Source organism: Pelagibius sp., assembly GCF_028289705.1.
Classification (GTDB): Bacteria; Pseudomonadota; Alphaproteobacteria; order Kiloniellales; family Kiloniellaceae; genus Pelagibius.
On record NZ_JANQOI010000177.1, the window covers coordinates 1 to 46,306 of the forward strand.

Genomic DNA, 46,306 nt, shown 5'->3' on the forward strand with positions numbered 1-46,306 from the left:
CGGACGATGGCGATTTCTAGCTGAAGACTGGCCCGCGACCTGCGCTCCGAGGCCGGCAGCGTCCACGCCAGCAGCCGGCGCACCGCGCGGGTCGCGGGCCAGGTCCTCGCTGATGATGCCGGCGCCGCGCAACTGCTCGATCTGCTCCAGCTCTTCGCGGTAGGCGAAGCGCTCCAGCACCTCGTGGTCCAGCTCGCGGGCGTAGTTGGGGTACTGCAGGCGGAGAGCCGCCAGGTGGCGCTCCACCTCCTCCAGGCGCAGGTTGACGATCTCCCCCAGCACCTCGGTCAGGCGGTCGCCCAGGAGCCCGGCGAGGCGGAACTCCAGGAAGTAGATCAGCTCCAGGATGATGATCCGGTTGATCAGCAGGAACTGGAAACGCTGGCCCAGGTAGAGGGCGAGCGGCCGGTTGATGCCGAACTTGAAGTGCAGCCAGGAGATGGCGCGGAACCAACGGGTCTGGCGGTGCGGGCGCCGCGCGGCGCGCAGGTAGCCGAGGCGCCCGTCGGCGCGCACCGCATCGATCATCGCCTCCACCGAGAGCAGGTAGCGGTCCACCAGGGTGGAGCGCAGGCCGCCGCTCCAGCCCTGCTGCAGCAGCAGCGCCTTTTCCTGGTTGGCCAGGGCGATGAGGCCGACGGTCAGGCGGTCGCGGTCGGAGATCGCCTCGCTGAAGGAATCGTCCTCGGCGACGCGCGAAAGCCGCTCGTTGTAGGGGCGGATCGCCTTGTCCACCAGCTCGTCTTCCAGCTCGTAGCGGCCGGCGAAGGACCTGAGGCTCGATCCGACGCTGGAGAGGGACTGCTGCAGCACCTGGCTGCGGAAGGCGCGGTCGATGGCGGAGAGCTGGTCGAGGCCGAGACGGCGCATCAGGAGGCTGAGCGTGGTGCCCTGGACCAGCAGGGTGAAGAGCGCGAAGCCGGTGGCCTGGATGGCGATGAAGCGCTTCACCTCGGCGGCGACGATGAAGTTCTCGGTCACTGCCAGCGCCAGGGCCAGGGTGACGGAGCCGCGCAGCCCGCCCCAGATGATCACAGTCTTGGTCTGGGTGGTGATGCGCTGGGTCACCCGGGCGATGGAGAGCAGCGGGAAGACCCCGAAGAGGATCACCGCGCGGGCCACCAGCGCCGCCGCCACCGCCACCAGGAGATAGACCAGGTCCAGCAGGGTGACGTCGGCCAGAAGCCGCGGCACCAAGAGCGCGGCCAGCAGGAACACCAGGGAGGTGGCCCAGAAGGCGAGCTGCTCCAGCGTCTCCTCGAAGAAGCGGAAGGTCTCCGTGGTGAAGCGCGAGCGCCCGACGGCGGAGAGCACCAGCCCCGCCGTCACCACGGCGGTGACGCCGGAGACGCCGAGGTAGCTGTCCGCCAGCACGTAGACGGCATAGGGCAGCGCCACGGCGATGGTGAGCTGGGCGGCGCGGTAGAAGCGCAAACCCTCCAGCATGCGCGCCGCCAGGTGCCCGGCGACGAAGCCCGCCAGCGCCCCGCCCAGCAGGCCGACGGCGATGTTCTCCGAGACCGACCAGAAGTCCAGCTCCCGGCCGGTCAGGATGACGCCCAGGAAGGCGGTGAAGGCGGCGATGGCGGTGGCGTCGTTCAGCAGGGACTCGCCCTCCACCAGCCGGGTCAGCCGCGCCGGCGCGCCGAGGTCGCGGAACAGGGCGATGACCGCCGAGGGGTCGGTGGTCGCGACGATGGCGCCGAACAGTAGGCAGACCGCCAGCGGCATGGGTGCCACCAGCCAGACCGCCCCGCCGATGATCCCGATCGCCACGATGACGGCGAGCACCGCCAGCAGGATCACCGGGGCGATGTCCTGCATCAGCCGGCGCGCATCGATGGTGACGGCGCCCTGGAACAGCAGGATCGGCAGGAAGACGGTGAGGAAGATGGTGGAGGAGACCGGGATGTCGATCACCAGATCGGCCACCTGGTCCAGCTCCTCGGCGACGCGGTGGCCCTGGATCCACACCGCGGCGGCGCCGATCAGCACCCCGGCCAGCGCCAGCACCACGGTGAACGGCAGCCCGCTGCGCCGCGCCAGGGGCTGCACGCTGGCCACCACGATCAGCAGCGCCGCCGTGGTGAGAACGATTTCCGCCGTGCCCATGAACAGGCACCCTTCCTCAACAATACGGCGGGCCCAAGGCACACCGCCCGGACCGCCCAACGGGACCTACGGTCCCGGCGGCCCGTTCAGATCCAATCCCCGTCAACAAGCCATGAAAAATACCGGACTCGGCGGGAGTCTAGAGCAAGCAGGGGGATTTGGACAGATGGGGGATGGGGGCAGGGATTAGGCGATCGACCATCGCACCTGAAGCCAAGATCAGTGACGCCGCAAGAGGTCGGACTTTATGGTATCTTCTCAGCGGTTGTTGACATCTTCAGTCGTCATATCACCCTATCTGATCAGTCTTAGTGAGGTGCTATCATGCGAGGGCTATTCGCTACGGGGCTTCTATGCCTACTTGCCTGCTTGCTGCCACTTGGAAACAGCAGCAGTGCGGCTGCGAAAACAGATTCAGGCTTCACAAAGTACATAGGCATGTGGGGAAGCCATAGCGAATGTAACCATACATTCAGCAGACGAATTTACCTGATCGAAGGCTATTTGATCGAGTTATCGCAGCAGGAGGTGAGGTTCTCTCAGATGATAGAGCCAGAGGTAAGGGGGGAGTACCTCATTTTCGAGCAGTATGTCGAAGACAGCGCATCAGGCAGAAGCAAGATCTACTTGCGGCACTACCTTGCCACAACACCTGAGGGAAAACTGAACCAATGGAAAGCAGTTTTAGAGTCAGAAGGGGATACATTGGAGGGCAGAGCAAATCAACCTGCTGACGACCCCGACGTGTTGAGACCTGTTCAGATTTCCAGACTAATATATAATTCGTGCGAATCGCTTCCCGACCAGTGGGCGCTGCCACATGCAGAGGCCATTGCGTTTCTTGGCAGCGTTCAATCTGCGATCGACGCCTGTAAAATAATCAACGAAGAACTGTGTTTCAAGGCCATCTTCAATAGCCTGGAAGTTGTCGAAAACGACAAACTTTCGGTTGCGGAAATTGCTCGACTCATACGCATCGCAGCTTACTTCGCCGCAGCCTCCAGAGATACAGGAGTTAAAGTTGAGGAATTGGGAACGGGAATCATCTTTGGAACACTGCTTGGGCCATTGGTGGCTCAATCCCTTGTATCTGGATCAGATTACGACGCGGATGGTCAGTTAAGCCTGAAAGAATTTCTGCAGGATAAGCCGCCTGGAGCGTTCATGGTCGCCGCAAAACAGGTAAGCCTTCAAACTACCGTCGGTCTTCTCGGAAAGCTCTTTCAGCAGCTCGCGCCCATGATGCCGCTCAAATAGGCGGCCTTTCAGACCGAAGACAGGATAGGATATTTCATTACATGGTGGTACATTTGTGTGCCGCTGCCAAATTCTCTGCATCAAGATTTCTCTGGTTATTAGAAACTCTGATATCTTATCTTTAATATAATTTGCAATTATGACAGTGTTCTATTTTCATGTCGAAAATAGATATCGTACGAATCATGAATTTGGCTCTGTTAAGCTATTTTCCCGTGCCTTGGAGTGATGGTACAGTTGACCGGCATAAACTACCTCGATTGACAAAACAACGATGAGGACTTTGAATTTATCGAAATAGTAGAAGCTACGCCACGGAAGTTTGAACCACAGGATACTGTAATCACTTGCATCGGGCGCTCAATTTACATCTCTAGCTGACATCCTCCCCCTGGATACGCGACAAGTGCATTGAAGTAGGAGTCGCCGTGCACCCATAAATTGCTGATCTCGCGGTGAATGAAGGCAATCGCGATTCCGTATCCCGCAAGTGATCTCCCCCGTGCAACTCGCCCAACGCTGATCCAGGTAGGTTGCATGTCCTCTGGCGTTGGGTCACTATCGACTGAGAGGTGACGCTTCACAGAGGGAATCCCGGCTCGGTTCCGTAACATCAACTGACTCAACTTTTTTCTGATACACACAATCTCGCATTTCTATCATCGCCATGCTCTTAGCCGCCAAGATCTTCATTGCTGTTCTTTTTGTAGTTACAGGCGGCGCTGTATTCACAAACTGGGGTCGCCGGCATAGGGTTCTTGTAGCGATTGCTGGGATATTCGCAATTGCTGCGTCGTACTTTCTAGTCAACGATATTGTATCTGAGTTTGATAAACACCTTAGCCATTCAGAGCGTCAAGTTGAAGATGTCGAGAATTCGGTCAATACAGCCCCCGATTGTCTTGGAACCTTTTTTTCAGTTCGATCAGATGAGACAATCTGTGAATTTTATTTAGATGAAGGCGGATCTATATACTTTAAGTCGAATAAAATATCTAACAGAATTTTGGTCTCAGATCTCTCAAATGGTGAAAAATATTATGCTGGATCACTAATTATATATCCATCTTCACGATCGGGCCGATTCTATTATATAAAGGCGTGCGAAGAGTACATTGAAGATTGGGGCTCTCCCTTATGTTGGTCGCAATTTCTTTTCGACTCGGAGAAGACAGTACTTAAACCGATCACGGCTGGCAGATATGGAGCCCTTCCATTTGCATACTGGTCCCCAGACGATAGATTAATTGCATTGTTTGCTCGAAGTGACGGATACGATCAACTAAACATATTTGATGGCGAAACCGGTCAAGCGTGGCGTTATCCAAATTGGAGCGGGAAAATCAATCACGATCTGTTGATGAAAGCCGATCAGAAGTCGTTCCGATGGATAGGTCCCAGACAATTCGAACTTGATGCGGTGATATGTAAAGTTGATCCTCAATACAATTTGGAGAAATGCGATCTGGAAAAGTTAGATAGCGTGGAGCTTACGACAACCAGCTTTTATCTAGATGCAACCTTTATCAGAAAGGCGTATTAGGTCAGAATGATTGTTGCTTCGGCAGCTATGGACTTGAGTTTTTCAAGGTCGCTGTTGAGGATCTTAGCGACGCATACAAGGCTGTAGTGATCTCAACTCCGGCCACTTATTCACTTTCAGCGGCCATGAGCTTTGAGGGCTCGGACCGACCGTTGCCCAAATCAGCACATCATTGCCTTGCGGCCCGCAGGTTATGAGGGTTGGCCCCTACCCCTCCGGGTTTTGAGGCGGAGGCCGGGGCCGACGACAATGCCGACGGACTCCTGGGTAAGGGACAGAACCTTGACGGTGCCGGTGTCCTGCTTACGCCCCTCCCTCCCCCTAAGCCCGCGTCAGCACCAGGTCGAAGTCGACTTTGAGGTAGGGGGCCTTCACCTTGCCTGACAGCTCGAAGCCGTCGGGGAAGGTTTCGGCGGGGTGTTCGACGTAGGTCATCACCAGGTCGTCGCGCACGCCGAAGACGGTGTCTTCGTCCAGGTAGGGGTCGTCGTCGGGGAAGACCTCGGTGACCAGGGGGCGGTAGCCCTCGGCGGTGACGATGTAGTGCAGGTGGGAGGGGCGCCAGGGGTGGCGGCCGGTGGCGTTCAGGATGTCGCCCACGGGCCCGTCGGTGGGCACGGTGTAGCTGACCGGCTTCACCGTGGTGAAGGCGTAGCGGCCGTCGGCCCGCGCGGTCATGATGCCGTGGAAGGAATAGGTCTCCTGCTCCGGGTCCTGGCTGGAGTAGAGGCCGTTGGGCGCGGTCTGCCAGATGTCGAGCCGGGCGCCGGGCACCGGGCTGCCGTCGGGCGCGCGCACGCAACCCTCCACCAGCAGCAGCGGGCCCCCGTAGTGGCGCTTCAGATCGCAGCCGTAGGCGATCTCCGGCGCGCCGGCGATGTGGAACGGCCCCAGCACGCTGGAGGAGGTGCCCTCCGGGTTCGAGTGCACCATGTCCACCAGAGAGGAGACCCCCAGCACGTCGGAGAGCAGCACGAATTCGTGGCGCTCCTCATCGGAGATCGCGCCGGCCCGCTCCAGGAGCTCGATGCCCTGGCGCCACTCCGCATGGGTCAGCCCGGTCTCCTTCACGAAGGCGTGGAGGTGGCGGGCCAGGGAACTCATGATCTCCTTCAGGCGCGGGTCGGTGTCCGGCCCGAAATAGCCGAGGAACACCTCGGTGATGCTGTCTTTGGTGACGGAGCGCATGGCTTTCCCCGCTCGATCGTTGGCCGCCCGCCGGCCGGCGGCGGTCTGGGCTTACAATAAATCGATATTTATCAGATTTGGAGATAAAATTCGATAATTATACCGGATGCCCTGAGCGCCGGCGCGACCAAGTCGTGGCGGGATGGTCATCTCACCGAGATCCCCGCTTGTCTGATTGTTTAGAAAATCTTACATTTAGATTAAGTTTTTCTCCAGAAAGCTTGCCCGAAAGACGCCCGGATGAGCCGCGAACCAAGCCTGAACGGATACCTGCACTTCGAGGCTGTTGCGCGCCGGGGCAGCCTGTCCAAGGCCGCCGACGAGCTTTCCGTGTCGCCGTCGGCGGTGAGCCAGCAGATCAGGCTGCTCGAACAGCAATACGGGCTGAAGCTGTTTCGCCGCGAGGGCCGCAACATGAGCCTCACCATCGAAGGCGAGCAGTTGTTTCAGGCGAGCTCCGTGGCGATCCGGATCCTGCGCGATGCACGGCGCCATCTCGGCAAGACCCATGAGTCCCGGCGCCTGAATTTGCGGGTGGCGCCGAGCTTCGGGGTGCGGTGGCTCGGCCCGCGCCTGTCGGGTTTCCTGGCCAAGAACCCGGAATGGGATATTCGCGTCGACGCCGCGCCCTATCCGACGGATTTCGACCGCGAGGTCATGGACCTGGATATCCGCTACGGCCTGGGAAACTGGGCCGGCTATCACCTGAGGCCGATCCTGCCGGATCTCGTCCTGCCGCTCTGCAGCCCGGCATACCGCGACCGGCTCTTGGCGGAGACCTCCGATCCGGACAGCGTTCTGCAGGAAGCAAAGCTGATCGATAGTGCCCGCGCCCTCTGTCAGTGGGACTACTGGCTGGCGCGGCATGAGATCGCCGGTGTCTCGAACCGAAAGTCGATCCTGATCAACCGCTCTTCGATGGCCATTCAGCTCGCCGTGGACGGCATGGGCGTTGTCCTGGAATCGCTCACGCTGGCGGCCCAGGAGGTGCGGTCGGGCGCCTTGGTGCCCCTCACACCGTCCATCGGCGTGGTCAGTTTTCCGGCCTACTGGGTGGTCTGCCCGAACCGCTATGTCAACCGGCGGATCGTCAAGGTCTTCACGGACTGGCTGTCGGCGGCCGCCGAGGCCCATGGCCGGGACATGCAGAAGCTGATCCGCCGGCACAAACTCACCATTCAGGAAATCGACGGCCTGTCGGAGCTGGCCGCCAGCAACGAAACCGAGGTGTGACGACCGCGCCGGCCCGGTTCCGGCCGTCCGGCGCGCGGTTCGTCAGCGCCCCTGCAGGAAGGGCGCGCGCGCCATGGCCTCAGGCGCCGGGTCCCGCTGCCGGCTGTAGATCCTTCGAACGTCCTCTCTCGGCTCATAGTCCCAGGAGGTTTCGTTGATCTTCATGGCGGGATCGATGATCAGGCGCCGCTCGGCACTTGCCCGCGCCTCGCGGTCGATGCGGTCGGGATCGAAGGTCTGCAGCACATCCTCCCGCAGCTTCGCCTCGACGTCCGCCACGTCGGCCTGCCCGGCGATGTTGGTCCACTCCTCGGGATCGCTTTCCAGATCGAAGAGCTGAGCGGCGTGATCGTGGATGTAGATGTACTTGTACCGCCCGCGCCGGGCCATGAAACAGGGCGCGTAAACGCCGTCGGCGTGCTGCTCGCTGAAGACCGTGCGCTCCGGGCTCGCCTTTCCGTCGATGAGGGGCAGCAGGGAGAGGCCGTCGTGCGTATAAAGCGCGTTCGCCGGATAATCCGCCAGCGCCGCGAAGGTCGGTAAGAGATCGATGAGGGAGACCGGCTCCCGCGCCACCGAAGCGGCGCCCCGTCCGTCCGGGAAGCGGAAGATCAGCGGCACGCGGGCCGACTGTTCATAGAAGCAGCGCTTCTGGATCATCCCCCGCGCGCCCAGCATCTCCCCGTGGTCGCTGGTGAAGACGATCAGGGTGCTCTCGGCGAGGCCCTGATCCTCTAGTTCGCCCATCAACTCTCCGACCAGGGTATCGATATAGGAGACCAAGCCGTAGTAGCAGCGGTGCATGAGCTTGAGGTTTTCCGGGTCGGCGACGTTTCGCTTGTTGAGCCCATGCGAATAGTGCAGCCAGTCGTCGAGCTTCGACCGGCGCTCCTCCATGCCGTCAGGGATCTCCGGAAGCGGAATCTCCACGTCCTCATACATGTCCCAGTACCGCTTCGGAACCTGGAACGGCTGGTGCGGGTGATGATAGCTGACGGTGAGAAAGAAAGGCCGTTCACTATCCCTATCGTCGGCCGGGGAAATCGGCGTTGCGTGATACCAGTCGTCGAGGCGGCGCCGGCGCAGGAATTCCAGCGCCTGTGCATGGGTGCGCTCGTCGTATTCGAGATGCCAGTTCCAGCGGCGCATGCCCATGCCGTGTTCGTTGTCCCGGTGGCCGGCCACATAGGCCGGCCCCAGGCGGTCCGGGAAGGACACGGGCTTGTCCTCCCAGGCGCGCGACCGGGTCCAGGAAAAGTCCGCGGGATAGATGTTGGTGGTCAGCCGCCGGTTGAAGCCGTGCAACTGGTCCGGTCCGATGAAGTGCATCTTGCCAGAGGCCACGCATTCATAGCCGGCGTTGGTCAGGTAGTGCGCGAAGGTGGGCTGGTCCGCCGGGAACAGGGAGGAGTTGTCGAAGGCACCGATCCGGGAGGCATGGCGGCCGCTCATCATGGCCACACGGGCCGGCGCGCAGAGCGGCGATGGGCTGTAGGCTGCGTCGAAGCGCACGCCAGTTGCCGCGAGGCGGTCGAGATTCGGCGTCTTGACCGCCGGGTTCCCGTAGGCCCCAACCATGAAGGGCGTGAGCTGGTCGGCGATGATGAAGAGGATGTTCGGACGCATCGGAGCCTTTCCTAGTTGTGCTTCACGCCTCTGGTCGAGGCCTCTTCATGCGGTCGGGGCCCGGGCGTCTCGCTCAGGGGCCCAGGAACAAGCGGGGCACGATCAGAACCATTTCCGGTGCATAGGTGATGAGGATCAACACGCCGACCAACGGGAAGAAGAACGGGACGCAGTGTTTGAAGCCGGTGAGGATCGGCATCTCGGCGATCCGGCAGGAGATGAAGAGGGTCGATCCCACCGGCGGCGTGAACAGGCCGATGGCGAGATTGGCGATCATGATGATGCCAAGGTGTACCGGGTCGATCCCCAACGCGGTGGCGACCGGCAGCAGGATCGGCGTGATCAGAATGATGGCCGCACCGGTCCCGCCGATGAAGGTGCCCAGGAACAGGCAGATGACGTTGACGAACAGCAGGAAGAGGACCCGGCCGCCCTCCAGCGCGTTGAACCAGGCCACCAACTGGCCCGGGATCTGTTCCACGGCCAAAATCCACGAAAAGGTCGTGGCGGCGCCGATCACCAGCATCACGGCGCCGGTGGCATAGGTCGCCTCGAGCAGCACCCCCGGCAGCGCGCGCATGGTCATGTCGCGGTAGACGAAAATGCCCAGCAGGAAGGCATAGAACACGGCGACGACACCGGCCTCGGTGGGGGTGACGACGCCCGCCACGATCCCGCCCAGGACCAGCACCGGAAACAGCAGCGCCAGGAAGGACTCGCGAAACGAAGTGACCACGCTTCGCACCGTCGGAACGGGCTCCCGCGGGAAGTCGCCTCTCTTAGCGAGAATGTAGGTGACGACCATCTGGATGAGGCCGAACAGGAGGCCCGGGACAAAACCGGCCAGGAACATGCGGCCCACGGAGACATCGGCCATCCAGGCGTAGATCACCATGGGGATGCTGGGCGGAATGATGATCCCCACGGTGGACGAGGCGGCGTTGATCGCCACCGCGAAGCCCTTCGTGTAGCCCTTGCGCTCCATCTCCGGGATCAGGATGTTGCCAATGACCGCCGAGTCGGCCGCGGAGGAGCCTGAGACCCCTGCGAAGAACATGCTGCCGACGATCGACACCTGGGCGAGCCCGCCCCACATGAAGCCGACGACCTTGTTGGCGAAGTCGATCAGGCGGCGGGCGATCCCTCCGGTGCTCATCAGCACGCCGGCGAGAATGAAGAAGGGAATCGCCAGGAGCGGGAAAGACCCGGCGCCGGAGGTGAGCTGTTGAATGAAAATGCTGACCGGAACACCGGAAAAGACGAAATAGGACCCCGCCGAAATCGCCAGCGCGACGGCAATGGGCACGCCCAGGAAGATCAGCCCGAAGAGGACGGCGAAGATCGCGAGAATCACGGCTTTTCATCCTCTGCAGCGGACGCCGTGAACAGCCTGAAGAGCTTTTCCAGCGTGAACAGGGTCATCAAGGTGGCGGAGAGGGGAACGCTGAGATAGACGATGCCGAAAGGCAGGCCGAGATAGGGGGTGAGCTGCGCCATCTGCTGCATGGCGATCTCCCAGCCGAAGTAGATCAGCCCGAGAAAAAGCACCAGCTCCACCGTGTGGATGACGACCTGCAAGGCGGTGCGGGCGCGCCCGGCGGCGTTTAGAACCACATCGACAACGAAGTGCTCCCCCTGGCGAAAGCCGAGGCTTGCCGCGAGAAAGGAGAACCAGATGAAGAGGTAGGGGACGAACTCCCCCGACGCCACGAAGCCGCGGTTCAGCAGATAACGCATCGCGACATCGATCAGCACACTGATCACAATGGCGCCGAGGAGAACCTGGCAGGCGATCACGTTCAGTTTGTGAAGGAATTTGAGGCCGGCCATCCGCCTATTTCTTTCAAGGGCTTTTGTCGGTGCCAGGAGTGGCGGCGCACTCCTGGCACAGGACCTGGACGCGGTTATTGCGCGGCGCCGGCCGCCTTCAGGATTTCGTCGACCTTGACATCGCCGAACCGCTCGCGGTAGCCCTTCCACACCGCCGTCGCGACCTTCTGGAAGGGTGCGATGTCGGCGGGCGTGTTGATCTGCATCCCATTTTCCTCAAGCACGCCGATCAGAGTTTTGTCGGCCTCCTGCACCAGCGCGCGATGATGCGCCGCGGCTTCGCTCGCCGCCCTTTGGATCTGCGCGCGCATGTCCGGGGACAGCTCCTCCCAGACCTTGCTCGAGACGGCCAGAGGCAGGGCGCCGTAAACGTGGCCGGTCAGGGAGAGGAATTTCTGCACCTCCCAGAACTTCGCGCTGTGGATGTTCGTCAGGGGGTTTTCCTGCCCGTCCACGACGCCCTGGCTGAGCGCGAGATAAAGCTCGCGGAAGGCGATGGGGACCGGCGAAGCGTCGAAGGCGGAAAAGGTCGCCATCCGCACCTTGCTCTTGCTGGTGCGGATCTTGATGCCGGCAAGGTCTTCAGGCGTGTTAATCGGGCGCACGTTGTTGGTGACGTGGCGGAACCCGTTTTCCCAGAAGGCCAGGATCTTGATGCCCTGGCTTTCGACGGGTTCGATGAGTTTGCTTCCGATCGGGCCGTCCAGCACCTCCCAGGCTTTCTCGTAGCTCGAAAACAGATAGGGCATGTCGACAAGTTCGAGCTCGGGCGCGTAGGCAGCAAAGATTGGCGTACCGGCAACGGCGAACTCGATTGCGCCGGAGGACAGGGCTTCGAGGTACTGACGCTCGTTGCCCAACTGGCCCGAGGGGAAGATGGCCACCTCGGCCTTCCCGTCCGTGTATTTGGCAACGAGATCGGCGAAGTGCTCCGCCGCCGCGTGGCGCGGGTTCGTCGGCGCCGCGCCGTGCGCGAACTTGAGCTTGATGGGACTGGCCTCCGCGATTGCGGGCATGACCCATGACAACGCGACGGCCGCAACCAGCGCTCTTGCAATGTGTTTCATCCTTTCCTCCCCTCCCAGGTTACAAACCACCAACTCGATCAGCGGACAGATGCGCGGCGGTCTCATGCCGTGCCTTGAAGCACCATGGCCCAGGCTGTGCGGAATGCTCGCCCGGCGGACCGTCAGCGCACAATCTAGAAAACTTAAAAGATGTTGAAGTTTTACTTCATTTTGAAGACGGAGATGCGCCCTCTTCTTTCGGCGCGGGGGGCGTCGCGCACCCAACGGGCAATCGAGGGGTCAGGCCGAGGCTGCGACGCGAAAGCCGTTGTTGCCGGCCGAACTGTCCGGGTCGTTCTGGGTGCGCGAATGCACGTGGTAGCGGTCGCAGTAGCTGTCGTGGCAGAGGTAGGAGCCGCCGCGCTGGACCCGCGCATAGCCTGTCGCCGGCCCTTCGGGGTCACGCTCGGGGCTTTCCGCAGGCCCGGGACGCGGCCCGAAGCGGTCCGAGACCCACTCCCAGACGTTGCCGGTCATGTTGTAGAGGCCGTATCCGTTCGGCCGGTAGGCCGTGACGGGTGCCGTGCCGGCATAGCCGTCCTCGGCGCTGTCGTGGTCGGGAAAGTCGCCCTGAAAGGTGTTCATGGCAGGGGCGCCGTCGGGCATCAACTCATCACCCCAGGGAAACCTCCGCTTCGCCAGCCCGCCCCGTGCGGCATACTCCCACTCCGCCTCCCGCGGCAGGCGCAGGCCGGCCCAGGTGCAGTAGGCCAGCGCGTCGTACCAGGCCATGTGGACCACCGGGTGGTCGCCGCGGGCGTCGAGCGTGCTGCCGGGCCCTTCCGGGGCGGCCCAGCAAGCCCCCATGACCTGGCGCCACCAGGGCAGGCCAGGCGGAGAGGCGGGCCATCGGGCGGGGTCGGCAAGCAGCAGGTAAAACACGTAACTCCAGCCCTCCCTTTCGGCGACGGTCCGGTAGCCGGTGGCGGCGACGAAGGCCGCGAACTCGGCGTTGGGCACTGCGGTGGGGGCGATCAGGAAGGGGGAGACGGAAACCGCTCGCCGGGGGCTATCGAAATCCGCCGGGAAGGTCGATAGGTCCGTGCCCATCTCGAAGATGCCGCCGGGAATCCGCACCAGCCGTTCGCGCAGCGCTCGCCTTGTGGCGGCTTCAACGGAGGGAACGGCCCGGGCGGCAGCCAGGTAGTCGGCATCGGCGCCGCGCTGCCCATCGCCGGACCGTCCGGGGAGGCAGCAGGCTTGGGGTTCGTCGGCCGTCATAGTGTGCCCTAACTAACCCTCAGCCGCGTCCGAGAAAAGGCGGATCAGTCCTCTCCGGCCTCCTCCGGTCGGCGCTCGTCTTCGCTCTTCGGACCGGGCCCGCGCATGAAGTGCCGCTCGGGACGGTATCTCTGCCCAAGGGCCACCAACACTTGGGTGAGCGGCCTGGGGAGGATCTGCAGCCAGGTCCTGGTCATGTCCGGGATCGCGACACGCCGGTGCTTCCATGGCCGGAGGCCGATGCGTCCTTCTCCGCCAGGTGGAAGCGGACGCGTTTCAAGGTGCCGGTGAACTCGAAGGGGGCCTCGTAGTCGCCGACGGGCGAGTTCAGATCCAGGCCGATGTCCAGCGTCTCGCGCGCGAACATGCGCGGGACGGTCCGCTCGATCCGCTGGCGCGCCACGGTCTCGCCGCCGACCGACAAGGTGAAGTCACCGCCCTTGCCCAGCCCGCCGCCGTCGTAATCGAAATCGAGGCGGGCGGCGATGTCGCCGAGCGGAAGCTCGCCGGCGGAGACCACGCGGGTCAGCTCGATGCCGCAGAAGTTATAGAGGAACTCCAGCTTTCGATTGCGGACCAGCAGGGCATAACCGCCGATCCGGCCGCCGAGCGCGACGATGACGCCTTCCTCCGCGGCGTCGTTCAGCGCGAATTCCGCCTCCAGCGCGAAGGACCGGTTCTTCACATCCGGCGCGCTGGTTTCGAGGATACCGAAGATGCCGGGATAGAAGTCGTAGACCGGCCGCTCTTCCTTGCCCAGGGCAAGGGCGTCGACGATGCGCTCGCTGCCGCGCGCGTCCAGGGGCAGCACCTGGTTTTTCGCCGCTTCGATCCAGAAAAGATCCTGCAGACGCCGCAGGAGGTCCGGCCTTTCCGCGGCCAGATCCTCGGCCTGCGAGAAGTCCTTCTCGAGCTGATAGAGCTCCCAGACCGACGTGTCGGGGTCGAGCGGCTCTTCCTTGGCTTTCCAGGGCAACACCTCGCGCGTGCCGGCCCACCAGCCGTTGTCGTAGATGGCGCGGTTGCTGAAGGCCTCGAAATACTGAACCTTGCGGGTTTCCGGCGTGTCGGGATTGTCGAACGACGGAACCATGGACACCCCGTCGATGGGCCTTTGCGGCGCACCGTTGATGTTCACCGGCATGGCGATGCCGGCCGCATCGAGCACCGTCGGGAAAATGTCTATGGCGTGGTGGAACTGCGTGCGCAGCGCCCCCTTGTCGGCGATGCGTTTCGGCCAGCTCACGACCAGCGGGTTGCGCACGCCACCGAGGTGGGAGGCGACGCGCTTCACCCACTTGAAGGGCGTGTTCATCGCCCAGGCCCAGCCCGCCGGGAAGTGGTTGTAGTGGTCGGGGCCGCCCAGGGCGTCGTAGTGCGCCAGCATGTCCGCGATGGTCTCGGGCACGCCGTTGAAGAAGCACACGCCGTTGGCGTTGCCCGTCAGCCCGCCCTCGCCGCTGGCGCCGTTGTCGCCGACGACATAGAGAACCAGGGTGTTGTCCTTCTTGCCGATCTCTTCCAGCCCGTCCATCAGCCGGCCGATCTCGTGGTCGGTCTGCGCCGTGAAGGCCGCGAAGACCTTCATCATGCGGGCGAAGAGCCGGCGCTCGTCATCCGACAGCGTGTCCCAGGCCGGAATCTCCTCGGGGCGCGGGGTGAGCTTGGCGTCCTGGGGGATGACGCCGAGCTTCTTCTGCCGCCGGAAGGCTTCCTCGCGGTAGACGTCCCAGCCATCGTCGAACCTGCCTTCAAACTTCTCGATCCAGTCCTTCGAGACGTGGTGCGGGGCGTGGGTGGCCCCCGGCGCGTACCACAGAAAAAACGGCTTGTCGGGCTTGGTGACGTCCAGCGCGCGCACCCACTCCAGCGACTTGTCGGTCATCTCGGTGGTGAGGTGATAGTCCTCCGATTTCGCGCGGTGGCGCACCGGGCGGGTGTTCTCGAAGAGCGTCGGCTTCCACTGGTTGGTGGCGCCGCCGACGAAGCCGTAGAAGTACTCGAAGCCCAGGCCGGTCGGCCAGCGGTCGAAGGGGCCATCGGGCCCGCTTTCCCAGTTGGGGGTGTTGTGCCACTTGCCGATGGCGCAGGTGCCATAGCCGTTCTGGCGCAGGATCTCGGCGATGCAGGCGACGCTCTTGGGCCAGGCGCAGTTGTAGCCCGGAAAGCCCGAGGACATCTCGGTCACCGCGCCGTTGCCCGAGACATGCGCGTTGCGCCCGGTCAGCATGGCGGCGCGGGTGGGCGAGCAGATGGCGGTGGTGTGAAAGCGGTTGTAGCTCAGCCCCTCCGCGGCGAGCCGGTCCAGCGCGGGCGAGGGGATCAGCCCGCCGAAGGTGCCGAACTGGGCGAAGCCCACATCGTCGAGCAGGATCACCACGACGTTGGGCGCCTCCTCGGGGGCCTTGACCGGTTCGGGCTGTTCGGCCCGGGACTCCGCGAAGGTGCGCCCCACTTGGCCGCGAAACGCGGGCTCCGGCCGGGGATAGCTGGCGGAGTTTTTGAGTGTCTCGGCAAGGGGACGGCGGGACTCATTTCTCTGGGACATGTCTCTGGTATCCGTTTCCTATCGTCCTGCCGTGGAGGTGCCGACCCAGCTCCTGACCGCCTGCACGATGGGCCATACGAAAAGGGCGAAGGACGCGAAGAGAAGCACGAGGCTCAGCGGCGTGGTCAGGAATGCCACCACGTCGCCGTCGCTGGCCATCAGGCCCGAGCGGAGGCTCTTCTCCGCGATGGGGGCCAGGACGAAGCCGATCACCAGCGGCGCCATGGGAAAGCGGGCGCGCTCGAAGAGCAGGGCTGCGAACCCGAAGGCGATCATCACCCAGACATCGAACATCCGGTTGGTCGTCGCGTAGACTCCGACCACGCAAAACACCAGGATCACCGGCAGAATGCCCTGCTTCGGCAAGCCGATCAGCCGGCTGATCGGCCCCGTCGCATAGATCATGGTGAGCAGCATCAGCACGCTGGACACCAGAAGCGTCGTCACCAGCGTCCAGGCGACGGGCGCGTTGGTGATGAACAGCATCGGCCCGGGGGCGATGTCATGCATCATCAGCGCGCCGATCAGAAGCACGTCGACCACGCTGCCGGGGATGCCGAGGGTGATCAGCGGGATGAGCGCGCCGCCGACCGAGGCGTTGTTGGCGCTCTCGGAGGCGACGATCCCCTCCTCGGAGCCTTGGCCGAACTCCTTGGGCTTGCGCGAGAGCACCCTTGCGGAGGTGTAGGCCACCACCGAGGCGACATTGCCGCCGACGCCCGGCAAGATGCCGACGATGGTGCCCAGGGTCGATGAGCGCAGGATCAGGTTCCAGAAGCGCTTCACGTCCGCGAAGGAGAACAGGAACTTCCGGCTGTGGCGGTACTGCGGTTCGCCTGCCCGGCTATCGAGGTCCAGGATGTCGCCCAGGATCGGCGCCACGGCGAAGATGCCCACCAGGACCGGCAGGATGTGAAAGCCTCCGTTCAACTGCCAGAACCCCATGGTCAGCCGCGTCACCCCGGTGGTGGGGTCGACGCCGGGCAGCGCCAGGATGATCCCCACGGCCCCCATGATCAGGCCCTTGAGCATGGACCCGGAGCTGACCGAAGAGATCAGCGCGAGGGCCAGCACGACCAGCGCGAAGAGCTCCGCCGAGCCCACCTTGATCGCCACGTTGGAGAGCGGCTTGGCGAGGATCGCGAGCGCCAGCCAGCCGAAGATGGATCCCGCGAAGGAGGCCGCGATGCCGAGGCTGAGGGCGCGCTGCGCCTGGCCCTTGCGGGCCAGGGGGTAGGCATCCAGCGTGGTCATGACGTTGGACACCGTGCCCGGCGTGCGCATCAGGGTGGCCGAGATCAGGCCCCCGGTGATCGATCCGGTATAGATGGCGACGAGAAGGACGACCGCGCTGACCGGCTCCATGTAGAAGGTGATCGGCAGGCAGAGCGAGATCAGCATGGTCCCGCTGAGACCGGGGATCGAGCCTACGAAGACGCCGCCGACGGTGCCGACCACCGCCAGCAGAAAGAGCTGCGGTGCGAAAAGCCCGATGAGCGATGCGAGAAAGCCGTCCACCGGTCCCTCCCTGAACGGCGCGCGATCAGATGTCGATGTAGAAGACGGTGGAGGACAGGAGTTCGATGGCGAACCCCAGCGCCAGGCCGATGAGGGCGAACAGCCAGGCCTTGCGCAGATTCCGGAACAGCAGCGCCATGGACAGCGTCACGAAGAGGCAGGTGCTGGCCGTGAAAGGAAGCGCCTTCTCCGAGACCACCCAGACATAGAGGCTGATGCAGACCAGCATCAAGGCACAGTCCAGGAAGCGGCGGTTGACCGCCAGGCCCTGCCCCAGGGTCCGACCGCGGCGTCTCAGCGCCGCGGCGCCGATGGCCAGGTTCAGAACGCAAAGGCCGATCAGGCAGAGGCTGATGGCGACCGGCGCGAACCTTGCGCCGAGGGGTTCGAAGGCGTTGTCCGGGATCGGTTGCGCGACGGCATAGATCAGGCCGCCGGCTGCAATGAGAAACAGCGTTAAGGCGATTTCGAGAAAGAGAGCGGGCTCATTCCTGTGGTCCGGCATGATCCTGCTCTCTTTCCCCGGTGGTGCTTACTTGTTCTTCAGCGCAGACTTCGCCTTTTCGGCGATCGGCACGATCTTCTCCCAGGTGGCCTCGATGTCGGCCACGAGTTCCGGGCCCTTCAGGAAGTCGTCCGTCAGGCCCTTGGCGTCGAGCCACGTCTGCATGTCGTCGCTAGCAATAGCCTTTTCCAGCGCGGCTGCAAATCCGTCAATGGCTTCCTGCGGCGTGTCCTTCGGCGCGAACCACCAGTAGTCGTAGGTGATGCCGGCTTCGACGCCCGCTTCCCTGAACGTCGGGATTTCGGGCAGGGCGCCCAGACGGGCGGGGCCGGAGTACCCGAGAACCCGCAGTTCGGGGTCTTGGAAGGTCAGGATGTCCTGAGAGGTCATGATGCCGGCCTGGATGTGGCCGCCCTTGAGCTGCGGGTACTGCTTGCCGCCGCCGCCGACCTGAACCAGCTTGAAGTCGGAGCCCGGCCAGGCATCCATCAGGTCGATGTAGGTCAGGTGATTGATCGCACCGAGGTTCACCCCGAACTTGATGTCGTGGTCGCCGACGGTCGCCGCCATCAATTCGGGAAGGGTCTTCCACGGCGAGGACTGGTTGACGACGATGGTCAGGCCGAAGTTCGAGGTCTTGGCGACCGGCGCGTAGTTGCGCCATGACACGCCGGAATCCGGGTTCACCACCTCGGCCGACATCAGTGCGGCGTGGAGGAACAGGAACGTATAGCCGTCCGGCCTGGCGTTCTTGGCTTCCGTGGCGCCGACCGAGAAGTGGCCCTCGACGTTCACCACGTTCACGGGCTCGGACAGAAAACCGTTCTCGGCAAGAACGGCCGAGAACTTGCGCGTCAACTGGTCGGGCGAGCCGCCCGGCGAGTAGGGCACGATCACTTTGATCGGACGTTCGGGCCAATCGGCCTGCGCGGCTCCGATGCCGGACATTGCGAGGCCGACCGAAATGGCGCAGGCGCCAATGACGGTCTTGATCTTGTTGGACATGGTTCCTCCTAGTGCATTTGATCAAGCCTCGGGACCGCGACGGCGCGGGCTTCCCCAGACAAGATCCTCCTCCCATTCCCGGCCACGTTCTCCCATGCCCCGGGCTCATTCCAGTCAGAAAATTTAAAACGTTTGTAAGATGGGCTAAAAGATCGGCCTGTCAGCGGGCCGAGGCGGCGCGCAGCGGAACCAGCGCCCTGCCGGTCTCGGCGATGCGCTCTGCGGTAATGCCGAAATGCTCGTAGAGCGCTTCGCTGCGGTCCGACGCACCGAATCCGGTCATGCCGATGAAGCGGTCCTCGGGGCGCAACCAGCGCTCCCAGCCGAAGGAGAGCGCGGCCTCGATCGCGATCCGGGGCGCGCTCCCGAGGACCTCGGCGCGGTAGCGCTCGTCCTGCGCCTCGAACAACTCCCAGCACGGCATGGAGACGACGGCCGCGCAGATGCCTGCCTCGGCAAGCAACCCGCGCGCCTCCATGGCGAGACCCACTTCCGTTCCGGTCGCCAGCAGCGTCAGATCGCGCGGACCGTCGCCGCCGCTGAGAAGGTAAGCGCCCTTGCGCGTCCGGTTCTCCGTCGCCGTCCGGCGCACCGCCCGGGCCGGCTGGCGCGAGAGTGCGAGAAGGCTGGGACCGTCCCGCGTTTCCATGGCGATCTGCCAGGCCTCCGCCGTTTCCACCGCGTCGGCGGGCCTGAAGACACGCATGTTCGGCATGGCCCGGAAGCTCGCCAGGATCTCCACCGGCTGGTGCGTCGGCCCGTTGCTGCCGACACCGATGGAGTCGTGACTGAAGACGAAGAGCGCCGGCAGGCCCATCAGGGCGGCCATGCGCATGGCCGGGCGCTCGTAGTCCGAAAAGGCGAAGTAGGTGACGTTCACCGGACGCAGACCGCCGTGGGCGGCGATGCCGTCTGCCATGGCGCCCATCAGGTGTTCGCGCACACCGCAGTGGATGTAGCTTCCGGAGCGGTCGGACGCTGTGAAGGCCGTGCGGCTGCGCTTGTGGTTGGTGGGCGCTTCGAGGTCGGCGCAGAGCACCAGCGTCTCCGGCAGCACCTCGGCGAGCGCATCGCAGACGTCGCCGGAGGCGAGGATCGTCGCTTTGTCCTCCGCCGCCTTGGCGGCGTTGGCGGCAAGGCGCGTGGCAAGCGCACCCCAATCCGCGGGCAGGCGGCCCTCGCTCCAGGCCCGGAACGCCTCCGCCTGCGGATAGCTCTCCAGCTGTGTCTCCCAGGCGGCCCGGGCGGCGGTGCCCCCGGCCATGGCGTTCTGCCAGTGCCGGCGAACCGCGTCCGGGATGTCGAAGGCGGCGTGGGGCCAGCCCAGCGCCTGCCGCGCCTCCGCGGAATCCTCGGGCGTCAGCGGCGCGCTGTGGCCGCCGCGCAGGCCCTGCAGGCGCGGAATGCCCCGGGCAATGACGGTCCGGCAGGCGATCATCGAGGGGCGCGGATCGGCTTTGGCCGCGTCGAGGGCGCTGGACACGGCCTCGATATCGTGCCCGTCGACGGCTTCGACGTGCCAGCCGGCGGCCCGAAAGCGCGCCGGCACGTCCTCGCTGATGGCGAGCGCCGTGTCGCCGTCGTCGGTGATGTGGTTGTCGTCCCAGAGGAAGGTGAGCTTGCCGAGTTGCAGGTGGCCGGCGAGGGAGATCGCCTCCTGCCCGATGCCTTCCTGAAAGCAGCCGTCGCCGACGAAGGCCCAGGTGCGGTGATCGACGAGATCGGGACCGAAACGGGCCGCCAGGCGCGCCTCGGCGGCCGCCATGCCGACGGCGCAGGCAATGCCCTGGCCCAGAAGGCCGCTGGTGATCTCAATGCCCGCGTCCTGTTCGATTTCAGGATGGCCCGCGCAGACCGACCCCAGACGCCGGAAGCTCTTCAGCGAGTCGAGCGAGACATGCTCATAGCCCGAAAGGTGCAACAGCGCATAGAGCAGCATCGAGCCATGGCCGTTGGACAGCACGACCCGGTCGCGGTCCGGCCAGAGCGGGGCGGTGGGATCCACTTTGAGATGGCGCGCGTAGAGCGTTGCCGCGATCTCCGCCATGCCCAGAGGTACGCCCTGATGGCCCTCGCCAGCATTAAGGATCGAATCGAGTGCGAGGAAGCGGATCGCGCTCGCCATGTCCTGGATGCTGGCCGTCATGTCCTCCTCCGGGGCCGCCTCGCGCACAATATGACGCACTACGCGCTGATTAGCCCGCTTTGCCGGCTGGCGGTATTAAGTTTTGCTTAACAACTGTTGAATGTTTCGCAAATTTCATCCCTGCTTTGACGTGCTAGCACTCTCAGTCGCCAATCCCGAAGGGGAGGAGATTATGACGCCGCCCGACCGCTCCGGTCGCAGGTCGAACGTTTCGCTGGAAGAGCGTGCGCTGAACATACGGCGCAAAGCCCTGCGCATGGGCGAGATTCAGGGCCAGGGATATATCGGCCAGGCGCTGGGCATCGCGGATGTTCTGGCGGCCACCTACTTCCACGCCCTCGAATACCGCCCCGACGATCCGGAGTGGGAGGGCCGCGACCGCTTCCTGCTGTCGATCGGGCACTATGCCATCGCGCTCTACGCGGCGCTGATGGAGGCCGGTGTCCTGCCGGAGGAGGAGATCGAGACCTACGGGATGGACGACAGCCGGATGCCGATGTCCGGCATGGCCTCCTACACGCCGGGGATGGAGATCACCGGCGGATCGCTGGGCCACGGGCTCGGCATTGCCGTCGGCATGGCTATGGGACTGCGGCGAAAAGGGAACCCCGCCCTCGTCTACAACCTGATGTCGGACGGCGAACTCGGCGAGGGCTCCACCTGGGAGGCCGTCATGTCGGCGGTCCAGTGGAAGCTCGACAACCTGATCTGCATCGTGGACTTCAACAACCAGCAGGCCGACGGCCCGACGCGCGATGCGTTGGCCGTCGCCGCGGAACCGCCGAAGTGGGAAGCCTTCGGCTGGCACGCGCAGGAGGTCGACGGCAACGACATGGATGCGGTGGTGGCCGCGCTGGACGCCGCGCGCGCCCTGGCCGAGCCAAAACCGCGCGTGATCATCTGCAACACGACCATGTGCAAGGGTGTCGACTTTTTGGAACGGCGCGAGATCACGCATTTCGTGCGGGTCGAGCCGGACGAGTGGTCCAAGGCATTGGCCGTTCTGGAGGAAGGGAAGCCGCAATGACTCTTGCGTCCATGGCCCGCAAATACGAGGCGCGCAAGGCCCCGGAGCGGAAGGTCGCCACCTCGGCCATGATCGCCTCGCTGGCCGCCGAGGGCTACGACACCGTCGCCGCGCCCTTCGGGCATGCGCTGGTCGAGGCCGCGAAGACCGACGACCGCATCGTCGGGCTGTCGGCGGACCTGTCGAAATACACCGACCTGCACGTCTTTGCGGATGCCATGCCGGAGCGGTTCTACCAGATGGGCATGGCCGAGCAGCTTCTGATGTCGGTTGCCGCCGGCATGGCGCGCGAGCGGTTCCTGCCCTTCGCGACGACCTATGCCGTTTTCGCCGCGCGCCGGGCCTATGACTTCATCGCCATGGCGATCGCCGAGGAGAACCTGCCGGTCAAGATCGTCTGCGCCCTGCCCGGCCTGACCACCGGCTACGGGCCGAGCCACCAGGCGACCGAGGACCTGGCGATCTTCCGGGGCCTGCCGAACATGACGCTCATCGATCCCTGCGACGCCGTGGACGTGGCCGGGATGGTGCCGGCGATGGTGGCCCATGAGGGGCCGGTCTATGCCCGGCTTCTGCGCGGCAAGGTGCCCAGCGTCCTGACGCGGCACAGGCCTGACTACCGTTTCGAATTGGGGCGCGCGCAGGTGATCCGCGAGGGCGGCGACGTTCTCGTGATCTCCTCGGGCATCATGACCATGCGCGCGCTCGACGCCGCGGAGAAGCTGGCCGGCGACAGGATCGACGTCGCGGTGCTGCATGTGCCGACCATCAAACCGCTCGACGTCGAGACCATCCTTGCCGAGTCCCAGGCGGGTGGACGGCTGGTGGTCACCGCCGAAAACCACACGGTGAACGGCGGGCTGGGCGAAGCGGTTGCAAGGGAGCTTCTGACCGCCGGCGTGGCGTCGCGGTTCCGGATGATCGCTCTGCCCGACGAATTCCTCGAAGCCGGCGCCCTGCCGACGCTTCACGAGATGTACGGACTCTCCGTCGACAGGGTCGCCGCGCAAATCAAGAGCTGGCTGTGAACCGGCCGCGAAAAAGGGGAAACGCCCATGGGGCTACTTGAGAACAAGTTTGCGATCATCACCGGTGCGGCCAGCCCGCGCGGGCTGGGCAGGGCAACCGCGGAGCTTTTCGCCGAACACGGCGCGACGGTCGCGATCCTGGATCTCGACGAGGATCAGGCCAAGGCCGTGGCGGCGGAACTGAACGGGGGCCATATCGGCCTTGCCTGCGACGTGACTGACAAGCAGAGCTGTGAGCACGCCGCAGCCGCACTCAGGGACAAGTGGGGCCGCATCGATATCCTCGTGAACAACGCGGGGATCACCCAGCCGTTGAAGGTTATGGAGATCGCGCCCCAGAACTACGACGCCGTCACCGACGTCAGCCTGCGCGGCACCCTCTACATGAGCCAGGCGGTGATACCGACCATGCGCGCGCAGAAATCCGGTTCCATCGTCAATCTCTCCTCGGTCTCGGCGCAGCGCGGCGGCGGCATTTTCGGCGGCCCGCATTACTCGGCGGCCAAGGCGGGGGTGCTGGGTCTGACCAAGGCGATGGCGCGGGAACTGGCGCCGGACAACGTGCGCTCCAACGCGATCTGCCCGGGCTTCATCGCCACCGACATCACCGCCGGCAAGCTCACCGACGACATGCGGGCACAGGTGCTGGCGGGCATCCCCATGGGCCGCGCCGGCGAGGCGTCGGACGTCGCGGGCTGTGCCCTCTTCCTCGCATCCGACCTGTCGGCCTATTGCACCGGCACCGAGGTCGACGTGAACGGCGGCGCGCTGATCCACTGAACGCAGGGCCTGTGTAGCCTTCACCACCGGGCCGGAACCAATTCGCCGTCAGTCGAGAACGCTTCAGTCGCTGTGCTCCGGCGCCTCGCCGAGCAAATCGCCCGCGGCCACCTGTCGGAAATGGCATCCCTTTTCCTGCAGCAGCGTTCTGACCCGGTCTTCATGATCCGTGCAGGCCGCTTTCAGCCAGTCGAAGAAGCGGCTGACGATTCTGCGGTTGAAGTGGCGCGGCGGACAGACGAACCAATAGGCGGGAAAATTGACGACCGCGAAATCGGTGCAGAAGGGCACCAGTTCGCCGCGCTCCAACTCCGGAAGGCAGAGCGACACGCTGTCGAGCGCCAGGCCCCCGCCTTGCTTCGCCATCTCGATGGCCATCGATGAACGGTCGAAGCGGAAGGGATAGACGAGGTCCGGCAGCTTGATGTTGTTCGACGCCAGCCAGATGTCCCAGCGGTACAGCATCTTCACGCTGTCGATCAGGCGCGCCGCCGCCAGTTGCTCGGCGGGGTCGTCCGATACAGCGCGCAGCTTTTCGAGGTATTCGGGGCTGCACATCGGCAGAACGGAGTCGTTCATGAACTGCTCGACCGCCAGGCCGGACCAGCCGCCGGCCCCGTAGCGCAGGTCGAAGTCGATCACCTCGGTCTCGAAGGCGGTGAAGTCCGGCGCCGCATCGATGCGGATGTTCCATTCCGGATGGGCCGCGGCAAAGCCTGCGATCCTGGGACCCAGCCAGCGCACGCCGAAACTCGGACTGACCCGGATGGTCACGCTTCTGAGATCGCGCTGCCGTCCGATGGCACTGCAGGCATTGCGCAGCGCGCCGAACGACTGGGACGTGGTCTGGAACAGGCGATCGCCATCCAGGGTGAGGATCAGCCGCCGTTTTTCGCGGCGGAAGAGCCGCGCACCTAGTTGCGTCTCCAGGACCTTGAGCTGCTGGCTCACGGCGGATGCCGACACCTGCAGTTCCTCGGCCGCCTTGGTCACCGTGCCAAGCCGTGCCACCGCTTCGAAGTACTCCGTGGCTTTTAAGTTGATATCGCGCATCGACGCCCGCTTTCATTGTCATCGAGGGCATCGTTGCGCCATTCGAACAGGAGAACAACGGTGTTGTCGTCGCCACCCCGAAGATCAAATCGGAGACGACAGGCCCGGCCCGCCGATTTCTTCTCTGCGATTGCCGAAAACAGGGAGAAAACATGGTGGGCGCACTAGGACTCGAACCTAGGACCCGCTGATTAAGAGTCAGTCGGCTTCAATACACAGTGAAACGCGATGGAACGCGGAGTCCGGCAGGCAGGCAAAGCTTAGCGGTTCAGCCGAAACCGATGCTCTCGCTGCGCGCCTCCGGTTCGACCCGCGCCCACAGGCTGGAGGCCCGCATTGACTTTGTCAGCGTCGCGCCCAGACCGGGGTCCGTGGGCAGCGGCATCAGACCGTCCCGGACGCGCAGTTCCAGGGGGTCGTCGATCACCGGTTCGAAGCCCGGCTCCTTGTCGAAGTCGGGAAAGCACTCAAGAACCATGAAGTTCGGAATGCAGGCGCTGAGCTGTGCGGCGATCACGGTCGCCAGCGCACTGCCGTAGTTGTGCGGCGCGACCCGTGCGTTGTAGATCTCCGCCAGGGCGGCGATCTTGCGCCCTTCCATCAGGCCGCCGGTGTTGCAGATGTCCGGCTGGACAATGGTCACCGCACCGCTCTCCAGGATGGGGTGGATGCCGTAGCGCGTGTAGTGCCGCTCACCCGCGGCCAGTGGGATCGAGGTCTTGCGACTGATCAGTTCGAGCGCCCTCGGCAATCCTGGGTCGACGGGCTCCTCGATGAAGGCGACGTTGAGCGGTTCGATCCGCTTGAGAATCCGGCCAAGCTGGTCCGATGTGAGCCCTCCGCCGAAGTCGAGCATGATGTCGACGCGCTCGCCGACACGCTCGCGGATCCTGGCGATCCGGTCATAAACCCTGGTGTCGATGTCATCGGCCGCCCGGCGCCGTGAGGGATGGCGGATCACGGTGTCGGGGTCGTGCTCCCCGAGCGGATAGTACTTGAGCCCGCGATAGCCGCGGGCGACCATCGCCGCAGCGGCTTCGGCGTAGTCGTCATCGGTCCGGCAGTCGTGCCACCAGCCATTGGCATAGACGGGCAATTGGTCGGTGACGACCCCGCCGAACAGCTCATAGACCGGAACGCCGAGAGCCTTGCCCTTGATGTCCCACAAGGCATGCTCGATGCCGCTCAGCCCGGCCATGGCGATGGCGCCGCCGCCCTTGGTCCAAAAGCCGACATCGTAGATCGTATTCCAGATCAGTTCGATTTGCGCCGCGTTCTTGCCGATCACGAAACGCGTCAGCATTTCCTCGGCCATGGCGGCTGCCGCCTGCGTGCCCGCGCCATAAGCGATCCCCACCTCGCCGATGCCGGAAATGCCGGCGTCGGTCTCGATCTCCACGATGACCGCGCGCCGATACCCTGTCTTCGCGACGAAGATGTTGGCAGCGGTTATCAGCAAGGGACGTACTCCTTCGTTCGCAGGGTTGCCGCATGGCTGCCGCGCTGGCCGCGAATCTTCAACGGTTCCCGGTATTTGGCAATTGAATTTGTTTCCGCCCAACGGACCTCTTTGGAATATATGGCACAGAGCCGAGGTCAGAGCATAAGGTCCAGGTCCCGTTCCTCGCAGCGCATCTGTTCAATGAGCCATGCGCGCACGGCCTGGACGATCGGGCGCTGGTTCGAGGTGACGAAGTGATAGTTCCGGTCAGTCACCATGACCGCGTCGCTTGCCTTCTTCAGCATACCGTCGAGGATCAGGCGCGAGGCGACCGACGTCCAGGCCAGCGCCACCCCTTGTCCGCTCAGCGCGGTCTGAATGACCACGGAATAGTCCGAGAAGGCGATCTTGTCGTTCTGTTGCGGCAGAGAGATCCCGGTCGCGGCGGCAAACTCGCTCCATCCGAACCAATGCTCGGTCAGGTTGATCAGTGTATGCGGCCGGCGCGGCCGCTCCAGTGGCCCGTGACGCTCCAGATAGCCCGGCGTAGCGACCGCCACGACACGTTCGCAGGTGAAGCGGCCCTCCAACCGCTTACTTGCCTCGCCCTCCGCCACGCGCAGTCCAAGATCGCAGTTGTGCAGCGGTCCGCCGACGGCCCCGGGCATAAGCTGGAACTGCAGATCGGTTTTCGGGAAGCGCTCGCGGAACGCGCCATAACGCGGCATGAGCCAATGGGTTGCCATGCCTGAGGAAATCGAAAGCATGACGACATCGCGGGTATCGTCGTGGGCCTGAATTTCTTCCAGCGCGTCCTCGATTGCCATGAAGGCGCGTGTCGCCACGCGGCTCAGCCGCTCTCCGCTGGGCGTCAGTTCGAGCTTGGGTCCGGCGCGCATGAACAGCGCCTGCCCGATGTGGCGCTCAAGCCGGGATATGGCGTGACTCACGGCAGGCTGGGTGATGTTCAGTTCGCGCGCGGCCCGCGAAAAACTGCCCAGCCGGGCGGCGGCTTCGAAGGTGAAGAGGGCCGAGGCGGATGGCAGACGCCGTCTAAGTTGCATGACTCAATTTTATACTCAGGATGAGACTTTTGCACCTTTTCTCCTGCTCAGGCTGGTGGGATCATTTCCGATAACCAACCGAAACCATGCCATGAATTCGGCAGTGACCAGCGGAGCGATGGCGCCTGATGGCGCGGCGGGCGGCCTATCCTGGCATTAATGGTTTCGGCTCAAGCATCGGGAAAATGCATCTTGCCGAGGTTAGCAAAGAGGCATGTTGTGTAGGGCCATGCCCCTTCGCGCGACGGCCCGGCAAGGAATCCATCCCGAACAAGCCACTAAGGGAGGCCGGGGAGGCCGTTCCATCGACAAGGAGGCAGCGATGAAAGACCAACTTACCCGTCGAAGGATGATACAAGGTGCCAGCGTTCTGGGCGCGACCGCCCTGGCTGCACCGGCCATCATCGGCAGAGCCCGCGCCGAAAGCCGGAGCCTCAACGTCTGGTCCTATGACGGCTTCATCACGGATGCGTTCCGCGAAGCCTTCTCCGATCAGACCGGTATCGACGTCAATGTCAGGCTCGTCAGCGACCAGGCGGAGCAGTTCAACCTGATGGCTGCGGAAAAGGGTGACTTCAGCGCCGATATCGTATGCGTTGCCGGGCACCGCTTTTACCAATTCATCGATGCCGACTTTCTGGAACCCATCGACATGGGTCAGCTCGATAACTGGTCGCTGGTGCAGACCGAGTTCGCCAAAGCCGAATGGGTGTCGCGCAGAGACCGCGTCTGGGGTGTGCCGGTGGTCGTGGTCAGCACCGGGCTGATCTACAACACCGAGGTGCTGGACCGCCCGACGAGCCTGTCAGCAATGTTCGATGAGGCGAATACCGGAACGACCAGCTACCAGATCCAGGACTTCTTTCCGCTGGTGATGAATTACCTTGGCTATGACGGAACCGGCAGCTCTTATGCCGGCAATACCGATATCGCCCAGCGCGCCGTCGATGCAACGCGCGACTTCCTGATCGAGCACAAGAACAAGGTGCGCCGCTATTACGATGCCGCCACGGAAGTCCAGCAGATGATGCTGACTGGCGATGTCGCCCTCGCCGCCGGCAGCTCCGGCCCAGCCGCGCAGCTCATTCTCGAAGGCTTTCCGGTCGGCTTCACGATTCCGCGCGAAGGCGGACTGGCCTACGCCTATGGCTTCAACATCGCCCGCAACGCCAAGAACATGGAGAACGCCTACGCATTTCTGAATGCGCTCTTGTCCTCACCCGAGAACGGCGCAGCCATGGTGCGTTCGACAGGTTTCAACTCGGCCATGAAGGGTGTCGAAGAGCTGTTGACGGATGCCGAACGCAAGGTCCTGTCGCTGAGCGACGAGGAGCGAAGCCATTTGACCTGGGTGGACGTCGAGACGGCTGCCTTCATCTTCGACTTGGTCGACAAAGCGGCCGAGGAAATCCGCGCGGCATGACCATCTTTACGCCCACCCCGCGCATCCGCGGCACCCTGTCCGCGGATGCGGCGCGGGCGCTCATCGGCCGCCAATGACACGGCTGCTCGTCAGCGCACGGCAGTTCGGTCCTTATCGCAGTGCGGTAGACACGCTTGCCCGGCTGCCCGCACTGCGATTTGCCCTGATCGCCGCCATCCCGATTGGCTGGATTGCAGTCGCCAATCTGGCACCTCTGGCGCAGATGGTGGCGATCAGCTTCCAGGACCGCTATCCGCTTCCGCCGGGCGAGCCGACCCTGTGGACGCTGAACCACTATGCCGCCTTCTTCGAGACGCCGCATTATCTTGCCGCGTTCATCCGCTCCTTCGCTTTTGCCACCCTGGCGACGCTGCTTACGCTCGTCGTCATGTTTCCGATCGCCTACTACCTCTCCAAGGTTGCGCCCCGGGACAGGCGCATTCGGCTGCTGCTGCTGGTGATCGCGCCGTTCTGGATCAGCGAGATCGTCCGCAGCTTTGCCTGGATCCTAATGTTGGCCAATCGGGGGGCGGTGAATTCTGCGCTCGGCCTTCTCGGCATTCCCGGCGCGCCACTCGATTTGCTCTACAACAACGTCTCTCTGACCATCGGCGTTCTCTACCTGACCTCGCTCTATATGCTGCTGCCGCTCTACGCGGCCTTGGAGAAGATCGACGGTTCCCTGCTCGAAGCGGCGGCCGGCCTTGGCGCATCCCCTCTCAAACGGCTGTGGCGGATCGTCCTGCCGCTCTCGCGCGACGGGATCGTAGGCGGCTGCACGCTCGTCTTTCTCCTCGTCATCGGCCTCTATGCGATGCCGCAGCTCCTTGGCGGACCGGACGACACGCTGTTTGCGGCCACAATCGGTTATGTGTTTTCCCGCGCGGGCGACTCCTGGCCGCTCGGCAGCGCTTTCTCGATGATCCTGATTGGTGTCGCGCTGGCCTATGTGGGCCTGTTTGCGGTCCTGTTCCGCAGCCGAAAGCCTGCGAGGCCGACATGAAGCGGCTCTCCGGCACTGCCCTCCCGATCTGGTTCTGGCTGTTTGTGGTCTACCTCTTCCTGCCGCTCTTCGTCATGGCGGCGATGGGCTTTCGCGATTCCAAGTTCATCGCCTTTCCGATCCATGATTGGACGACAGCCTGGTATCGCAGCGTTCTGGCAGACGAGGAAATCCTCTCCGCGCTCTGGATTTCGCTTCAGGCCGCCCTCTACTCGACGGTCATCGCCGTTGCGATCGGCCTGCCGATGAGCTTTGTCGTGGCTCGCACGCGGGGGCTGTTGCGCGGACTGATGATCGCCGCAATCGTGTTGCCGGCGTTCCTGCCCGTTGTCGTTTCGGCCATTGCCATCCGCATGTTCCTGGGAAACCTGGGCCTGGAAACGGGCATTGCCGCCATCTCTTTCGGACATGCGATCAGCTCGGTCCCTTTTGTGGTCATCATGCTCCTGACCCGGCTCAACGCGATGAGCGAGAACATGGCCGATGCGGCGCGAAACCTGGGTGCCGACGATCTCATCGTCCTGTTTCGCATCGTCCTGCCCTTTCTGGCACCGGCGCTGTTCGGCGCGATCATGTTCTGCCTGCTGTTGTCTTTTGAGGACTTCGTGCGGTCATTCTTCCTCGGCGGCAACAAACCGACCTTTCCGGTCTTGCTCTATGCAAAGCTGCGGTTCGGTTTCGATCCAGGCCTTGCGGCGATCTCGACCATCGTGCTGATTGCGAGCACGGCACTCGGGCTCTATGCGGAGCGCCATATCAGACGCCGAAAGCTGGGCCGATGACCAAGCCCATCCAAATGAAGGAGCTGAGCGTGAGCCAGCGCCATCCGGCCATCGAGCTCCGAAACCTCGTCAAACGCTACGGCAACCATGCCGCGGTCGACGACGTCTCGCTCAGCGTCGAGGCCGGTGTCTTCGTGACCCTTCTTGGCCCCTCGGGTTGCGGCAAGTCTACCTTGCTGCGCTCGATCGCGGGATTCGCGACGCCCACCAGCGGCAGCATCGTCGTCGACGGCCGCGACATCACACATGAACTCGCCTACCGTCGACCGGTCAGCATGGTCTTTCAGGACTATGCCCTCTTCCCGCATATGACCGTTCGGCAGAACATCGCCTTCGGCTGCGAGATGCAGGGCCAGGCGCAAGTCGCCATCGACGAGCGCTGCCGGCAGATGCTGGCGCTCATCCACCTGCCCGATGTCGGCGACCGCTATCCGGCCCAGTTGTCGGGCGGCCAGCAACAGCGCGTCGCATTGGCACGTGCCTTGGCACCCGATCCCGTATCGTTGCTGCTCGACGAACCTCTGGGCGCGCTCGATCTGAAGCTGCGCCGCCAGATGCAGCGGGAACTCAAGCACATCCAGCGGCAGACCGGAAAGACCTTCGTCTTCGTCACCCACGATCAAGAGGAGGCGATGTCGATGTCCGACCGCATCGCGGTCATGCGCGAGGGCCGCATCGAACAGATCGGCAAGCCGAAGGAGATCTATCGCAATCCGGCAACGGCGTTCGTCGCAGGCTTTATCGGCGACGCCAATATGGTTGGCGCCCGCGTGGTAGAGGCCGGCAGCGAGACGCTGCTGCTGGAAGTTGCCGGCCTCAGGTGGCCGGTGCCCGCTGCCCGCGTAACCGCCCCCGCCATGCCGGCAGCCGGCGCGTCGGTCATGATCGTGATCAGACCGGAGGATATGCGCGTTTCGGGACGCAGCGGCGAAGAGGATCTGGTCCTCACCGCCCGGCTTAAGGACCGGACCTTTCTCGGTGGCCGGGTGCGCCTTGACCTTTGTGCCGAAGACGGCACGGCGCTCATCGCCGAAGCCCGCCAGCAAGTCTTCGAGCAGATTGCCGAGGTGGTCGAATTACGCTGCGCTTCTTCGGACGTGGCGATCGTACCCGCCGCCAGCGATCATTGAACGGTATGGCTGAAAGCACGCAGATACGGGTCTAAGAGCGAACAGATGGGAGACAAGCGATGGAAGTGATCGGTGCGGAACGGGTGCATGAACTCCTCGAGTTCGAGGGACTCGTCGCGGCGCTGCGCAAGGCGCACCTCGGCGGCATGCCGAAACATACCGACCGCACAATGTACTCCGAGCCCAACCCCAGTGGCCATCCGGACAATTTCATCATACTGCCAGCCTGGCAGCCGGGCGAGGGGATCCTGGCCAAGCTCACCACCTCGTTTCCCAACAACAAGGTCCGCCACGGCGTGTCAAACGTCAACTCGACCTATGTCTTCATGAACGGTGAGACCGGCGTAACCGAGTCCGTCATCGACGGCGAGGCCATGATCTTCCGGAAAACCTCATCGGACTCGGCATTGGGGTCCTCCATTCTGTCCAGAGAAGACGCCGAGACCTTCCTGATGATCGGCGCAGGCAACCTGGCGCCCTATCTCGTCGAGGCGCATCTGACGGTCCGGCCGAACATCAAGACCGTCAGGATATGGAACCGGACGCATGAGAACGCGGTGAAGCTGGCGCGGCTTTTGGGCGAAAAGGGTGTGTCGGCCAAGGCAACCGAAGATCTCGATGTCGCTGTCGCAAGCGCCGATATCATCTCGAGCGCGACCATGGCGAGCAGCCCGCATCTCAAAGGCGCCCTGCTCAAGCCCGGCGCGCATGTCGATCTGGTCGGCTCGTTCACGCCGGAGATGCGCGAGGCCGACGACGACGTTCTGCGCCGTGCCACGGTCTTCGTGGACCACCGCCAGACGACCGAACGGTCAGGAGAGTTTCTGGGGCCCTTCGAGCGCGGAGTGATTGCGCTGGATGACATCAAGGCCGATCTGTTCGAGCTCTGCCAGGGTCGCGCCGAAGGGCGGCAGTCGGCAGACGAGATCACAGTGATGAAGAACGGCGGCGGCAGTCACATGGACTACTATGTCGCCAAATACCTCGTGGACCGCCACAATGGACGCGAATTCTCAACCACCTGCTCAAGCTGAGCCGGCCGAGGAGATCGAGGAAACAGGCGCGGCCAAAGTACCGCCGTTGGCCGGGCCCCGCCGGGCAGTGCCCTCGATCTCCGGGCTGATCGCTTTTGAGGCTTCGGCGCGGCATCTGAGCTTCTCCTATGCGGCGCGGGAGCTGACCTTGACACAGGGCGCCGTCAGCAAGCGGGTCCGCCAGCTCGAGCACGTTCTCGGTGTATCGCTGCTGGCACGATCGCGGCGCAAGGTGGTGCTCACCGAGCATGGCGAACGCTACCTGATCCACGCCCGTCGCGTGCTCGGCGAAATCCAGGCGGCCGCCCAGTCGCTACGGGCCGACAACGAAGGAGCGTCAATCACCCTCGCCGTCCCCCCGGAAATCGCCAACTATTGGCTGATGCCGCGCCTCGGCGACTTTCATGCCTGCCACCCGGACGTCGCCGTCAATCTGGTTTCCTGGAGACCCACGGAGGACGCGGCGCGGCCGGGCGGCTTTGAATGCGCAATCTATTGCGTCGAAGATCTGTCCGCATGCGTTTCCGCCGTGGTGCTGTTCGCGGAAGAGCTGTTGCCGGTCGCGACACCGCGGTTCCTGGCTGCCAATCCGATAGCCATGCCCTCCGCGCTGCTAGGAATGCCGCTCATCCAGCAAAGCAGCCGCCACGGCCTTTGGCGCGACTGGTTCGCCGCGCTTGGCCTCGACTCCGACGGCCGGCTGGATGGCAGCAGTCATGACTGCCTGTCGCTGGTGATCGAGGCGGCGCTCAACGACCATGGCGTGGCGCTGGCGCCGGTCCATGCCGTGCGCGATCTTCTCGACCGCGGACGGCTGCACGCCATCTTCGACGCACCGATCGCCACAGACCGCAGCTATGTGTTTGCGGTCCATCCTGCCTTTGTGGAGCAGATAGCGGTCCGCCAGTTCCGACATTGGATTGCCCAAACGGCGGAAACGTCCCTGTGACGCTTCGGTAGCCGCGGCATGATGCGTTGCTCATGAGCGAGAGCCAGGGGCAAGATTACACCAGCTGAGCGATCCGGATCCCAGACAGCGGACGTCCTGGTCAATCAAGACGGGGGGGGGGTCGGCTAGGAGATCTCTCGCCTGGACCTCAGGTTCCACTTGTAGCCTATCGCAATCGGCTGGTCCCAGATCGCGACCAGGCAGGCGATGTGGCAGCTTTTCCGGGTGCCCCGGAAAGAAAGGGTCCTACAAAGGCTCGCTACATCAGCCCGATCGTGGGACAGACGGTCGAGGCTTTCAGCCACCACGACCTCGAAGGCCCCGCCTTGAGCATCGGTCAGCAGCTTCTGGTAGGCCGGACGCAAGACGGAAGTCCCGATCGGGCGATGTCTCAACCTGACCCCATCTAGACGGTCGGACTATTCACCGACAACAACTCCGGAGCGTTAAACATGTGGAAAAGGACAAGCGCCGTCTTGCCGGCTCTCTTGATCGGTTCTGGTGGATGGTGGTTCTATCTTGTCGTCGATTGAGAACGTGAGCCTCACAGTGGGCCCGGGTAGTCGCGTGATTGCCACCACCGTGCTGGCGTGAGAACGCTGAAACGAGGATGACTGCGCCATGTCCAATCTAGTTCCGCCACACGGCGCAGAAACTCTGAGGCCGCTGTTGCTGCCGGAGACGGAGCGGCCGGAGGAGCTGAAGCGGGCGGAACATCTGAAGAAAGTCCCGCTGTCGACCCGCGAAGTCTCTGATCTGTTCATGTTGGCAATGGGCGCCTACACCCCGCTCGAGGGATTCATGGGCGAGGAGGACTGGCGCGGATGCTGCGTCGACATGGCGCTATCGAATGGCCCGTTCTGGCCCATCCCAATCACGCTCTCCTGCGAGACGGACCTCGCCGGGAGCATCCAGATCGGCGAGGAGGTTGCGCTGCTGGACGGCGAGAACGGCGACATTCTCGGCGTCCTTACTGTCAACGAAAAATACCCGATTGATAAGGAATTGGAGTGCTCGCGCGTCTACCGGACCACAGAGACGGCGCACCCTGGCGTGCAGAAAGTGATGGAACAGGGTCCGATCAATCTCGCGGGACGCGTCATGGCGCTGTCGGAGGGGCATTTCCCCGAGACCTACAAGGGCCTCTATCATCGACCGGCGGAGACCAGGGCGCTGTTCCAGGAAAAGGGGTGGTCCAGGGTTGCCGCATTCCAGACGCGCAACCCGATGCACCGCAGCCATGAACATCTGGCCAAGATCGCCATTGAGATCTGCGACGGCGTGCTTATCCACCAGGTGCTGGGCGCTTTGAAACCGGGCGACATTCCGGCCGAGGTTCGCGTCAAGGCCATCGATGCCCTGGTCAACCACTACTTCGTCCCGGGAACGATCATACAGGCCGGCTATCCGATCGAGATGCGATACGGGGGCCCGCGTGAAGCTTTGCTTCACGCCGTCTTCCGGCAGAACTTCGGCTGTTCCCATCTGGTTGTGGGGCGTGACCATGCCGGCATCGGCGATTACTACGGTCCCTTCGACGCCCACCACATCTTCGACACACTGGAACCGGGCAGCCTGAGAATCCAGCCGCTGAAGGTCGGTGTCACCTTCTACTGCAGCAAATGCGACGGCATGGCCACCGACAAGACCTGTCCGCACGGCGAGGGAGACCGGCTGACGATCTCCGGGACCCGCTTGCGGGAGATGTTTGCCCAGCACGAGACCGTCCCGCCCGAGTTCAGCCGGCCTGAAGTCCTGGAAGTGCTGCAGGCCTATTATGATTCCCTTCACTGACCCACCCCCATAAGGTGTTGCGGCAAGACCAGACGCTCGCCCTGATACGTGAGAGAGGGCTGCATTCGGGGCGTGCCGGCGGAATCTTTGCTACGGCAACGTTTCGACTGAGTTGCGTTTGCGGGTATGGTACTGTTTGTTTTGGCTGATTGGCTGGTCTGAGTTGGGAACTGGCACATGAAGCGACTGTACTGGGGCCAACTCAGAACGTTGGGAACTGGCTGATATCCGGGGGGAACCCAATGCTCACCACCAATCCCTTCGCCGAGCTTTCGGCGTCCATTTCGCCCGCCGTTATGCAGGCATACGTCGTCATCATGATCATCCTGGTCGCCGGTGGCACGCTTTTCGACGTCTGGCATAAGAAAAGCGCCAGGTACTTCTTCGACAACTGGCGGAAAGCGAGAAGCAAAGGCACGGAGCAGGTCGGTAGCGGGGAAATGGCGTCGCTCGCGATCCAGACCGCTGTGGTCGATGTCGCGACATCCGCCGAGTTCTGCAATCCGCACCGCAGGATCGCCCATCTCCTGACCATGTACGGTTTCCTGATCTACGTGATCACCACCGCGATCATGGTTTTCGGCTATCCGACGCCGGCTGCTCCCACGCCCGCCATTCTGCCGCTACTCTGGGTTCTCGGCGCCCTGATGGTCTGCGGCGGCGGCTACTGGTTCTGGTTTGTCATCCGGGTCGACGTCGCCGCCGAGGGCCATCCGCCCTACCGCCTTGTGCGTGCCGATCTGTTCATTCTTTCGCTTCTGGGAAGCGTGACCTTTGGGTTGATCTGGGCCTTTCTGCAGGCGGTGAACGGTCCTTTGACGACCTTGTTTCTCGGCTTGTATCTGATTGCGACAACCATCCTCTTCGGATCGGTTCCGTGGTCGAAGTTCTCACACATGTTCTTCAAGCCGGCGGCTGCGCTCCAGAAAAGGGTTGCCAGCGCTGACGGCTCGCGCAGCAACCTGCCCGCCCCGGCCGACAAACCGGCAAACCTGGGTGATCCCCGCAGGCAGCCCAGCCACTACTAATAAAGCTACTACTAATAAGACGAAGGCGTCGCTGGTCTTCGGTACAGGAGGGAACTGACAACAATGCCGACATTCGTTTACATGACCCGCTGTGACGGCTGTGGACATTGCGTCGATATCTGCCCGTCCGACATCATGCATATCGACACCACCTACCGCCGCGCCTTCAACATCGAGCCGAATATGTGCTGGGAGTGCTATTCCTGTGTGAAGGCCTGTCCGCAGAACGCCATCGATGACCGCGGTTACGCCGACTTCGCGCCCTTGGGCCACAGTGTCCGCGTCCTCAGGGAACCGGAGAAGGGGGTCATTTCCTGGCGGCTGCAGTTCCGCGACGGGCGCGAGAAGAATTTCGTGTCGCCGATCCGGACAACGGAATGGGGATCGATCAAAGGGCCGGCCGAGTACGACGCGCCCAGCGCTGAAGATTTCGACAAACAGGAACTCGCCCACGAGCCGGAGTACCTCAATATCGAGGGCGGGCTGCCGGCCTTGCGCCCGGATCAACTGAAGCAGGGGTTGGTCTGATGGGACTGTTCGGGGGCAGGAAGACGGTCTTCGTCGATTCCGACGTTCTCGTCATCGGCGGCGGCATGGCCGGCTGCGGGGCGGCATATGAATCCAGGTACTGGGGACGCGACCTGAAAATCGTCTGCGTCGAAAAGGCGAACATCGAGCGCAGCGGCGCCGTCGCCCAGGGCCTCTATGCGATCAACTGCTACATGGGCATGCAGTGGGACGAGAATCAGCCCGAGGACCACGTCCGCTACGCCCGGAACGATCTCATGGGCCTGGTGCGGGAAGATCTCGGCTACGACATCGCCCGCCATGTGGACTCGACGGTGCACAAGTTCGAGGAGTGGGGCCTGCCGATCATGCGCGATCCGAAAACGGGGCGGTATCAGCGCGAAGGTAAATGGCAGATCATGATCCACGGCGAAAGCTACAAGCCGATCGTCGCCGAGGCCGCCCGCAAGGCCGCCACGGAAGTCTACAACCGGATCATGGTGACCCACCTGCTGATGGACAAGACGAAACCCAACCGGGTCGCCGGGGCCGTCGGGTTCAATGTCCGCACCGGTGATTTCTACGTCTTCCGCGGCAAAGCCGTGATCGTCTGTGCCGGCGGCGCCTCGCACATCTTCAAGCCTCGCGCGGTGGGCGAAGGCATGGGGCGGACATGGTATGCGCCCTGGTCGAGCGCGTCGGCTTATGCCTTGCCGATCCTTGTCGGCGCGAAGATGACGCAGATGGAAAACCGCATCGTCCTCACCCGCTTCAAGGACGGCTACGGCCCCGTGGGCGCTTACTTCCTGCACCTCAAGACCTACACGGAAAACGTCTACGGCGAGGAATACGAGTCCACCTGGTACGAGGATACCAAGGCGCTGGTCGGCGACTACATCGACCGCCATCCGGTGCCGACCTGCCTGCGCAACCATGCAATTCTCAAGGAGGTCGCAGCGGGGCGCGGCCCCATCCGCATGGTCACCAAGGAGGCTTTCCAGGATCCCCACAAGGAAACCGTGGGCTGGGAGAACTTCCTCGGCATGACCATCGGCCAGGCGGTCGTCTGGGCTTCACAGAACATCGATCCCAAGCACATCAATCCCGAACTGACCACCTCCGAGCCCTACGTCATGGGCTCCCACGCCACCTGCTCGGGCGCCTGGGCGAGCGGGCCGGAAGACTACGCCCCGTCGGAGTATCAGTGGGGATACAACCGCATGATGACCGTCGACGGACTCTTCGGCGCCGGCGACACCATCGGCGGTACGGCGCACAAGTTCTCCTCGGGTTCCTTCACGGAAGGCCGGATCGCCGGCAAGGCGGCAGTGAAGTACGTAAACGACATGGGCAAAGACCAACCCGAGGTCAGTGAGGCGGAGTACGAAGACCTCAAGAAGGTCGTCTTCCAACCCTTGGAGAACTACGAGGTCGGTCGCAATGAGATCGTCGCGGGCACCGTGTCACCCAACTACATCCTGCCGATACACGGTCTTCAGCGTCTCGAGAAGATCATGGATGAATACGTCGGCGGCATTGGCACCAACTACATGACGAACGAGTGGCAGCTCAATCGCGGCCTCGAATTGCTGGGCATGCTGAAGGAAGACATGGAAAAAATGGGGGCCGAAGACCTCCACCAGCTACAACGGACGTGGGAGCTCCACCACCGGATCCTGGCCTCGGAGTCCGTGACCCAACACACGCTGTTCCGCAAGGAAACGCGGTGGCCGGGATACTACTATCGCGGCGATCACATGAAGCTGGATGACGAAAACTGGCATTGCTTCACCGTCTCCCAATATGACCGGGATTCCGGCAAGTGGGAATTGGAGAAGGCTCCCGTGTACCACATCGTCGATTGATCAAGATCGGTCAATGACGTCCACCGCCCTGCTCCCCGCGGTCAGGCAAGCGGAATGCGGCCGCAGCTCCAGAGACCGGGGGCGCAGGAGCGAAGAGAGCGCCTGTTCCGTCAAAGTTCGGTGTATTTGCGGGCGTTGCCGCGCGCCTTCTCCACCGGGTATTTGCGCTCATTGATTTCGATCTTGTCCATCGCTGCCGCGTCGAGCTCGAACCCCGCCCGCTCGGCGATCAGCAGCAGATAGAGCAGCACGTCGGCGCATTCTTCGGCGAGGCGAGCCCGGAATTCCGGCTCGTCGATCCGGGCTTCGACCTCATCGTCGTCCTGCCACTGGGTCAGTTCGAGAAGCTCTGCGGACTCGATGCTGGCCGAAAGCACAAGATTCTTGAGCGAGTGAAAGCGCCGCCAGTCACGGGCGTCGCGAAACGCGATCAGGCGGTCGGTAAGCTCCGCAAGCGTCGTTGGCATCGTATGATTCTCCGCCGTGATGCTCGATTTTCGCTGCGGCTCCTTAGAGCGCTCAGCCGGCGTTCCCGGCCGGCAACGCCTGGCGCTGCCGCGCGGCTCGGATCTCGCTGACGAAGCGCTGCTGGGCATCCAAGCGATGGAGCTTGTAGAGGGGAACCGACTGCAGTTCGTCCGAATAGCTGCCGAGCCGCAGATCGACAGCGACGCTTGGCATGCTGCTCACCGGCACCCCGGCGATCTCGCCCGCTGCGTCGCGGTGGGTATGGCCGCAGAACACTGCGACGACCTGCCGCTGCCCCTCGAGCACGCGGCTCATTCTTTCAACCGATTCCCAGGCTTCGAACTGAAAAGGATACTTGGACTCGCGCACCTCGAAGGGCGGATGGTGCATGAAGATCGCGGTCGGCTTGGTCGTGTCTTCGGCGAGGGCCGCGCGGAGGTTTTCCGCCCGGATCTGACAAAAGTCCCCCTGGTTGCTGCTTTCGCTGAGCGTATCCACAGCGATCAGCCGCACCGGGAATGCATCGCTGCGGTACTGCACGAAGAGCGTATCGGGCAGGAGATAGTCGTCGGCGGGAAAGGCTGAGCGTAGCGCGGCACGCTCGTCGCGGTTCCCCGCCGCGACATGAAGCGGGCAGCGCAAGGCGTCGAGAAGGCGCCTCGCCGCCTCGTATTCCGCCGGCTTCCCGTTCTGGCTGAGATCGCCGGTGTGGATAACGACGTCCGGCAGCGGATCGAGGCGGTTGATGTCCACCACGCAGTCTTCGAGATTGCGGAGCCGGGCAGCACTATTCGGGCCATCCAGATCGATATGGGTGTCAGAGATTTGCGCGATGATCATGCCGCTCCACATATACCAGTCGTCGCCACATTACGAACAGCCCTGATGCCGTTCTTCCGGCCAGGTTGGGCCCCAGTGTGCATTGAGATCGTAATCACCTGACAGTGGGTCATCGCCGGGCGGCAGCCTCTCATGGGGCCGGCGGACCTGTTCGTGTCGAATCTGGATTTGGGTGGCCCCCACGCCCGATCGCCATCGGTTCGGCCCACCGCGTGCGAGGCGGCGGCGCTCAATAGTGATGGTGTGGGACGCCTCTCGATTCTTCCTTGGCTGGCTCTCGTGGAGGCAGGATCGAGCGAGGGTGATAGGACAACCCATGCTCCTTCATGAAACTGCGCACCTGGTCTTGCGTCCACGACGCCAATGGGTTGATCCGAATGAGTCTGCCTTCCTCAATCACCCGCGGCTTCGGCGTCTCGGTGTAGGGGCCATGGTACACCCCGCTGATCCAGCAGTCGAAATCCGCCAGCGACCGGTTCAGATCGACAAAATCGTAGACGCGGGTGTGATCATCCGCTTTTACCGCCCACAGGCCTTCGCCGTGACTGCAGTCGTCGGGCAGAGGTTTGCCTTCGTCCTCGGCAGGTCCGCGGATGTCGCGCAGGCCGAGTTGGCTGACAAGTTTCGTCCGATACTCCAGGCTGTCGGGATAGAGGTTTGGCGCATGGCAGAACACGATCGGCGTGGCGGGGTCGATCAGCGAGATCATCTTCAGCAGCACGACACTGCGCCCCCTGAGCGAACAGGTCGCCACTGTCTTCCGCGGAAAAGCTTCAGTGATCAAGAACCGCAGAAGCGCAAGGGCATCCATATCCCGGGTGCGTTCCCGAAGTTCTTCGACATCGAGCATTGCAACCTCCCTGGGTTGCCCGACCGGCAAGCCGTACGTTCGAGCAGGATCGCCTCTGGTGCCTGACTATACCGGCTTCCAAGTCCCTGTACATTCCCAAGCTGCATACCGCCCCATTGCCAAGATCAATCCCGATGGCTGACATCCCCTGGCACTATCTCGACTATGGCCATGAGACAGTTCGGTAGAGGTGGTTGCGTGCCCGGGATCTGAACCTAACAGGCGTCGGCTGTGGCAACGGCACATCCGTGTCGCAACTGAACTGCTCTCAGCTTCAAACAGGCGGACTTCGATGTAGCGATGGCCGGATCGCTACCCAAAAACGCTACCCAGAGTCTGGAAATAGCAACCTCAACTGCTGGAATCTGGGAGAAAGCTTGGTGGGCGTACTAGGACTCGAACCTAGGACCCGCTGATTAAGAGTCAGCTGCTCTACCAACTGAGCTATACGCCCCCAAGGTGGGGTCCCGGCGGCTGGCGGCCCCGTTCGGGCGCGCAGTCCGACTTGTCCGGAGAAGGCTCCGGCGGCCGGGATGCGGGGTGATAGCAAGTCCGCCCCCCTTTGTCGAGAGGAGTTTGAAGAAGATCTCTCGCGGGCGGTTCCGGCCCCCTACCCCTCCGAGGTTCCCCGGCGGGAGATGCGGATGTCGCGGTGGATGTAGCAGGAGATGATGAGGCCCATGGCGGTCATCACCGTGAGCAGCGCGGTGCCGCCGTAGGAGACCAGCGGCAGCGGCACGCCGACCACCGGGAAGACCCCCATCACCATGGCCATGTTGATGAAAACATAGAGAAAAAGGTTGGTGGTGAGGCCGATGGCCAACAGCCGGGCGAACTGGTTGCGGGCGCGGAAGGCGATGGCGAAGCCGTAGGCCAGCAGCAGGAAATAGAGGCCGAGGAGCCCGAGGCTGCCCACCAGGCCGAACTCCTCGGCCAGCATGGTGAAGATGAAGTCGGTCTGCTTTTCCGGCAGGAAGTTCAGGTGACTCTGGGTGCCCTGGAGGAAACCCTTGCCGGTGACCGCGCCGGAGCCGAAGGCGATCATCGCCTGCAGGCTGTGATAGCCGGCCCCCAGGGGATCGTTCTCCGGGTTGAGGAAGGTCATCACCCGGGCCTTCTGGTAGTCGCGGAGGAACTGCCAGGCGACGGGAACCGCCGCGCAGCCACCGACGAAAACGATGGCGAACTTCCACCAGCGCACCCCGGCACAGAACAGCACCGCGGCGGCGGCCAGCAGCAGCATGCCGGCGGTGCCCAGATCCGGCTGCTTCAGCACCAGGGCCGCCGGCGCCAGGATCAGGGCCAGGGGCAGCAGCAGGTAGGTGGGGCGGCCGATTTCCTCGGTGGAAACGCCGTGGAAGTAGCGGGCCAGGGCTAGCACCAGGCAAACCTTCATGACCTCCGAAGGCTGCAGGCGGATGAAGCCGAGGTCGATCCAGCGCTGGGCGCCCATGCCCACCGAGCCCATCACCTCCACCGCCACCAGAAGGGCGAGGCTGGCCAGGTAGATGAGGTAGGCGTAGCGGAACCAGAACCGCACGTCGATCAGCGCCACGGTGAACATGATGACGACGCCGAGGCCGAAACGCACCATCTGGCGCGAGGCCCAGGGCTCGACCGAACCGTTGGCCGCCGAGTAGAGCATGGCGAAGCCCACCGCGGCGATCAGGCAGAGCAGGATCACCAGGCCCCAGTTGAGCTGCCAGATCTTCTGGCGCAGGGTCATTTCCGGGTTGCGGGTGGAGAGGAAGGTATCCGCGGGCATGGCTGGGACTATCCCCGCTTCACCGACAGCCCGTCCGCCAGGATCGGCAGGGAGGGATGCGCCACCGGGTCGCGGCGCTGGGTTTCGATCAGGATGTCGCGGGCGATCGGCGCCGCCACCTTGGAACCGCCGCCGCCGTGTTCCACCACCACCGCGCAGCAGTAACGCGGCTTGTGCACCGGCGCGTAGGAGACGAAGAGCGCGTGGTCGCGGCGCCGCCAGGGCAACTGTTCGTTCTTGGTGACGCCCGCGGCGCGCTCGGCCATGGTGATGCGGCGCACCTGGGAGGTGCCGGTTTTGCCCGCCAGCTCCCAGCCCTCGTCTTCGATGCGGGCGCGGTAGGCGGTGCCGCGGGGATGGTTGCTGACGGCGTCCATGGCCTCGCGCATGAGAGCCAAATGCGCTTCCGGCACGTCCAGGGGGGCGAAGTCCGGTGCCGGCGGCGGTGCCGCGGGGTCCTCGTTCTCGGCACGCACGCCGCGGGTCAGGCGCGGCACCACGGCTTTGCCGGTGGCCAGCCGCGCGGTCATCACCGCAAGCTGCAGCGGCGTGGTGAGGACAAAGCCCTGGCCGATGGAGGCGACAAGAGTCTCGCCGCCCTGCCAGGGCTCGCCGATATTGGCCAGCTTCCAGTCGCGGGTTGGGATGACCCCGCCCTTCTCGCCGAAAAGATCGATGCCCACCGGTTCGCCGAGGCCGAAGGTGCGGGCCATGGCCGCGATGTTGTCGACGCCCACCTTGCGGGAGACGTCGTAGAAGAAGACGTCGCAGGAATGCTGGATGCCGCGGATCATGTCGACCCAGCCGTGGCCGTGGCGCTTCCAGCAGTGGAAGCGGGCACGGCCCAGGGTCATGAAACCGGGGCAGAAGGCGCGGTGGTCCGGGCCGATGCCGGCTTTCAGCGCCGCCAGGGCGACGATCATCTTGAAGGTCGAGCCCGGCGCGTAGAGCCCAGCGATGGCCTTGTTGTTCAGGGGCTTCAGCGGATCGTTGAGAAGGTCGTTCCACTGCTTGACGGTGAGGCCGATGTTGAAGGCGTTGGGGTCGTAGCTGGGCACCGAGCCCAGCGCGAGCACGTCGCCGGTCTCGATGTCCATGACCACCGCCGAGGCGCTCTTCTCACTCATCAGGCGCTGATGCACGAAGGTCTGCAGCCCGCCGTCCACGGTGAGCACCAGCTCGTCGCCGGGCTTGCCCTCCTCGCGGTTCAGCTCGCGGATGACCCGGCCGTAGGCGTTGACCTCGATCTGGCTGTTGCCGGCGGACCCGCGCAGGGCCAGGTCGTACTTCTGCTCGATGCCGTTCTTGCCGATGCGGAAGCCCGGCAGCTCCAGCAAAGGATCGCCGGTGAGGTCGCGCTCGGCCACGGCGGCGACATAGCCCAGCACGTGGGACATGCTGGAGGCGTAGGGATAGTCGCGGATCTGGCCCATCTCGATGGACACACCCGGCAGGTCCGGGCCGTTCACCTCAACCCGGCTGACCTCGTCCCAGGTCAGGTTCTCGCGCACCGTCACCGGCACGAAGCCGCGCTTGCGCGAGACCTCGCGCAGCACCCGCTTGTAGTCGTGCTCGTCGAGCGCCATGAGCTGGGAGAGAGCGTTCAGCACCCGCTCCACGTCGCCCGCCTGTTCGCGCACCAGGACGACGCGGAAGTTCTGGCGGTTGCTGGCCAGCGCATAGCCGAAACGGTCGAGGATGCGCCCGCGCGGCGGCGGCAGCAGGCGCAGGTTGATGCGGTTGTCTTCGGCCAGGGTCCTATAGCGGTCGGCCTCGACCACCTGCAAGTAGTACATGCGCGCCGCCAGGCCGGTCAGCAGCAGCGCCTGGGCACCGCCCAGCAGGAGACCGCGGCGCGAAAAGGCGCGCTGGCGTTCGACGTCCTCGTTCTTCTGCAGCATGGCCCGTCCCCGCTGCCCGCTCTAGCGCTGGAAGAGGCGCTGGCCGCGCAGGAAAAGCCAGGCCAGGACGGGGTAGAGAGCGACGGTCATGAGGAACTGGAAGAACACCGGATCGGGGTCGATGTAGGTCAGCATGGCCAGGCAGGTGAACAGCCAGGTCACCGCCATGGCGGCGGCCGCCACCAGCATGAAGACGCACCAGATCAGGATGAAGGAGGCGGAGAGGAAGAAGCGGTGCTGCCAGACCACCAGGGCGTGGGCCAGCAGGAGGCCGAGGATGCCCGGCCCCCAGACCCCGCCGGCCAGCAGATCCTGCACGAAACCGATGAGAAAGACCGCCCAGATGGGCATCAGGTCGGGACGATGCACCGACCAGAAGAAGACCCCCACCAGGGCGACCGCCGGCATGATCGGGGCGAAATCGGTGACCCGGAGCGGCAGCAGCGCGAAGAGCACCAGCAGAAGGGTGACGAAAAACGGCGAGATGGTGCGGGCCACGCCGTCCAGGCGATGCAGCACCCCCTGTCTCACTGGACCTGCCTCACTGCCCCTGCCTCATTGCCCGGGACCCTCAGCAGCGGCCGCGGCGGTTTCCGCCTCGGCCGAAGCCGCCCGCGCGGCTTCCACGGACTGGAAGTCGAGGATCCCGCTCATCTCGAAGTCGACGATGCGCAGGAATTCCATATGGGCCCAATCGACGAAGGGCTCGACCCGGACGCCGGTATCGCCGACGGCGGAGACCACGCCGATGGGCAGGCCCGGCGGAAAGACGCCGCCGTGGCCGGAGGTGGTCACCTGGTCGCCGATCCGCAGCTTGGCGGTGGGACCGAGATAGAGCAGCTGCGGGGCGTCAGTGTTGTCGCCGGCGAGGACCGCCCGGTCGCGCCCCTGCCCCACCACCACGGGAATGCGGCTGTTGATGTCGGTGACCAGCAGCACCCGTGAGGAGCGCAGCCCGACCTCGGCGACCCGGCCGGCCAGCCCGGCCCCGGTGGTCGCCGCCTGTCCCTTGGCGATGCCGTTGCGCTCCCCGGCGTTGATCAGCACGCTGCGCACGAAGGCGCCGCCGGGATCGCCCACCACCCGCGCGGTGATGAAGCGCATCTGCGGGTCCGGCACCATCTGGCTGAGATTGCGCAGGGCCGCGTTCTCGGCCTCCAGGCGGCGGGCGACGGCCTGCCAGTGCAGCAGGCGGGCGTTCTGTTCCTTGAGGGCGACGTTCTCGCTCTGCAGGTTGGCCAGGGCCTCGGCCTGATCGATGACGCCGCTCAGGGTGTCCACCGGCTGCGAGACGGCATCCAGGATCGGCGTCACCATGTCGGTGACGGCGGTGCGGGTTTCTTCGACGAGAAAGGAATTGGTGCGGCCGATGAGCATGAGGCCGAAAGCGGCGCCGACCAGGAGCAGCAGAGCAAAACGACTTGCCCAGGCCTTGAGCGGCGAGGCAAGGCGAATCTCTGAGCCGGTCGGTTTGTTCACAGGTCCTCCTGTCGTGGCCATCCCCCCATGGGCCTACGAGCGACCGATTCGGGCTAAGCTACCGAATGATCACAACAAATTCAAATGAAGAAACCATTGACCGCCAATAATCAGGGCACTCAATACATGGAAATGAGGACGTTCTTCAGAACCTTCATTTCCTCGAGGCAACGACCGGTGCCCAGGGCGACGCAGGACAGCGGGTCGTCGGCGATGGAAACCGGCAGGCCGGTGGAGGCCCGCAGCACGTAGTCCATGTTGCCCAGCAGCGCGCCGCCGCCGGTCAGCACGATGCC

General features: G+C 63.7%; 40 protein-coding genes and 1 tRNA gene. 16 read left to right on the plus strand and 25 right to left on the minus strand.

Annotation, left to right across the window (positions count from 1 at the left end):
• On the minus strand, positions 1-2,112 hold a 2,112-nt coding region (locus tag Q0996_RS22125; RefSeq protein ID WP_299625148.1), incomplete at its 3' end, for a sodium:proton antiporter.
• Between the two features lie 504 nt (positions 2,113-2,616).
• Between Q0996_RS22125 and Q0996_RS22130 the strand changes: the two genes are divergently transcribed.
• Positions 2,617-3,369: a hypothetical protein gene (locus Q0996_RS22130; RefSeq protein WP_299625150.1), complete on the plus strand. Its 753-nt coding sequence runs from the start codon at positions 2,617-2,619 to the stop codon at positions 3,367-3,369.
• 667 nt (positions 3,370-4,036) lie between these two features.
• Entirely contained in the window at positions 4,037-4,912 is an 876-nt protein-coding gene (locus tag Q0996_RS22135) for a hypothetical protein (protein ID WP_299625152.1), read from the plus strand.
• A 321-nt stretch (positions 4,913-5,233) separates the two neighbouring features.
• On the opposite strand, the gene Q0996_RS22140 is transcribed toward Q0996_RS22135, so the two are convergent.
• Entirely contained in the window at positions 5,234-6,100 is an 867-nt protein-coding gene (locus Q0996_RS22140) for a dioxygenase (RefSeq protein ID WP_299625155.1), read from the minus strand.
• A 240-nt stretch (positions 6,101-6,340) separates the two neighbouring features.
• On the opposite strand from Q0996_RS22140, the gene Q0996_RS22145 reads away from it, so the two are divergent.
• On the plus strand, positions 6,341-7,333 hold the full coding sequence (locus tag Q0996_RS22145; protein WP_299625158.1) for a LysR substrate-binding domain-containing protein: 993 nt from the start codon (positions 6,341-6,343) through the stop codon (positions 7,331-7,333).
• Positions 7,334-7,375: 42 nt separating this feature from the next.
• On the opposite strand, the gene betC is transcribed toward Q0996_RS22145, so the two are convergent.
• From betC to tkt, 10 genes are all read right to left on the minus strand, one after another.
• A complete protein-coding gene (betC, locus tag Q0996_RS22150; RefSeq protein WP_299625161.1) occupies positions 7,376-8,959 on the minus strand; it encodes a choline-sulfatase in 1,584 nt (527 codons plus the stop codon).
• A 73-nt stretch (positions 8,960-9,032) separates the two neighbouring features.
• Positions 9,033-10,313, minus strand: coding sequence for a TRAP transporter large permease (locus tag Q0996_RS22155; RefSeq protein WP_299625180.1), 1,281 nt, complete (start codon positions 10,311-10,313; stop codon positions 9,033-9,035).
• Positions 10,310-10,789, minus strand: coding sequence for a TRAP transporter small permease (locus Q0996_RS22160; RefSeq protein WP_299625182.1), 480 nt, complete (start codon positions 10,787-10,789; stop codon positions 10,310-10,312). The genes Q0996_RS22155 and Q0996_RS22160 overlap by 4 nt, the downstream gene beginning before the upstream one ends.
• Positions 10,790-10,863: 74 nt before the next feature.
• Entirely contained in the window at positions 10,864-11,856 is a 993-nt protein-coding gene (locus tag Q0996_RS22165) for a DctP family TRAP transporter solute-binding subunit (RefSeq protein ID WP_299625185.1), read from the minus strand.
• A 240-nt stretch (positions 11,857-12,096) separates the two neighbouring features.
• Positions 12,097-13,077, minus strand: a complete 981-nt coding sequence (locus tag Q0996_RS22170; RefSeq protein WP_299625188.1) for a formylglycine-generating enzyme family protein — start codon at positions 13,075-13,077, stop codon at positions 12,097-12,099.
• 193 nt (positions 13,078-13,270) lie between these two features.
• On the minus strand, positions 13,271-15,625 hold the full coding sequence (locus Q0996_RS22175; RefSeq protein ID WP_299625191.1) for an arylsulfatase: 2,355 nt from the start codon (positions 15,623-15,625) through the stop codon (positions 13,271-13,273).
• 18 nt (positions 15,626-15,643) lie between these two features.
• Positions 15,644-17,143 carry a tripartite tricarboxylate transporter permease gene (locus Q0996_RS22180; protein ID WP_299625194.1) on the minus strand — a complete coding sequence of 500 codons (1,500 nt, stop codon included), beginning with the start codon at positions 17,141-17,143 and terminating at the stop codon, positions 15,644-15,646.
• Positions 17,144-17,168: 25 nt separating this feature from the next.
• Positions 17,169-17,648 carry a tripartite tricarboxylate transporter TctB family protein gene (locus Q0996_RS22185; RefSeq protein WP_299625199.1) on the minus strand — a complete coding sequence of 160 codons (480 nt, stop codon included), beginning with the start codon at positions 17,646-17,648 and terminating at the stop codon, positions 17,169-17,171.
• 27 nt (positions 17,649-17,675) lie between these two features.
• Positions 17,676-18,653, minus strand: a complete 978-nt coding sequence (locus Q0996_RS22190) for a tripartite tricarboxylate transporter substrate binding protein (RefSeq protein WP_299625202.1) — start codon at positions 18,651-18,653, stop codon at positions 17,676-17,678.
• A 160-nt stretch (positions 18,654-18,813) separates the two neighbouring features.
• Positions 18,814-20,799 carry a transketolase gene (gene tkt, locus Q0996_RS22195; protein ID WP_299625204.1) on the minus strand — a complete coding sequence of 662 codons (1,986 nt, stop codon included), beginning with the start codon at positions 20,797-20,799 and terminating at the stop codon, positions 18,814-18,816.
• Positions 20,800-20,971: 172 nt separating this feature from the next.
• Here tkt and Q0996_RS22200 point away from each other — a divergent pair, with 172 nt between their 5' ends.
• Genes Q0996_RS22200 through Q0996_RS22210 form a run of 3 tightly spaced genes read left to right on the plus strand, consistent with a single transcriptional unit; the run spans position 20,972 to position 23,634 of the window.
• Positions 20,972-21,826 carry a transketolase gene (locus Q0996_RS22200; protein WP_299625207.1) on the plus strand — a complete coding sequence of 285 codons (855 nt, stop codon included), beginning with the start codon at positions 20,972-20,974 and terminating at the stop codon, positions 21,824-21,826.
• A complete protein-coding gene (locus Q0996_RS22205) occupies positions 21,823-22,854 on the plus strand; it encodes a transketolase C-terminal domain-containing protein (protein ID WP_322096781.1) in 1,032 nt (343 codons plus the stop codon). The genes Q0996_RS22200 and Q0996_RS22205 overlap by 4 nt, the downstream gene beginning before the upstream one ends.
• A 27-nt stretch (positions 22,855-22,881) precedes the next feature.
• Positions 22,882-23,634 carry an SDR family NAD(P)-dependent oxidoreductase gene (locus Q0996_RS22210; RefSeq protein ID WP_299625212.1) on the plus strand — a complete coding sequence of 251 codons (753 nt, stop codon included), beginning with the start codon at positions 22,882-22,884 and terminating at the stop codon, positions 23,632-23,634.
• A gap of 63 nt (positions 23,635-23,697) precedes the next feature.
• Here the strand turns inward: Q0996_RS22210 and Q0996_RS22215 are convergent, their stop codons facing one another.
• From Q0996_RS22215 to Q0996_RS22225, 3 genes are all read right to left on the minus strand, one after another.
• Positions 23,698-24,687: a LysR substrate-binding domain-containing protein gene (locus Q0996_RS22215; RefSeq protein WP_299625213.1), complete on the minus strand. Its 990-nt coding sequence runs from the start codon at positions 24,685-24,687 to the stop codon at positions 23,698-23,700.
• 268 nt (positions 24,688-24,955) lie between these two features.
• A complete protein-coding gene (locus tag Q0996_RS22220; RefSeq protein ID WP_299625214.1) occupies positions 24,956-26,146 on the minus strand; it encodes a mandelate racemase/muconate lactonizing enzyme family protein in 1,191 nt (396 codons plus the stop codon).
• A 137-nt stretch (positions 26,147-26,283) separates the two neighbouring features.
• The gene (locus tag Q0996_RS22225) at positions 26,284-27,192 is read right to left on the minus strand and encodes a LysR family transcriptional regulator (protein WP_299625215.1); all 909 of its coding nucleotides are present in this window, start codon (positions 27,190-27,192) and stop codon (positions 26,284-26,286) included.
• 322 nt (positions 27,193-27,514) lie between these two features.
• Between Q0996_RS22225 and Q0996_RS22230 the strand changes: the two genes are divergently transcribed.
• The 6 genes from Q0996_RS22230 to Q0996_RS22255 all read left to right on the plus strand — a co-directional run bounded on the left by Q0996_RS22230 (position 27,515) and on the right by Q0996_RS22255 (position 33,513).
• Positions 27,515-28,615: a PotD/PotF family extracellular solute-binding protein gene (locus Q0996_RS22230; protein ID WP_299625216.1), complete on the plus strand. Its 1,101-nt coding sequence runs from the start codon at positions 27,515-27,517 to the stop codon at positions 28,613-28,615.
• A gap of 73 nt (positions 28,616-28,688) precedes the next feature.
• Complete coding sequence (locus Q0996_RS22235; protein WP_299625218.1) at positions 28,689-29,618, plus strand: ABC transporter permease; 930 nt, start codon at positions 28,689-28,691, stop codon at positions 29,616-29,618.
• Positions 29,615-30,400, plus strand: coding sequence for an ABC transporter permease (locus Q0996_RS22240; protein ID WP_299625219.1), 786 nt, complete (start codon positions 29,615-29,617; stop codon positions 30,398-30,400). Before Q0996_RS22235 ends, Q0996_RS22240 begins: the two co-directional genes overlap by 4 nt.
• The gene (locus Q0996_RS22245) at positions 30,397-31,530 is read left to right on the plus strand and encodes an ABC transporter ATP-binding protein (RefSeq protein ID WP_299625221.1); all 1,134 of its coding nucleotides are present in this window, start codon (positions 30,397-30,399) and stop codon (positions 31,528-31,530) included. The genes Q0996_RS22240 and Q0996_RS22245 overlap by 4 nt, the downstream gene beginning before the upstream one ends.
• Before the next feature lie 59 nt (positions 31,531-31,589).
• The gene (locus tag Q0996_RS22250) at positions 31,590-32,564 is read left to right on the plus strand and encodes an ornithine cyclodeaminase (RefSeq protein ID WP_299625223.1); all 975 of its coding nucleotides are present in this window, start codon (positions 31,590-31,592) and stop codon (positions 32,562-32,564) included.
• A complete protein-coding gene (locus Q0996_RS22255) occupies positions 32,530-33,513 on the plus strand; it encodes a LysR substrate-binding domain-containing protein (protein WP_299625225.1) in 984 nt (327 codons plus the stop codon). The genes Q0996_RS22250 and Q0996_RS22255 overlap by 35 nt, the downstream gene beginning before the upstream one ends.
• Before the next feature lie 125 nt (positions 33,514-33,638).
• Here Q0996_RS22255 and Q0996_RS25560 read toward each other — a convergent pair whose 3' ends face one another.
• A complete protein-coding gene (locus tag Q0996_RS25560) occupies positions 33,639-33,908 on the minus strand; it encodes a recombinase family protein (protein ID WP_367575681.1) in 270 nt (89 codons plus the stop codon).
• Positions 33,909-34,134: 226 nt separating this feature from the next.
• Between Q0996_RS25560 and sat the strand changes: the two genes are divergently transcribed.
• The 4 genes from sat (at position 34,135) to aprA (ending at position 38,707) form a co-directional block, all read left to right on the plus strand.
• Positions 34,135-35,307, plus strand: a complete 1,173-nt coding sequence (gene sat / locus Q0996_RS22260; RefSeq protein ID WP_299625226.1) for a sulfate adenylyltransferase — start codon at positions 34,135-34,137, stop codon at positions 35,305-35,307.
• Between the two features lie 242 nt (positions 35,308-35,549).
• Complete coding sequence (locus Q0996_RS22265) at positions 35,550-36,335, plus strand: hypothetical protein (protein ID WP_299625228.1); 786 nt, start codon at positions 35,550-35,552, stop codon at positions 36,333-36,335.
• 63 nt (positions 36,336-36,398) lie between these two features.
• Positions 36,399-36,863 carry an adenylyl-sulfate reductase subunit beta gene (gene aprB / locus Q0996_RS22270; protein WP_299625230.1) on the plus strand — a complete coding sequence of 155 codons (465 nt, stop codon included), beginning with the start codon at positions 36,399-36,401 and terminating at the stop codon, positions 36,861-36,863.
• Complete coding sequence (aprA, locus tag Q0996_RS22275; RefSeq protein ID WP_299625233.1) at positions 36,863-38,707, plus strand: adenylyl-sulfate reductase subunit alpha; 1,845 nt, start codon at positions 36,863-36,865, stop codon at positions 38,705-38,707. Before aprB ends, aprA begins: the two co-directional genes overlap by 1 nt.
• 110 nt (positions 38,708-38,817) lie before the next feature.
• Here aprA and Q0996_RS22280 read toward each other — a convergent pair whose 3' ends face one another.
• The 9 genes from Q0996_RS22280 to Q0996_RS22320 form a co-directional block, all read right to left on the minus strand.
• Entirely contained in the window at positions 38,818-39,174 is a 357-nt protein-coding gene (locus Q0996_RS22280; RefSeq protein WP_299625236.1) for a nucleotide pyrophosphohydrolase, read from the minus strand.
• A 52-nt stretch (positions 39,175-39,226) separates the two neighbouring features.
• Positions 39,227-40,015 (minus strand): metallophosphoesterase, encoded by a 789-nt coding sequence (locus Q0996_RS22285; RefSeq protein WP_299625239.1) that lies wholly within the window; start codon positions 40,013-40,015, stop codon positions 39,227-39,229.
• Positions 40,016-40,244: 229 nt separating this feature from the next.
• Complete coding sequence (locus Q0996_RS22290; protein WP_299625241.1) at positions 40,245-40,865, minus strand: phosphoadenosine phosphosulfate reductase family protein; 621 nt, start codon at positions 40,863-40,865, stop codon at positions 40,245-40,247.
• Between the two features lie 378 nt (positions 40,866-41,243).
• A tRNA-Lys gene (locus tag Q0996_RS22295) sits at positions 41,244-41,319 on the minus strand.
• Positions 41,320-41,475: 156 nt separating this feature from the next.
• Positions 41,476-42,630 (minus strand): rod shape-determining protein RodA, encoded by a 1,155-nt coding sequence (gene rodA / locus Q0996_RS22300; RefSeq protein WP_299625242.1) that lies wholly within the window; start codon positions 42,628-42,630, stop codon positions 41,476-41,478.
• Between the two features lie 8 nt (positions 42,631-42,638).
• Positions 42,639-44,531, minus strand: a complete 1,893-nt coding sequence (mrdA, locus tag Q0996_RS22305; protein WP_299625244.1) for a penicillin-binding protein 2 — start codon at positions 44,529-44,531, stop codon at positions 42,639-42,641.
• A gap of 21 nt (positions 44,532-44,552) precedes the next feature.
• On the minus strand, positions 44,553-45,062 hold the full coding sequence (gene mreD / locus Q0996_RS22310; protein ID WP_299625247.1) for a rod shape-determining protein MreD: 510 nt from the start codon (positions 45,060-45,062) through the stop codon (positions 44,553-44,555).
• A gap of 24 nt (positions 45,063-45,086) precedes the next feature.
• On the minus strand, positions 45,087-46,010 hold the full coding sequence (mreC, locus tag Q0996_RS22315) for a rod shape-determining protein MreC (protein ID WP_299625250.1): 924 nt from the start codon (positions 46,008-46,010) through the stop codon (positions 45,087-45,089).
• 119 nt (positions 46,011-46,129) lie between these two features.
• Positions 46,130-46,306 (minus strand): rod shape-determining protein (locus Q0996_RS22320; RefSeq protein ID WP_299625256.1); only part of this gene is annotated, 177 nt, incomplete at its 5' end.

Coding starts and splice junctions, on each gene's coding strand:
- Q0996_RS22135 (WP_299625152.1), top strand. CDS start 4,037: ATGCTCTTAGCCGCCAAGATCTTCATTGCTGTTCTTTTTGTAGTTACA.
- Q0996_RS22140 (WP_299625155.1), bottom strand. CDS start 6,100: ATGCGCTCCGTCACCAAAGACAGCATCACCGAGGTGTTCCTCGGCTAT.
- Q0996_RS22145 (WP_299625158.1), top strand. CDS start 6,341: ATGAGCCGCGAACCAAGCCTGAACGGATACCTGCACTTCGAGGCTGTT.
- betC (WP_299625161.1), bottom strand. CDS start 8,959: ATGCGTCCGAACATCCTCTTCATCATCGCCGACCAGCTCACGCCCTTC.
- Q0996_RS22160 (WP_299625182.1), bottom strand. CDS start 10,789: ATGGCCGGCCTCAAATTCCTTCACAAACTGAACGTGATCGCCTGCCAG.
- Q0996_RS22165 (WP_299625185.1), bottom strand. CDS start 11,856: ATGAAACACATTGCAAGAGCGCTGGTTGCGGCCGTCGCGTTGTCATGG.
- Q0996_RS22170 (WP_299625188.1), bottom strand. CDS start 13,077: ATGACGGCCGACGAACCCCAAGCCTGCTGCCTCCCCGGACGGTCCGGC.
- Q0996_RS22175 (WP_299625191.1), bottom strand. CDS start 15,625: ATGTCCCAGAGAAATGAGTCCCGCCGTCCCCTTGCCGAGACACTCAAA.
- Q0996_RS22185 (WP_299625199.1), bottom strand. CDS start 17,648: ATGCCGGACCACAGGAATGAGCCCGCTCTCTTTCTCGAAATCGCCTTA.
- Q0996_RS22190 (WP_299625202.1), bottom strand. CDS start 18,653: ATGTCCAACAAGATCAAGACCGTCATTGGCGCCTGCGCCATTTCGGTC.
- tkt (WP_299625204.1), bottom strand. CDS start 20,799: ATGACGGCCAGCATCCAGGACATGGCGAGCGCGATCCGCTTCCTCGCA.
- Q0996_RS22200 (WP_299625207.1), top strand. CDS start 20,972: ATGACGCCGCCCGACCGCTCCGGTCGCAGGTCGAACGTTTCGCTGGAA.
- Q0996_RS22205 (WP_322096781.1), top strand. CDS start 21,823: ATGACTCTTGCGTCCATGGCCCGCAAATACGAGGCGCGCAAGGCCCCG.
- Q0996_RS22210 (WP_299625212.1), top strand. CDS start 22,882: ATGGGGCTACTTGAGAACAAGTTTGCGATCATCACCGGTGCGGCCAGC.
- Q0996_RS22215 (WP_299625213.1), bottom strand. CDS start 24,687: ATGCGCGATATCAACTTAAAAGCCACGGAGTACTTCGAAGCGGTGGCA.
- Q0996_RS22225 (WP_299625215.1), bottom strand. CDS start 27,192: ATGCAACTTAGACGGCGTCTGCCATCCGCCTCGGCCCTCTTCACCTTC.
- Q0996_RS22230 (WP_299625216.1), top strand. CDS start 27,515: ATGAAAGACCAACTTACCCGTCGAAGGATGATACAAGGTGCCAGCGTT.
- Q0996_RS22235 (WP_299625218.1), top strand. CDS start 28,689: ATGACACGGCTGCTCGTCAGCGCACGGCAGTTCGGTCCTTATCGCAGT.
- Q0996_RS22240 (WP_299625219.1), top strand. CDS start 29,615: ATGAAGCGGCTCTCCGGCACTGCCCTCCCGATCTGGTTCTGGCTGTTT.
- Q0996_RS22245 (WP_299625221.1), top strand. CDS start 30,397: ATGACCAAGCCCATCCAAATGAAGGAGCTGAGCGTGAGCCAGCGCCAT.
- Q0996_RS22250 (WP_299625223.1), top strand. CDS start 31,590: ATGGAAGTGATCGGTGCGGAACGGGTGCATGAACTCCTCGAGTTCGAG.
- Q0996_RS22255 (WP_299625225.1), top strand. CDS start 32,530: ATGGACGCGAATTCTCAACCACCTGCTCAAGCTGAGCCGGCCGAGGAG.
- sat (WP_299625226.1), top strand. CDS start 34,135: ATGTCCAATCTAGTTCCGCCACACGGCGCAGAAACTCTGAGGCCGCTG.
- Q0996_RS22265 (WP_299625228.1), top strand. CDS start 35,550: ATGCTCACCACCAATCCCTTCGCCGAGCTTTCGGCGTCCATTTCGCCC.
- aprB (WP_299625230.1), top strand. CDS start 36,399: ATGCCGACATTCGTTTACATGACCCGCTGTGACGGCTGTGGACATTGC.
- aprA (WP_299625233.1), top strand. CDS start 36,863: ATGGGACTGTTCGGGGGCAGGAAGACGGTCTTCGTCGATTCCGACGTT.
- Q0996_RS22280 (WP_299625236.1), bottom strand. CDS start 39,174: ATGCCAACGACGCTTGCGGAGCTTACCGACCGCCTGATCGCGTTTCGC.
- Q0996_RS22285 (WP_299625239.1), bottom strand. CDS start 40,015: ATGATCATCGCGCAAATCTCTGACACCCATATCGATCTGGATGGCCCG.
- Q0996_RS22290 (WP_299625241.1), bottom strand. CDS start 40,865: ATGCTCGATGTCGAAGAACTTCGGGAACGCACCCGGGATATGGATGCC.
- rodA (WP_299625242.1), bottom strand. CDS start 42,630: ATGCCCGCGGATACCTTCCTCTCCACCCGCAACCCGGAAATGACCCTG.
- mrdA (WP_299625244.1), bottom strand. CDS start 44,531: ATGCTGCAGAAGAACGAGGACGTCGAACGCCAGCGCGCCTTTTCGCGC.